Source organism: Rhizorhabdus sp., from assembly GCF_018006725.1.
GTDB lineage: Bacteria > Pseudomonadota > Alphaproteobacteria > Sphingomonadales > Sphingomonadaceae > Rhizorhabdus.
The window spans coordinates 1-43,780 of sequence record NZ_JAGMXV010000015.1; the positions used below are offsets into that span (position 1 = coordinate 1).

General features: G+C 65.6%; 35 protein-coding genes. 15 read left to right on the plus strand and 20 right to left on the minus strand.

What is annotated here, in order from left to right; translation table 11 throughout:
• Positions 1 to 161 (minus strand): malonyl-CoA decarboxylase N-terminal domain-containing protein (locus KAY22_RS27895; RefSeq protein WP_366514061.1); only part of this gene is annotated, 161 nt, incomplete at its 3' end.
• Here KAY22_RS27895 and KAY22_RS04100 point away from each other — a divergent pair.
• Positions 151 to 1,629 carry a pyrroloquinoline quinone-dependent dehydrogenase gene (locus KAY22_RS04100; protein WP_296620330.1) on the plus strand — a complete coding sequence of 493 codons (1,479 nt, stop codon included), beginning with the start codon at positions 151 to 153 and terminating at the stop codon, positions 1,627 to 1,629. The two genes, KAY22_RS27895 and KAY22_RS04100, sit on opposite strands and share 11 nt — an antisense overlap.
• Here KAY22_RS04100 and KAY22_RS04105 read toward each other — a convergent pair.
• The 4 genes from KAY22_RS04105 to KAY22_RS04120 form a co-directional block, all read right to left on the minus strand.
• Entirely contained in the window at positions 1,608 to 2,420 is an 813-nt protein-coding gene (locus KAY22_RS04105) for a TetR/AcrR family transcriptional regulator (RefSeq protein ID WP_296620332.1), read from the minus strand. The two genes, KAY22_RS04100 and KAY22_RS04105, sit on opposite strands and share 22 nt — an antisense overlap.
• 32 nt (positions 2,421 to 2,452) lie before the next feature.
• On the minus strand, positions 2,453 to 3,448 hold the full coding sequence (locus tag KAY22_RS04110) for a nitronate monooxygenase family protein (RefSeq protein WP_296620334.1): 996 nt from the start codon (positions 3,446 to 3,448) through the stop codon (positions 2,453 to 2,455).
• Between the two features lie 359 nt (positions 3,449 to 3,807).
• Entirely contained in the window at positions 3,808 to 6,177 is a 2,370-nt protein-coding gene (locus KAY22_RS04115) for a hypothetical protein (RefSeq protein ID WP_296620336.1), read from the minus strand.
• 282 nt (positions 6,178 to 6,459) lie between these two features.
• Positions 6,460 to 6,924 carry a MarR family winged helix-turn-helix transcriptional regulator gene (locus KAY22_RS04120; RefSeq protein ID WP_296620338.1) on the minus strand — a complete coding sequence of 155 codons (465 nt, stop codon included), beginning with the start codon at positions 6,922 to 6,924 and terminating at the stop codon, positions 6,460 to 6,462.
• An 85-nt stretch (positions 6,925 to 7,009) separates the two neighbouring features.
• Between KAY22_RS04120 and KAY22_RS04125 the strand changes: the two genes are divergently transcribed.
• Genes KAY22_RS04125 through KAY22_RS04135 form a run of 3 tightly spaced genes read left to right on the plus strand, consistent with a single transcriptional unit; the run spans position 7,010 to position 11,418 of the window.
• Positions 7,010 to 7,792, plus strand: coding sequence for a cyclase family protein (locus KAY22_RS04125; RefSeq protein ID WP_296620340.1), 783 nt, complete (start codon positions 7,010 to 7,012; stop codon positions 7,790 to 7,792).
• A gap of 15 nt (positions 7,793 to 7,807) precedes the next feature.
• Entirely contained in the window at positions 7,808 to 9,934 is a 2,127-nt protein-coding gene (locus tag KAY22_RS04130) for an indolepyruvate ferredoxin oxidoreductase subunit alpha (protein WP_296620342.1), read from the plus strand.
• Entirely contained in the window at positions 9,934 to 11,418 is a 1,485-nt protein-coding gene (locus tag KAY22_RS04135; protein WP_296620344.1) for an indolepyruvate oxidoreductase subunit beta family protein, read from the plus strand. The genes KAY22_RS04130 and KAY22_RS04135 overlap by 1 nt, the downstream gene beginning before the upstream one ends.
• A 173-nt stretch (positions 11,419 to 11,591) precedes the next feature.
• Here the strand turns inward: KAY22_RS04135 and KAY22_RS04140 are convergent, their stop codons facing one another.
• From KAY22_RS04140 to KAY22_RS04180, 9 genes are all read right to left on the minus strand, one after another.
• On the minus strand, positions 11,592 to 12,776 hold the full coding sequence (locus tag KAY22_RS04140) for an acyl-CoA dehydrogenase (RefSeq protein WP_296620347.1): 1,185 nt from the start codon (positions 12,774 to 12,776) through the stop codon (positions 11,592 to 11,594).
• 65 nt (positions 12,777 to 12,841) lie between these two features.
• A complete protein-coding gene (locus tag KAY22_RS04145; protein WP_165323104.1) occupies positions 12,842 to 13,234 on the minus strand; it encodes a RidA family protein in 393 nt (130 codons plus the stop codon).
• Complete coding sequence (locus tag KAY22_RS04150; protein WP_296620350.1) at positions 13,231 to 14,412, minus strand: acyl-CoA dehydrogenase family protein; 1,182 nt, start codon at positions 14,410 to 14,412, stop codon at positions 13,231 to 13,233. The genes KAY22_RS04145 and KAY22_RS04150 overlap by 4 nt, the downstream gene beginning before the upstream one ends.
• Before the next feature lies 1 nt (position 14,413).
• Positions 14,414 to 15,226 carry an enoyl-CoA hydratase family protein gene (locus tag KAY22_RS04155; protein WP_296620352.1) on the minus strand — a complete coding sequence of 271 codons (813 nt, stop codon included), beginning with the start codon at positions 15,224 to 15,226 and terminating at the stop codon, positions 14,414 to 14,416.
• A gap of 10 nt (positions 15,227 to 15,236) precedes the next feature.
• A complete protein-coding gene (locus tag KAY22_RS04160; protein WP_296620354.1) occupies positions 15,237 to 15,995 on the minus strand; it encodes an SDR family oxidoreductase in 759 nt (252 codons plus the stop codon).
• The gene (locus KAY22_RS04165; protein ID WP_296620356.1) at positions 15,992 to 18,307 is read right to left on the minus strand and encodes a bifunctional salicylyl-CoA 5-hydroxylase/oxidoreductase; all 2,316 of its coding nucleotides are present in this window, start codon (positions 18,305 to 18,307) and stop codon (positions 15,992 to 15,994) included. The genes KAY22_RS04160 and KAY22_RS04165 overlap by 4 nt, the downstream gene beginning before the upstream one ends.
• A gap of 103 nt (positions 18,308 to 18,410) precedes the next feature.
• Positions 18,411 to 20,468 (minus strand): 3-hydroxyacyl-CoA dehydrogenase NAD-binding domain-containing protein, encoded by a 2,058-nt coding sequence (locus tag KAY22_RS04170; RefSeq protein WP_296620358.1) that lies wholly within the window; start codon positions 20,466 to 20,468, stop codon positions 18,411 to 18,413.
• Positions 20,469 to 20,550: 82 nt separating this feature from the next.
• Entirely contained in the window at positions 20,551 to 20,961 is a 411-nt protein-coding gene (locus KAY22_RS04175) for a thioesterase family protein (protein WP_296620360.1), read from the minus strand.
• Complete coding sequence (locus KAY22_RS04180; protein WP_296620362.1) at positions 20,961 to 21,422, minus strand: MarR family winged helix-turn-helix transcriptional regulator; 462 nt, start codon at positions 21,420 to 21,422, stop codon at positions 20,961 to 20,963. Before KAY22_RS04180 ends, KAY22_RS04175 begins: the two co-directional genes overlap by 1 nt.
• A gap of 199 nt (positions 21,423 to 21,621) precedes the next feature.
• On the opposite strand from KAY22_RS04180, the gene pcaF reads away from it, so the two are divergent.
• Complete coding sequence (gene pcaF, locus KAY22_RS04185; protein WP_296620364.1) at positions 21,622 to 22,821, plus strand: 3-oxoadipyl-CoA thiolase; 1,200 nt, start codon at positions 21,622 to 21,624, stop codon at positions 22,819 to 22,821.
• 25 nt (positions 22,822 to 22,846) lie between these two features.
• On the opposite strand, the gene KAY22_RS04190 is transcribed toward pcaF, so the two are convergent.
• The 3 genes from KAY22_RS04190 to KAY22_RS04200 form a co-directional block, all read right to left on the minus strand.
• Positions 22,847 to 23,506, minus strand: a complete 660-nt coding sequence (locus tag KAY22_RS04190; protein WP_296620367.1) for a GntR family transcriptional regulator — start codon at positions 23,504 to 23,506, stop codon at positions 22,847 to 22,849.
• A gap of 78 nt (positions 23,507 to 23,584) precedes the next feature.
• Positions 23,585 to 24,340, minus strand: coding sequence for a 3-oxoacyl-ACP reductase family protein (locus KAY22_RS04195; protein ID WP_296620369.1), 756 nt, complete (start codon positions 24,338 to 24,340; stop codon positions 23,585 to 23,587).
• A gap of 53 nt (positions 24,341 to 24,393) precedes the next feature.
• On the minus strand, positions 24,394 to 26,853 hold the full coding sequence (locus tag KAY22_RS04200) for a TonB-dependent receptor (protein WP_296620371.1): 2,460 nt from the start codon (positions 26,851 to 26,853) through the stop codon (positions 24,394 to 24,396).
• Between the two features lie 279 nt (positions 26,854 to 27,132).
• On the opposite strand from KAY22_RS04200, the gene KAY22_RS04205 reads away from it, so the two are divergent.
• The 9 genes from KAY22_RS04205 to KAY22_RS04245 all read left to right on the plus strand — a co-directional run bounded on the left by KAY22_RS04205 (position 27,133) and on the right by KAY22_RS04245 (position 38,589).
• Complete coding sequence (locus KAY22_RS04205; protein ID WP_296620373.1) at positions 27,133 to 28,191, plus strand: LLM class flavin-dependent oxidoreductase; 1,059 nt, start codon at positions 27,133 to 27,135, stop codon at positions 28,189 to 28,191.
• A 13-nt stretch (positions 28,192 to 28,204) separates the two neighbouring features.
• A complete protein-coding gene (locus tag KAY22_RS04210) occupies positions 28,205 to 29,119 on the plus strand; it encodes a hydroxymethylglutaryl-CoA lyase (RefSeq protein WP_296620374.1) in 915 nt (304 codons plus the stop codon).
• A 6-nt stretch (positions 29,120 to 29,125) separates the two neighbouring features.
• Entirely contained in the window at positions 29,126 to 31,174 is a 2,049-nt protein-coding gene (locus KAY22_RS04215) for a hydantoinase/oxoprolinase family protein (RefSeq protein WP_296620375.1), read from the plus strand.
• 14 nt (positions 31,175 to 31,188) lie between these two features.
• Entirely contained in the window at positions 31,189 to 33,075 is a 1,887-nt protein-coding gene (locus KAY22_RS04220; protein ID WP_296620377.1) for a hydantoinase B/oxoprolinase family protein, read from the plus strand.
• Between the two features lie 3 nt (positions 33,076 to 33,078).
• Positions 33,079 to 34,269 carry a CoA transferase gene (locus KAY22_RS04225; RefSeq protein ID WP_296620379.1) on the plus strand — a complete coding sequence of 397 codons (1,191 nt, stop codon included), beginning with the start codon at positions 33,079 to 33,081 and terminating at the stop codon, positions 34,267 to 34,269.
• Between the two features lie 2 nt (positions 34,270 to 34,271).
• Positions 34,272 to 34,913 (plus strand): isochorismatase family protein, encoded by a 642-nt coding sequence (locus tag KAY22_RS04230; RefSeq protein WP_296620381.1) that lies wholly within the window; start codon positions 34,272 to 34,274, stop codon positions 34,911 to 34,913.
• Positions 34,914 to 35,246: 333 nt separating this feature from the next.
• The gene (locus KAY22_RS04235; RefSeq protein ID WP_296620383.1) at positions 35,247 to 35,570 is read left to right on the plus strand and encodes a hypothetical protein; all 324 of its coding nucleotides are present in this window, start codon (positions 35,247 to 35,249) and stop codon (positions 35,568 to 35,570) included.
• Positions 35,571 to 35,812: 242 nt separating this feature from the next.
• A complete protein-coding gene (locus tag KAY22_RS04240) occupies positions 35,813 to 36,277 on the plus strand; it encodes a (2Fe-2S)-binding protein (RefSeq protein WP_296620385.1) in 465 nt (154 codons plus the stop codon).
• The gene (locus KAY22_RS04245) at positions 36,274 to 38,589 is read left to right on the plus strand and encodes a molybdopterin cofactor-binding domain-containing protein (protein WP_296620387.1); all 2,316 of its coding nucleotides are present in this window, start codon (positions 36,274 to 36,276) and stop codon (positions 38,587 to 38,589) included. Before KAY22_RS04240 ends, KAY22_RS04245 begins: the two co-directional genes overlap by 4 nt.
• A 13-nt stretch (positions 38,590 to 38,602) precedes the next feature.
• Here KAY22_RS04245 and KAY22_RS04250 read toward each other — a convergent pair whose 3' ends face one another.
• Positions 38,603 to 39,442, minus strand: a complete 840-nt coding sequence (locus tag KAY22_RS04250; protein WP_296620391.1) for a MaoC family dehydratase — start codon at positions 39,440 to 39,442, stop codon at positions 38,603 to 38,605.
• A 114-nt stretch (positions 39,443 to 39,556) separates the two neighbouring features.
• Between KAY22_RS04250 and KAY22_RS04255 the strand changes: the two genes are divergently transcribed.
• Positions 39,557 to 40,333 (plus strand): SDR family oxidoreductase, encoded by a 777-nt coding sequence (locus KAY22_RS04255; RefSeq protein ID WP_296620394.1) that lies wholly within the window; start codon positions 39,557 to 39,559, stop codon positions 40,331 to 40,333.
• Positions 40,334 to 40,336: 3 nt separating this feature from the next.
• Here KAY22_RS04255 and KAY22_RS04260 read toward each other — a convergent pair whose 3' ends face one another.
• Both KAY22_RS04260 and KAY22_RS04265 read right to left on the minus strand, forming a co-directional pair.
• Complete coding sequence (locus KAY22_RS04260) at positions 40,337 to 41,158, minus strand: TIM barrel protein (RefSeq protein WP_296620396.1); 822 nt, start codon at positions 41,156 to 41,158, stop codon at positions 40,337 to 40,339.
• 60 nt (positions 41,159 to 41,218) lie between these two features.
• The coding region (locus KAY22_RS04265) for an Ig domain-containing protein (RefSeq protein ID WP_296620398.1) at positions 41,219 to 43,780 on the minus strand (2,562 nt) is incomplete at its 5' end.

The following is a 43,780-nucleotide window of genomic DNA, read 5'->3' on the forward strand; positions in this document are numbered from 1 at the left end:
GTCGCTCCGGGCGCGAGGTTCAGGCGGCGGAAGAACTCCTGGCGCGGGCTCTCGACGGCCTTCTGCAGCGCCTTGAGCGCGGCGTCACCGGGGGACGCGATATAGGCCCCCGCCGCCTGCTCGACCCGCATCATCCTCGCGACGGTCGACATGCGGATCATCGCGCTCGACGCGCGCAGCGGGCGGCCCTGCGCCGGCTTCGGCGACAAGGGCACGGTGCGCGTCGACCCCGGCAAGCTCCACCATCGCGGCGAGGTCAAGCTCGCCGCCCCCGCCGCGATCGTCCGCGACAGCATCGTCATCGGCACGTCGGTGCTCGACAATGTCCGCGCCAATGCGCCGCGCGGCATCATCCGCGCCTTCGACGCGCGCAGCGGGCGGCAGATCTGGACCTTCGACCCGATCCCGCAGGAGGGCGGCCCCGACCGCGACTGGATGGGCGACAGCCGCCACACCACCGGCGCCGCCAATGTCTGGTCGGTGATCGCGGGCGACCCGGCCCTCAACATGGTCTATCTGCCGACGTCGAGCGCCTCGCCCGATTATTATGGCGGGCTGCGGCCCGGCGACAATCGCCACGCCAACAGCACGGTCGCGCTCGATGCCGCGACCGGCAAACTCGTCTGGGCCCGCCAGCTGATCCACCACGACATCTGGGACTATGACACCCCCGCCCAGCCGACGCTGGTCGACATCACGCGCGGCGGGCGGCGCATTCCCGCGCTCGTCCAGCCGACCAAGCAGGGCTATGTCTTCGTCCTCGACCGGCGCACCGGCGCGCCGCTCTTCCCGATCGACGAGGTGCCCGTGCCGCAGGGCGGCGTGCCCGGCGAATGGCTCTCCCCCACCCAGCCGCGCCCGCGCCTGCCCAAACCGATCGTCCCGCAGAGCATCACCCCCGACCAGGCCTGGGGCTTCACCCCCTGGGACCGGGGCAAGTGTCGCGACCTGATCGCGCACTATCGCTCCGAAGGCCTGTTCACCCCGATCACGACGCGCGGCACGATCACCTATCCAGCGGCGTCGGGCGGTGCCAACTGGGGCGGCGGCGCGATCGATCCGGTGCGGCAGATCTTCTACGTCAACAGCAGCCGGGTCGCCTCGGTCATCAAGCTGCGCCCGCGCAAGCCGGGGGGCAGCGGCACCGTCCAGCTGTCGGCGCATGAAGACGTGTCGCCGATGGCCGGCACCCCTTATGACGTAAAGCGCGAGTGGCTCCTTTCCCCGCTCGGCGCCCCCTGCACGCCGCCGCCCTGGGGCGGCCTCACCGCGATCGATCTGCGCAGCGGCCGCATCCTGTGGGATGTTCCGCTGGGCACGATCAACGACCGCCTGCCGATCCCTCTCCCCGTGGACATCACGCTGGGGACCCCGAATATCGGCGGGCCGGTCGCAACGGGCGGCGGCGTGCTCTTCATCGCCGCGACGATGGACCGCAACCTGCGCGCGATCGACATGCGCAGCGGCAAGCTGCTGTGGCAGGACCGTCTGCCCGGCGGCAGCCAGACCACGCCGATGAGCTATGTCACCGGCGGCCGCCAGTTCGTGGTCGTGTCATCGGGGCAGCATATGTGGTTCCAGACGCCCCGCTCGGACGAGCTGATCGCCTACGCCCTGCCGGCGAAGTGAAGCCCGGCATCGCGCTCGGCGCGGTTGGTCGACGCCGCCGCGCCGATCTCGCTCATCCCCAGCTCGCGATGCTTTTCGGCGAGCAGCGCGACATAATGGCGGCGCACCTCGCCCTCCAGTGACAGGATCGCGCTCTTCAGGAAATTGGCGTGGAGCTCGATGCAGCAGGTCGGCCCGTCGATCGTCCCTACCGCCCAGCGATGATAGATGACGAACTCGGTCGCGACGAGCTCCTGCGCGATCCGCTCCAGGTCCAGATCGGTGCAGGCATGGCCCGCCTCGATCTCCCGGTCGAGCCAGTTGCGGAAGCGGTTATAGGCGACCGAGCCGAGCTCGCGGATCGCGGCGGGGCGCGGCACCGACGAGAAGAAGAAGTCGATCACCGTCCGCGCATAGAGCGAGTCCCGGTACATTTCGGCCACCATCCAGTCGAGTTCCTTGAACACGACCTCGATGGTGTACTCCTTCTTCTTGCGCGCGATGTGCCGGCGAACCTCGCGCAGCCGGTCGGCCACCGTCGCGAAGATGACGCCTTCCTTGTCGCCATAGAGGCGGTAGAGCGTCCGCGGCGCGACATCGGCCTCGCGGCTCAGCCGCTCGATGGTGAGGCCCTGCACCCCGCCCTCGCCGAGGATATTGTGCGCGGCATTGATGATGCGCGCGCGGCGCTCGGTCATCCCCTGGCTGGCATAGCGCTTGCGGGCGCGCGGCTTGCCCGGCGCAGCGTCGGCGTCGATGTCCCCGGCCTCGATGTCAGCGGGGTCGATGTCGCCAGAGTCGATGTCGGTCATTGCGGACAGGCTAATCCCTAAAGCGCCTGTCGTCACGCTCCGGAGACGTCCTGCCAACTGGCCTTAGTGCGCAAAGCGGCGATCGCCGCGCCATATTCGCGCTCCAGCGTCGCCACCCGATCGGCGACGCTCTCGACCGCCTTGACCGCGCCCACGCCCTGGCCCGAGCCCCAGATGTCGCGCCACGCCTTCGCATCGGTGCCGGAGGCCGATCCGAAATCCATCGCGGTCGGGTCGCGCTCGGGCAGGGCATCGGGGTCCATCCCCGCCGTCACGATCGACGAGCGCAGATAATTGCCGTGCACGCCCGTAAAATAGCTCGAATAGACGATGTCCGACGCGCCCGCCTCGACGATCGCCTGCTTATAGCCGTCGACTGCGTTCGCCTCCTTCGTCGCGATCCAGGGCGAGCCGATATAGGCGAAGTCCGCGCCCAGCGCCTGCGCCGCCAGGATCGACCGGCCATTGGCGATCGCCCCCGACAGCGCGACGAGGCCGTCGAACCACTCGCGCACCTCCTGCACCAGCGCAAAGGGCGACAGCGTCCCCGCATGCCCGCCCGCGCCCGCCGCGACGAGGATCAGCCCGTCGGCGCCGCGCTCGACCGCCTTGCGCGCAAAGCGGTCGTTGATGACGTCGTGCAGCACGATCCCGCCCCAGCCATGCACCCCGGCATTGACGTCCTCGCGCACGCCGAGCGAGGTGATCACCAGCGGCACCTTCCACTTGGCGCAGACCTGCAGGTCATGCTCGAGCCGGTCGTTCGAGCGGTGGACGATCTGGTTGACCGCGAAGGGCGCGGCCGGCCGGTCGGGATGCGCGCGATCATGCGCCGCCAGTTCCTCGGTGATCCGGTGCAGCCACTCGTCGAGCTGACTCGCCGGCCGCGCATTGAGCGCGGGAAAGCTCCCGACGATCCCCGCTTTGCACTGGGCGATGACCAGCTCGGGCCCGGACACGATGAACATCGGCGAACCGATGACCGGCAGGCGCAGCGTGTCGAAGATCGGATATCGGGAGGCAGACATGACTCACTTTCCGCATGGGGCAAGGGGTTTACGGTAATGCCATGGGGGAAGTTGGGGTGGATGCCAAGGGGGGCCATCCAAGGCCGTTGCACGCTTATGACGGCAAATGGGACAAACCTACTGATCGCCGTCGCTTGTGGCCGCGCCTGGTTGCGTCGTAACGAGTCATTCGTGAAGTCGAGTGAGCCCTCTGATCTATGTTCGGGCTGAGGATCCTGCGGACGGAGGATTCCATCACCGAATCTGATAAGCGGCCGTTCGTTCAGGCACCGCGAGCGCGGGTCGCCTGCTTGGACCTTGGCGACTGTCTCGCCTTGGGCTCGATTTGCGATCTGTGGCGCCTTCGTTGGAGCACTAGATCAGTCGTTAGCCGGCGGCGTTGTTACGAGGAGTGGCGAAGGCGCGCGTGCAATGTTCAAGGAAGGCCAGAAAGCGGGGTTTATGATGTACATCGCGTGATCATCCCGCCCTTCGCGGATCTTGAGAATTTTGAGGTCATATCCAACAGTGTATATGTAAAAGTCATTACCAGCTGTTCGTATCCCCAATATACCGTAATATAGGAGAAAATCTAATACGGCCGCATGCTCATTTTTATCTATACCAGCATCTCGAAAAATTACCAGCAATTCAGGCTTTGTTAGGCTGCTTTTGGCGTCTAGGAAATGGTATAAAAGATCTCTGGCGTCCGGATAAACGTCGCTCAACTCACGATCAAGCTCCTGAAGGAGGTCTTTAGAGTAAGCATTAATGCCTTTCTCAATATCTTCCTCCTCAATTCTCTCATGTCGGAAATTAGTAGCAAATCCCTTGCAGTGATTGAAAATTTTAAGAAGATTACGCGGTCGCATCAGTGACTGCTCAATCATGAAAGCTGACGTTTCCTCTCCTTTGAAATGTGGCGCGCAAATCTGACGCCATAAAACGTCAAACTCAACGTTCCGCTTCCCATCAAAAGAAGACACAAGGCGCAAACGCAGCAATTCCCGCAAAAGATCGGAGTCAGACCAATCCAGAGTTGCACGCAATTCTTTGCCGTAGTCAGCGCTATGCTTCATTAAATGATCGTAGACATCATTCCGGACAAAAACTATGCAATGGAAGTCGTGGCCATCTCTTCTCATATCCCGCTCTAGACGCCGACCGGCATCAACTAGACAACGGAGAACGATGATATCGAGAACGTCGATTCCGTGGAGATTCCATCCTCTATCCAAGTTATCAAAGAGGATCCAGACGGACTCTTTATGCTCAAGATAATCGGAGATGCGTTGCCGCAATATTTTGATATCGTGCGAGTATAGAAGCTCAGTGACCTGCGCAGCCGTCAATCTCTGGCCATCATCTTGGCTAAACTTGGATCGATATTCATTGATGATTTTCTCGGAGAGCCTTGAAAGTCTTTCGGCGAAATCGCCTTCAGACGAAAAATCGGGTGTACGATAGGAACGCTCGAGATCTGAGTACAGCTGATAAATCGTATGGTTTTGCCTGTAGGTAGAAGCATCTTTCTCCAGAAGCTTATACGCCACTTCTAACAGGATTAAGTACTCCCAGAATGCAGTCACGAGATGCTCCCGCGCGCCTTCGGTTAGATGATCTAAAATGTCTTCTTTGAGCTTTATAAGCTGATAGCCCTCAGGCTTTAGATCGACGACAATATTCCGCTTATCAGAGCGCGTTTTATTGCGAACGCTGATCCACAGTGCAGTCTTTCCAGACCCCTTGCGGCCCACAACAAGATTTACTTCACCTCGTAGGGCGCGTTCATACTCGGGAGTGCGGAGATAATATCGACCCAACGTTGTCATCTCATTCTCAGCGCGGGGATCGCCAACGTCCAACGCTTGGAGCTTCGTGAGGAACTCCTCTCCATCGGAGTCAGATTGCGAACTGTATTCTACAATCTCTGGGCAAAAGCCCGCGACGGCATCGATAATATCCTCTTCCCGCTTATAGGGTTTGACTATGTCACGTATATCAAGCGGAGCGCTAAACGTGACTGGCGCCACTACCAACCGCGGCTTCCCCATGCCGTCAGCCAGACCAAGTACGAACATCGCGCGGATGTTCTGCAGAACGGACCCTTCAATGGTATCGTCTTGAAGCGGTACAGCGATGCCGGAAGATTCCGCGACCTGGCGGACGGCCTCGGTTGCAGAAAGGCGCAGGTCCTCATCGGGGTTGAATGTGCGATGGTATCGGTAGCCAGCCTTCTTCAGTCGTGATAGGAGCAGCTTCACCGCCTGATTTCGCATCGGCGGCTCGACGACATAGACCAACGCCTTTCTGTTTAACGGAAATGCGATTGGCAGCGGAGTTGGATCGATGTGAGCTGACAGTCTTTGCTGTAGATCTTCGACACCTTCGTACTCATGGTAGCCGAGGGTGTCGAAGATGCCGGCAGCATTGGCGAGAGTCTTGTCTCCCTTGGTATGGCGATGCCTTATAAGGAAGACACGCTTAGACCGACCTATCGCGAAGCCGATTTCATAGATAACATTCAGATTCAGATAGGTTATGTCGGCCACTATGAACGGTGATTCATCGATGCGTTCAAGGATCGGCGAAACCAGCGGGGTCCCAGGCACGTCGTTAAACTGCCACGGCTCGTAGATCACCGGCAGAGGTTTTGCGTTCGCTCGCTGCACAGCGCTGAAAATTGCCTGACTGACATGCTCATCGGCTGACGAATAGGCTACAAACACCACGCTCTTTTGATTTCCCATAGTTTGTGCCTACCTTTTTTATGAAATTATGGCACGGCTAGCCGTCGAAGAGAACGCCTATTATCGCTGCATCCGCTGCATCCGCTGCATCGAGCCCTCTACTCATCCAACCCACCTTAAACGGCTGCTTTTTTGGGGCGATGATCCATGCCGTCGAACGTCCGCGTTGTCACAGCGGCAGCGAACGACGGGGAGCAGCCTATGGAACGACCGGCTTCGGGGTGAACGGACGTTCCGTTACCTGCATCGAAACGGCGTGAGCTGGTCGTGAGCCGCCCCCCCCTAATCCAAATTCTCATACAACCGGTTCAGCAACGTCAGCAGCCGCGAAAAATCCGCTGCGCTGAAGCCCTTCGTCACCCGCTCGTAGATCGGCGCCGTCACGCCGCGCGCGGCGGCCAGTTTTTCGCGGCCCACGTCGGTCAGCAGCAATTCGGTGATGCGGCCGTCCTGCACGCTCGGCTGGGTTTCGACGAGGCCGGCCTTCGCCATGCGCTCGACGATGCGCATCATCGTCGACAGGTTGATCACCGCCGATCGGGCGACCTGGCCGATGGCGAGGGGGGATTGTTCGCCGAGGATCATCAGCACGCGCCAGGTGGGGATGTCGATTCCCAGCCCGCGCAGTTCCGCCTCGATCACGACATTGTAGCGGCTGACCGCGCGGTTCAGCAGATAGAAGGGATAGGCATCGACGCGGAAGTCTTCCGACCCCGGATTTCCCAGCGGACGCAGATCCTTAGCCACGCTTGTCTTCCCATCAGGATTTTACTTGCATCTGCAAGTTTTTCGAGTCAGCTTGATGACTGCTCATTGCTTGGGAGGAAGCACGATGTCCAGCACGCAGACGCTTATGGATTTCGCTACGGCGATCGGTCAGGACCGGATCCGGGTCGTCGACCTGACGCAGACGCTGTCGGAGGACACGCCGGTCCTCGTCCTACCCCCCGAATTCGGCCAGTGCGCGCCCTTCTCGCGCGAGGAAATCTCGCGCTATGACGAGCGCGGCGTCGCCTGGTACTGGAGCAACTTCACCGTCAGCGAACATACCGGCACGCATTTCGATGCGCCGGTCCACTGGATCTCGGGCGCGGAGCTCGAGAATAACAGCGTCGACAAGGTGCCGCCGCAGAAGCTGATCGCGCCCGCCGTCGTGATCGACTGTTCGGCCGAGGCCGCCGCCGATGCCGACTTCCTGCTGAAGGTCGAGCATATCGCGGCGTGGGAAGCGCAGCATGGCACGATCCCGGCTGGCAGCTGGGTGCTGTTCCGCACCGACTGGTCGAAGCGCGACGTCGACGCCTACACCAACCGCCGCGAGGATGGCGCCCACACGCCGGGGCCGAGCACCGAGGCCATCCGCTTCCTGATCGACGAGCGCAGGATATTGGGCTTCGGGGTCGAGACGATCGGCACCGACGCAGGGCAAGCGCATCTGCTCGAGCCGCCCTATCCCGCGCACACGCTGCTCCACGCCGCCGGCCTCTATGGCCTGCAGTGCCTGGAGAATCTCGACCAGCTGCCGCCGACCGGCGCGGTCGTCGTCGCGCCGCCGCTGAAGATCCGCGACGGTTCGGGCAGCCCGCTGCGCGTGCTCGCGCTCGTCGCGGCCTGATCGGGGAGCAGGGGCATGGCGGAGCGGTCGTTCAAGGCTGAGGTCAAGAAGCTGGAAGCCGGCGCCGGCGAGGAGTTCGTCGGCGAAGGCATCCTTGCCGTCACCAAGGCGCTGCTCCAGTCGGGCGTCGCCTATGTCGGCGGCTATCAGGGCTCGCCGATCAGCCATCTGATGGACGTGTTCGCCGATGCGAACGACCTGCTCGAAAGCCTGGGCGTGCATTTCGAGGCGAGCGCCAGCGAGGCGACCGCCGCCGCGATGCTCGCCGCCTCGGTCAACTATCCCTTGCGCGGCGCGGTCGCGTGGAAATCGGTCGTCGGTACCAATGTCGCGTCGGACGCGCTGTCCAACGTCGCCTCGGGCGGGGTGAAGGGCGGCGCGCTGATCATCGTCGGCGAGGATTATGGCGAAGGCTCCTCGATCATGCAGGAGCGCACCCACGCCTTCGCGATGAAGTCGCAGATGTGGCTGCTCGATCCGCGCCCCAACCTGCCCAGCATCGTCAATTCGGTCGAGCAGGCCTTCCAGCTGTCCGAGGCGTCGAACACGCCGGTGATGCTCGAACTGCGCGTCCGCTCCTGCCACATGACGGGCAGCTTCATCGCCAAGGACAATGTCCGCCCCGCGATGACGGTCGACCAGGCCGCCGCCTCGCCGGTGCGCGACACCAACCGCATCGTGCTGCCGCCGGCCAATTTCCTCCACGAGGTCGAGAAGGTCGAGCAGCGCTGGCCGGCGGGCATCGCCTTCGTGCGCGACAACAAGCTCAACGAATGGTTCGGCCCGGCGCAGGACGATATCGGCATCATCGTGCAGGGCGGCCTCTACAACAATCTCAACCGCGCGATGGAGCTGCTGGGGCTGGCCGATGCGTTCGGCACGGCGCAGCTGCCGATCTACTGCCTCAACGTCACCTATCCGCTGATCCCCGAGGAAGTCGCGGCCTTCTGCCAGGGCAAGAAGGCGGTGATGATCATCGAGGAAGGCCAGCCCGAGTTCATCGAGCATGAGCTGAACACGCTCGTCCGCCGTGCCGACCTGCAGACGCGCGTCGTGGGCAAGGACGTGCTGCCGCGCGCGGGCGACTATACCGCGCATGTCGTGCTCGAAGGGCTGCGCAAGTTCCTCGCCGAGTGGAAACCCGCGATGACCCTGCCCGAGCAGGCGATCGAGCCGCTGCCGGCCCCTGTCGCCGCGCAGATCCCCGCCCGACCGGCCGGCTTCTGCACCGGCTGCCCCGAGCGCCCCGTCTTCACCTCGATGAAGCTGATCGAGCGCGAGCTCGGCCCGGCGCATGTCTCGGCCGATATCGGCTGCCACCTCTTCTCGATCCTGCCGCCGTTCAACATCGGCAACACGACGATGGGCTATGGCCTGGGCACGGCTGGCGCCTCGGCGTTCAAGCCCAAGGACAAGCGCGCGATCGCGGTGATGGGCGATGGCGGCTTCTGGCATAACGGCCTGACCTCGGGGATCGGCAATGCGGTGTTCAACAAGGACGACACCGTCACCCTGATCATCGACAATGGCTATTCGGCAGCCACGGGGGGCCAGGACATCCTGTCCTCGCGCGCCGACAACAAGGAGCGCGCGACGCGCCACCCGATCGAGCGCGCGGTGCGCGGCATCGGCGCGAAATGGGTGCGCACGATCGACCGCACCTATGACCTGAAGCGCATGACGGCCGCGCTGCGCGAGGCGCTGACCAGCCCCGAAAAGGGCCCGAAGATCATCGTCGCCCAGTCCGAGTGCATGCTCAACAAGCAGCGGCGCGAAAAGCCGGCAGTGCGCAAGGCGATCAAGGAGGGCAAGCGCGTCGTGCGCGAGCGTTTCGGCGTCGATTCCGACACCTGCACCGGCGATCACAGCTGCGTCCGCCTGTCGGGCTGCCCGTCGCTGACGATCAAGCCGAACCCCGATCCGTTGCGGCGCGATCCGGTGGCGCATGTCGAGAACAGCTGCGTCGGCTGCGGCCTGTGCGGCGAGGTCAGCCATGCCGCCGTGCTGTGCCCCAGCTTCTACCGCGCGAGCATCGTCTCCAACCCGACCGGCTGGGAACGCTTCCGCAAGCGGATCGGCGACGCCGTGATCGGCTTCCTGCAACAGCGCGACAACCGCGCGCGCGCCGCGAGGGCCTTCTGATGAACGCTGTGACTACTGCGGACCGCAACCGCATCTGCATCGCCATTCTCGCCATGGGCGGCCAGGGCGGCGGCGTGCTCGCCGACTGGATCCAGGAAATGGCGCGCCACCATGGCTGGCTCGCGCAGGGCACCTCGGTCCCCGGCGTCGCCCAGCGGACCGGCTCGACCGTCTATTATATCGAGCTGGCCCGGGTGGTGGACGGCCGCGTGCCGATCATGGCGCAGATGCCCGTGCCCGGCGACGTCGACATCGTCATCGCCTCCGAACTGATGGAGGCGGGCCGCGCCATGCTGCGCAACTTCTCCACCGGCGACCGCACCACGCTGATCAGCTCCACCCACCGCGTCTATTCGATCGCCGAAAAGTCGGCGATGGGCGACGGGCGCGGCAACAGCGACAAGATCATCGAGGCGGCAGGACGTCGCGCCAAGCGCTTCATCGGCTTCGACATGGAAGCCGCGACCGAGCGGTCGGGCAGCGTGATCAGCGCGGTGATGTTCGGCGCGCTCGCCGGCAGCGGCACCCTGCCCTTCGGCCGCGACGCCTTCGAGGAGGCGATCCGCCAGAGCGGCATCGCGGTTCCCTCCAACCTCAAGGGCTTCGACGAGGGCCTGCGCGCGGCGCAGGGCGCGGTGACGCTGCCCGAAGCGCCGCAGCATGACGCGCCGCAGCCGACCAGCGAGGCTGGCCGTGCGCTGGCAGCGCGGATCGCGGCGAAGCTTCCGGCCGCCGCCCATGCCAATGCGCTTCACGGGGTGCAGCGCCTGATGGACTATCAGGACGCGGCCTATGCCGAGCTTTATCTCGACCGGCTCGAGGCTGTCGCCGCCGTCGATGCCGCGCCCTTCCTGCTGAGCGAGGAGACCGCGCGGCATCTGGCGCTCTGGATGAGCTACGAGGACACGATCCGCGTCGCCGACCTCAAGGTGCGCGAAAGCCGCATGGAGCGCGTCCGCAAGGAGGTCCATGCCGGTTCGGACCAGCTGCTGACCGTCACCGAGTTCATGCATCCGCGCCTGCAGGAAGTGTGCGAAACGCTGCCGGAATCGATCGGCGGCAGGATCCTTGCCTCCGACCGGCTCAAGCGCTGGCTCGACCCCTTCTTCCAGAAGGGCCGCCATGTCGAGACGACCAGCGCCCGCTGGTTCGCGGTGCTGTGGCTGCTGTCGCGGATGCGCGGCATGCGGCGCCGGACGCTGCGCTATCGCGAGGAACAGCACCGCATCGAGCAATGGCTGCAGGACATCCGCGAGGCCGCCCCGGCGGACAATGCCCTCGCGGTCGAGATCGCGCGCTGCCAGCGGCTGATCAAGGGCTATAGCGACACATTCGAGCGCGGCCTGCGCAACTATGCCGCGATCCGCGCGCGCCTCCACGCGCTGCCCGCCTCCGAACGTACGGCCGGCTGGCTCGCCCAAGCGCGCGAGACGGCGCTGGCCGACGAGAAGGGCCAGCATCTGCAGGAGCTGCTGGCGGCCTGACCGGCCATCCCCCCGACCTATGCTGCGCACAAAAAAGGGGCCCGTCCAAGCGACGGGCCCCTTTTTGCTGCACCTATGCTGCGATGTTTTGGGAAGGGGCCGGCCGCTCCTGCAGCGGTGACGGCCAGCCCCTTCCCGCCCCTCCCCCGTCGCCGGGGGAAGGGTGGGCCTCGTCAGAAGGCGGCGATGTCGGTGATGCCGCGGCCCAGGATCAGGGCGTGGACGTCATGCGCGCCTTCATAGGTGTTGACGGTCTCCAGATTCACCATGTGGCGGATCACCTGATACTCCTCGGAGATGCCGTTGCCGCCGTGCATGTCGCGGGCCATGCGCGCGATGTCGAGCGCCTTGCCGACATTGTTGCGCTTGACGATCGAGACCATCTCCGGCGCGAAGCGGCCTTCGTCCATCAGGCGGCCGACGCGCAGGCTGGCCTGCAGGCCGAGCGCGATGTCGGTGAGCATGTCGGCCAGCTTCTTCTGGTAGAGCTGGGTCGCGGCCAGCGGGCGGCCGAACTGCTTGCGGTCGAGGCCGTAGGAACGCGCCGCGTCGAAGCAGAACTCCGCCGCGCCGAGCGAACCCCAGGAAATGCCGTAGCGCGCACGGTTGAGGCAGCCGAACGGCCCCTTCAGGCCCTGCACGTTCGGCAGCAGCGCATCTTCGCCCACTTCGACGTCGTCGAGGTTGATCATGCCGGTGATCGACGCGCGCAGCGAGAATTTGCCTTCGATCTTCGGCGCGGACAGGCCCTTGGCGCCCTTCTCGACGACGAAGCCGCGGATCTGACCGTCATGCGCGTCCGACTTCGCCCAGATCACGAACACGTCGGCGATCGGCGAGTTGGAGATCCAGGTCTTGTTGCCGTTGAGGCGATAGCCGCCGTCGATCTTGGTCGCGCGGGTGCGCATGCCGCCCGGATCCGAACCGGCATCCGGCTCGGTGAGGCCGAAGCAGCCGATCCATTCGCCCGAGGCCAGCTTCGGCAGATAGCGCTGCTTCTGCTCTTCCGAGCCGTAGCTGTAGATCGGGTACATGACGAGGCTCGACTGCACCGACATCATCGAGCGATAGCCGGAATCAACCCGCTCGACCTCGCGTGCGACCAGGCCATAAGCGACATAGGAGGCGCCCGCGCCGCCATAGGCTTCGGGGATCGTCACGCCGAGCAGGCCCTGCGCGCCCATCTCGCGGAAGATTTCCGGATCGGTATGCTCGCGCGCGAAGGCGTCGATCACGCGCGGCTGGAGGCGATCCTGCGCATAGGCGCGCGCGGCATCGCGGATCATCCGCTCGTCATCGGTCAGCTGGTCGTCGAGCAGGAAGGGATCGGACCAGTCGAACCGGCTCATCTGGCTCATGTCATGTTCCTCTTTGCGGGGCCGTCGCGCACCAGACGGTCGGGCCGGAATGATGAAAGTATATGTCAGTCGGGGATGACCGCGGTCGTCTCGATCTCGATCAGCGCTTCGTCTTCCATAAGCGCGACGACCTGCACCACCGCCATCGTCGGGAAGACACGCCCCATTATCGCACGGTAGATTTCGCCGATGCGGCGCACCTCGGCGAGATAGGCCTGCTTGTCGGTGACGTACCAGGTCATCCGCACGACATGCTCGGGCTTGGCGCCCGCCTCGGCGAGGAGCGCGACGAGGTTGCGCAGCAGCTGCTCGAACTGGCCGGGCAGGTCCTTCGCGACGAACTTCTCTTCCTCGTTCCAGCCGACCAGGCCGGCGGTGTAGATGGTGCGGCCGCGCGTCTCGATCGCGTTCGCATAGCCCTTCGGGCGCGGCCAGCCGGCCGGTTGCAATGTCTTCACTGTGCCTGTTCCTGCGCTTCGGCGATCGTCGCACGCGCGATCACCACCTTCTGTACTTCGCTGGCGCCCTCATAGATGCGCAGCGCGCGGATCTCGCGATAGAGCCGCTCGACCATCTTGCCGCTGACGACGCCCTCGCCGCCGAACAGCTGGACCGCCTTGTCGATCGTCACCTGCGCGGTGTCGGTCGCATAGAGCTTCGCCATCGCCGCCTCGCGCGTGATGCGCGGCTGGCCGCTGTCCTTGGCCCAGGCCGCGCGATAGATCAGCAGCGCGCTGGCGTCGTTGCCGAGCGCCATGTCGGCCAGCGCCGCCTGCGTCAGCTGCAGGTCCGACAGCGGCGCCCCGAACAGCTTGCGCGTCGTCGCGCGGGCGAGCGCCTCGTCGGTGGCGCGGCGCGCGAAGCCGAGGGCTGCGGCGCCCACGGTCGAGCGCAGCATATCGAGCGTCGCCATCGCGACCATGAAGCCCCGGCCCGGCTCACCGAGCAGATGATCGTCGGGCACGAAGCAATTGTCGAAGCGGATCGTCGCCAGCGGATGCGGCGCGATCACGTCGATCTTCTCGGTGACCGAGAAGCCCTCGGTCGCGGTCGGGAAGACGAAGGCGGAGAGGCCGCGCGCGCCGGGCGCCTCGCCGCTGCGGGCGAAGATCGTGAGGATATCGGCGATGCTGCCGTTGGAGATCCAGGTCTTCTCGCCGTTGATGATCCAGCCCCCGTCGACCTTGGTCGCGCTGGTCGCCATCGCCGCGACGTCGGAGCCCGCTTCCTTCTCGGACAGGGCAAAGCCCGCGATCATCTCGCCGCGCGCTACCTTGGGCAGATAGGCGGCCTTGACCGCATCGCTGCCGAACAGGCCGATCGCGCCGGTGCCGAGCCCCTGCATCGCGAAGGCGAAGTCGGCCAGCCCATGATGATAGCCCAATATCTGCCGGGTCAGGCATAGGGTGCGGACGTCGACCGGGCTGTTCAGACCACCGAAATCGGCCGGAACCGCCGCGCGCAGGAAACCCGCCTCGCCGAGCAGCCGCACGAGCGCGCGGCAGTCGGCGTCCACGTCGCCCGTCTCATGATGAAGCGCGTCGGCGTTCTTGCGGCACCAGGCTTCCAGGTCCTGGGCGTAGCTGCGGTGGCGATCCTCGAAGAAGGGCCAGGACAGGAAGCTCTGGTCCGCCATCTCAATTGCCCTCGAACACGGGCTTCGACTTGGCGACGAAGGCGTTGTAGGCACGCTCGAAATCGCGCGTCTGCATGCAGATCGACTGCGCCTGCGCCTCGGCCTCGATCGCCACGTCGAGCGACATCGCCCACTCGATGTTGAGCTGATTCTTGGTGATGCCATGCGCGAAGGTCGGCCCCGAGGCGAGCATGGCGGCATAGGCCTGCGCCTCGTTCAGCACCTCCTCGGACGCGACGATGCGGTTGTAGAAGCCCCAGCGTTCGCCTTCCTCGGCGCCGAGCGACCGGCCCGAGAAGAGCAGGTCCGACGCGCGGCCCTGGCCGATGATCCGCGGCAGGATCGCACAGGCGCCCATATCGGCGCCGGCCAGGCCGACGCGGGTGAACAGGAAGGCGGTCTTGGTCGCCGGGGTCGCGAACCGGATGTCCGACGCCATCGCCATGATCGCGCCCGCGCCCGCGCAGATGCCGTCGATCGCCGCGATCACCGGCTGCGGACAGGCGCGCATCGCCTTGACCAGATCGCCGGTCATGCGGGTGAAGGCGAGAAGCTCGGGCATCTCCATCTTCGTCAGCGGGCCGATGATCTCGTGCACGTCGCCGCCCGAACAGAAATTGCCGCCGGCACCGGTGACGACCACGGCCTTGACCTCGGTCGCATAGACGAGGTCGCGGAAGAAATCGCGCAGCTCGGCATAGGATTCGAAGGTCAGCGGGTTCTTCCGCTCGGGTCGGTTCAGCGTGACCGTCGCGACCTTGCCGTCAAACGCATAGGCAAAGTGCTTCGGCGAATAATCTGCCGGGTTCAACATCCCATCCTCCTCACATGACTTCTCCGCCGGCGACGACGATCGCCTGGCCCGTGACGGAGCGGGCGAGATCGGACATCAGCCAGTGCACCGCGCCCGCCACCTCGTCGGGCTGGATCAGCCGGCCCTGGGGGTTGGTGCCGGTGAAGGTCGTCATCGCCTCGGCCTCGCTCCGCCCCGTCTTGGCGACGATCGTGGCGACGGCATCGCGAACGATGTCGGTGTCGGCATAGCCCGGGCAGATCGCGTTGACGGTGATCGCCGTCCCCGCCAGCTCGGTCGCCAGCGCGCGGGTCATCCCGAGCAACGCATGCTTGGTCGCGGTATAGGCGCTGACATAGGCATAGCCCTTGAGCGACGCCGTGCTGGCGATGTTGATGATCCGCCCCGCCGGCAGTTCGCGCATCGCCGGCAGCACCGCGCGGGTCGCGTTGACCGCCCCCATGACGTTGGTCCGCCACAGCGCTTCCCAGACGTCGTTGCCCGTCTTCAGGAAGGGCGCGGTCTTCACCGAACCGGCGCAGTTGACCAGCGTGTCGACCGAACCGCGCTCCTGGGTAGCGCGCGCAAAGGCCGCGTCCACAGCGGCAGCATCGCCCACGTCGCAGGCAATCGCCAGCAGGTCGGGATGCTCGGCGCGCACCGCTTCCAGCCGCTCGGCATTCCGGCCCATGATGGTGACGCGGTGGCCGGCGCGGGCGATGTCGAGCGCGATGGCCCGGCCGATCCCGCTGCCGCCGCCGGTCACCACGACATGGCGGAATGCGCTCACTTCAGCGGCACCATCTGCGCGGCGCGCTGCGCGTTGAGCTGGGCCTGGAAGAAGCCGCTCTTATACTGGTCGGGTACGGGCGCCTTCTTGTACTGCTGGCTCGCGGCGGCATGCAGCGTCCAGTTCGGGTCCATCTGATGCGGGCGCCCCATCGCGCACAGGTCGGCACGACCGGCGGCGATGATCGAGTTGACGTGGTCGACCTCATAGATGTTGCCGACCGCCATCGTGCTGACGTCGAGCTCGTTGCGGATCTGGTCGGAGAAGGGCGTCTGGAACATGCGGCCGTAGACCGGCTTCTCCTTCTTGCTGACCTGACCCGAGGACACGTCGACCAGATCGACGCCGGCTTCCTTGAAGGCCCGGCTGATCTCTACCGCCTCGTCCGGGGTGATGCCACCCTCGACCCAGTCATGCGCCGAGATACGCACCGACATCGGCTTGTCGGCCGGCCAGACGGCGCGCATCGCGTGGAAGATCTCCAGCGGGTAGCGCAGGCGGTTCTCCAGGCTGCCACCATATTCGTCGGTGCGCTTGTTCTGCGTCGGGCTGATGAAGCCGGACAGCAGATAGCCATGGGCGCAGTGCAGCTCGACCATGTCGAAACCGGCATCGAGCGCACGGCGGGTCGCGTTGACGAAATCGTCGCGGATCGCGTCCATGCCCTCGCGCGTCAGCGGGACGGGGACCTGATTGTCGGGACCGTAGGGGACGTCGGACGGCGCCACGACCTGCCAGTTGCCCTCTTCGAGCGGCTTGTCGATGCCCTGCCAGGCGAGGCGGGTAGAGCCCTTCGAACCGCTATGGCCGAGCTGGACGCAGATCTTGGCGCCCGGCACGCTGTGCACGAAGTCGGTCAGGCGCTTCCAGGCGGCGGTCTGCTCGTCGTTCCACAGGCCCGTGCAGCCCGGAGTGATGCGCGCCTCGGGCGAGATGCAGGTCATTTCGGTCAGGATCAGACCCGCGCCGCCCAGCGCACGCGCGCCATAGTGGACGAGGTGGAAGTCGTTGGGCACGCCGTCGGTCGCCGAATACATCGCCATGGGCGACATCACGATCCGGTTGCGCAGCTCCATGTCGCGCAGGCGGAAGGGCAGGAACATCGGCGGGACGGGCTCATTCACGACCTCGCCGAACGCCTTGGCGGCGAGCTCCCGCTCGAGCTGGGCGAGCCAGGCCGGATCGCGCAGGCGCAGATTCTCATGGCTCACCCGCTGGCTGCGGGTCAGCAGCGTGTAGGTGAACTGCATCGGATCCATCTTCAGATAGCGGTCGAGATGCTCGAACCATTCGGTCGAGTTGCGCGCCGCATTCTGGATCTTGAGCACCTCCAGGTGGCGCTCCTCGCGATATTCGTCGAGCGCTGCGACGACGCCTTCCTTGCTCTTGAAGTCGGGGCGGCTGACGACCTCGGCCAGCTTGATCGCGTCCTCGAGCGCAAGCTTGGTGCCTGAGCCGATCGAGAAATGCGCGGTGTGAGCGGCGTCGCCCAGCAGGATGATGTTCTTGTAGCTCCACTTGCCGCAGATCAAGCGCGGGAAGTTGATCCAGGCCGAGCCGCGAACATGGCTGGCATTGGTCATCAGCGCGTGCCCGCCGAGATGGTCGGCGAAGATTTTCTCGCAGAAGCGGCAGCTCTCTTCCTGCGTCATGCGGTCGAAGCCGACCTTCTCGTAGACCTCGGGCGTGGTCTCGACGATGAAGGTCGCCGTGTCCTTGTCGAACTGGTAGGCGTGGGCCCAAATCCAGCCATATTCGGTGTTCACGAAGATGAAGTTGAATGCGTCGAAGCGCTGGTGCGTCCCGAGCCAGACGAACTTATTGCGCTTGACGTCGATGTCGACGTCGAAATGCTCCTCATAGGCGCGGCGCAGCTTGCTGTTGACGCCATCGGACGCGATCACGAGGTCGTAGCTCGAGAGGAAATCCTCGTTCGGATCGATATCGACCTCGAACTCCAGCTTCACGCCGAGTTCGCGGGCGCGGTCCTGCAGGATGTTGAGCAGGCGCTTGCGGCCGATGCCGATGAAGCCGTGGCCGGTCGAGCTGTTCTTCACCTTCTTGTCGCCATCGACGACGTGCACGTCGATATCGTCCCAATGGGCGAGTTCGTCGATCATCGTCCTGGCGCTGATCGGGTCGTTGCCGTTCAGATGCTCCATCGTCTGGTCGGAGAAGACCACGCCCCAGCCGAAGGTGTCGCCGGGCCGGTTGCGCTCGAACACGGTGATGTCGTGCGAAGGATCGCGCAGCATCATCGAGATGGCGAAATAGAGACCGGCCGGGCCACCGCCCACGCATGCAATCTTCATCGGGGAGTCTCCGAAATCATTTTATGTCTAAAACATATCCGAGCCCGGAGATATTTCAAGCGTAAAGTAAATGATCTGGATCAACGCTCGTGCCAGCGAAGCGTCAGGACGTGAAACGTCCGTTCTCCTGTGCGAGCCGTTCGAGCAGGGGGCTGGTCTCCATTCCGTGCCGATGGAGCGACTCGACGATCGTCGCTGCCCCCACCTGATCGGCCCAGTGCATCGGCCCGCCACGGTAGCGCGGCCAGCCATAGCCGTGGATCCACACCACATCGATATCGGATGCGCGCTGCGCAATCCGCTCCTCGATGATCCGCGCGCCCTCGTTGACCATAACGTACAAGGTCCGCTCGCGGATCTCGTCGTCCGTGATCACGCGCCGTTCGGCGCCCGACGCTCTGGCGAACTCTTCGATGATCGCCAGCGCCTCGGGCGAGGGCGACCTGCGGCGGTCGGCGTCATAATCATAATAGCCCTTGCCCGCCTTCTGGCCGAAGCGGCCTGCGGCGCACAGCGCATCCTGCAGCGTCTCGATCCGTGTCGGATCGCGGTGCCAGCCAATATCCACTCCGGCGAGATCGGACATCTGGAACGGGCCCATCGGCATGCCGAAGCCGGTGTGGACGCGGTCGATCTGCTCGGGCGTCGCGCCCTCCATCAGCAGCGCGATGGCCTGCTTGCGCCGCTGCGCCAGCATCCGGTTGCCGATGAAGCCATAGCAATTGCCCGCGACGACGGCGGTCTTGCCGATCCTGCGACCGAGCTGCATCGCGGTCTTGAGCACCTCCGGTGCCGTCCGCGCGCCGCGCACGATCTCCAGCAGCTTCATGATGTTCGCGGGCGAGAAGAAATGCATGCCCAGGAAGCGCTCGGGATGCGACACCGAACCCGCTATCTCGTCGATGTCGAGATAGCTCGTGTTCGTCGCAAGGATAGCATCGGGCCGGACGACCTTGTCGAGCGCACCGAAAACGTCCTTCTTGACGCTCATCAGCTCGAACACCGCCTCGATCACCAGGTCGCAGCCGGCCAGTTCCTCATAGCGGAGCGATGGCGACAGCAACGCCTTCGCCCGCGCCGCAGCCTCCGCGCTCAGACGCCCCTTGGCGACCGAGCCGTCGAGCGTCTTGCCGATGCTGGCGACGCCACGATCGAGCGCCGTCGCGTCTAGTTCGAGCAGCGACACGCGCAGCCCCGCGAGCAGGAAGTTGATCGCGATGCCCGTGCCCATCGTGCCCGCGCCGATGATGCCGACATGCTCGACGGACCGCACAGCGACGTCGTCCCCGATACCGTCGATCCGGCTCGCCTGCCGCTCGGCGCCGAAGAGATAGCGCAGCGCGCGCGACTGCTCGCCCTTCTCAAGCGCAAGGAACAGCCGGCGTTCGAGCGCCTGACCATCCGACATCGACAGCGCAGTGGCACCGATAACCGCCTCGATCGCCGCGTCGGGTGCGGTCTGGCCGGCGATCTTGCGGCCGTTTTCGGCCTTGAAGCGTACGACGAGCGCTTCGTCGGCTGCAACCGAACGCTCTCCCGTCCGCGGCAAGGGGCGCGCGTCCACAACCTCCCGCGCAAAGGCGATCGCCGCCTCGCGCAGGTCGACATCCTCGACGATCCGGTCGATGAGCCCATGCTCGGCCGCCGCAGCCGTGCCCAGCTGCTCGCCCAGCACGATCATTCGCAGCGCCATGTCGAGACCGACCAGGCGCGGCAGCCGTTGCGTCCCGCCCGAGCCGGGGATCAGGCCCAGCTTGACCTCGGGCATGCCGAACTTCGCGCTGCTCACGGCCAGACGATAGTGGGCAGCCAGCGCCACTTCGAGGCCGCCGCCAAGCGCCGTGCCGTGGATCGCCGCGACGACCGGCTTGGGGCTGGCCTCGATCGCGTCGCACAGGGCGGGCAGGACCGGGTCGAGGCGGGGCTTGCCGAACTCGGCAATGTCGGCGCCTGCAAAGAAGGTCTTGCCGGCGCAGAGGATGACGACAGCCGACACGTCCGGGTCCGCCGCAGCGGCCGCGATCCCCTCAGCGAGACCAGCACGGACCGCGTGGCCGAGCGCATTGACCGGAGGATAATCGGCCGTGAGGACCAAGATCCCGTCGAGCTTTTCCTGCGTCACAACCATCGTCCCACCCTCCAAGGCGATTTTCCAGTGCATCGGTGCCATGCACTAGTGACAGATTATTTTAAGTCTATACTATTTCTGCAGCCCGCCCCAGCGCCGGGATGCGACGATGGGATCAGGCGGTGAGGAGGTAAGGCGTCATCGCCGCGCGCATGTCGTCGGGCCAGGGCACCGACTTGCGCGCCGACAAATCCATGCAGACCAGTACGCCATTGCCCAGGATGCGCTGCTGACCACCGGCCGACATCCGGAAATCATAAGCGCAACTCGATCCACCGATACGGCGCGGTTCGATGTCGATGTCGAGAATGTCGCCCAGCTCGCTCGGCGCCTGGAATTCGCATTGCAGGCTGACGGTCGGCACGCCGAGCTGGCGGCGGACGTGAAGCCCGTGAAAGTCATGCCCCATCGCGGCAAACCAGTCTTCGACCGCGCCGTTGAGAAACTCGAAATAGCGCGGGTAGAAGACGATCGCCGCCGCATCGATATGCGCGAAGCGGACCTGCGCGGTCGTACGGAAGCCCATCAGGAGCGCCCGATCGAGACTTTGAGGTCGGCGAGCAGGTCGTAGAGCTGCTGCTGCTTGTCGCGCGGAAAGTCCTTCATCGCATCGCGCACCCAGCCCTGATGATCGCGCGCCATGCGCTTGAACAGCGTCTTGCCTTCGGGGGTCAGGGTCACGATCGCCGAACGCCGGTCGTTGGGATCGACATTGGTCTCGACCAGCTTCTGAGCCTCCAGCTGGCGCACGATCGAGGTGACGTTGCCGTTGGAGACGAGCAGCGCCCGCGAAAGATCCCCCATCGTCTGCCCATCGGGATAGCGATCGAGCGACGCCATGACATCGAAGCGCGGCAGTGTCGTGTCGAACTGCTCGGCGAAGTTGCGCCGCAGCCGCTTCTCGATCCGCATGGCGCAGCTCAGCAGGCGCACCCAGACCCGCAGGTCCATCGGCGCCTCAAGAGAGCCGTCGTGCTTTTCCTCCATCCATCCCTCGCCACAGCGCATGCCCCCGCGATCGACGGGCAAGAGACCATCTGACGGGGGCAAGGGCTTGGTTCAATCTTAAAATAGTAGGCCCGCGCCTAATTTTCCTTTCGCGGTGCGCCGCACAATTTGCTTTAAGGCTAAACTAATAGCGGCGGTCGCCCTCCGTGGCGATCGCGTCGACAGCGGAGTGACGACCATGACCGAAACCTATATCTGCGACGCCCTGCGCACGCCCATCGGCCGCCATGGCGGCGCGCTGTCGATGGTGCGCACCGATGACCTCGCCGCGATACCGATCCGCGCACTGGTCGAGCGGAGCGGCATCGATCCGGCGGCGGTCGACGATGTCTTCCTCGGCTGTGCCAACCAGGCGGGCGAGGACAATCGCAATGTGGCGCGCATGGCGGGGCTCCTCGCCGGGCTGCCGGTCGGCGTCGGCGGGGTGACGCTGAACCGGCTCTGCGCCAGCGGTGCCGATGCGGTGGGCACGGCGGCGCGCGCGATCCGCTTGGGCGAGATCGACGTCGCGATCGCCGGCGGGGTCGAAAGCATGACGCGCGCGCCCTTCGTCCTCGCCAAGTCGGACAAACCGTTCGGGCGCGACGCGGAGATCGCCGACACGACGATCGGCTGGCGCTTCGTCAACCGCCGGATGCAGAGCCTGTACGGCACCGATTCGATGCCCGAGACCGCCGAGAATGTCGCCGACGCCCATGGCATCGAGCGCGCCGCTCAGGACGCCTACGCGCTCCGCAGCCAGCAGCGCGCCGCAGCCGCGCACGCCGCAGGCTTTTTCGCCGAGGAGATCGTGCCGGTGACGATCAAGGGCCGGAAGGGCGACATCACCGTCGACCGCGACGAACATCCGCGTGCCGATACAACGCTGGAAGCGCTTGGCGCGCTCAAGCCGATCGTGCGTCCCGGCGGTACCGTCACGGCCGGCAATGCCTCGGGCGTGAACGACGGCGCTGCCGCCCTGCTTCTGGCGAGCGAGACCGCCGCGAAACGTCATGGCCTCACGCCCCGCGCACGGGTGCTGGGCATGGCGACCGCCGGGGTCGAACCGCGCCTCATGGGCATCGGTCCCGTCCCGGCGACGCGCAAGCTGCTCGACCGGCTGGGGCTCTCCATCAGCGACTTCGATGTCATCGAACTCAACGAAGCCTTTGCCTCGCAGGTGCTGGCCTCGCTGGCCGATTTCGGCATTCCCGGCGATGCGGAGCATGTGAACCCGCATGGCGGCGGCATCGCGCTCGGCCATCCGCTCGGCATGACGGGCGCTCGTCTGGTTCAGACGGCGGTCCATGCACTGGAAACACGCGACGGTCGGCGGGCGCTGGTGACGATGTGCATCGGTGTCGGTCAGGGCCTCGCCCTCGCGGTCGAACGGGTCTGACAGCCGCTTATCGGCTAACCTCAGATTACTCCCCGTTCGCCAGACGATCGCGATTCTGCCGATAGGCGCCGGCCGCGCGCCGGATGTGGCTGGTCGCGATCGACCCGGCCCATTCGGCGTCGTGCGCCTCGAGCGCAGTGATCAGATCGAAATGGTCGCTTTGGCTGCGGGCCATGTCCAACGCCGAATAGCGTTCGGCCGTACGATGGATGACGATCTGGTTCACCACCAGCTGCATCAGCTGGTTAAGCCGCTCGGATTGAGCCGCCCGCATAAGCACCCGGTGGAAGCGCCGGTTCCCCTCGACGAAGTCGGATACGCTGGCATCGGGCCGCAGCGTTATGGCGCGCTCGATGAAGGCGTAATGGCTTTTGAGTTCTTCGATCTGTTCGGCCGTGATGAAGCGCGCGGCGCGTTGCGCGCAATGGCTTTCCAGATAGGCACGCAGCGTGAACAGCTCTTCATAGTCCTCGTCGGACCAGACCGGCACGAACACACGATTGGTATCCGAGCGTTGCAGCAGCATTTCGGCGACCAGCTGCGCGATCGCTTCCCGCACCGGCGTTCGCGACATCCCGCAATAGTGCGCAAATTCGTCCTCGGGCACGAACTGGCCGGCGGGAAAATGGCCTTGCAGGATCGCGCCGCGGATCAGTCGATAGGCCTGTTCGGATGATTTCGACATCTGTCCCCGCGGCAAATTGTATACTAATCGAGACAGGGCCCTTACCAAGGCGCTTCCACGCTTGCCACCCGTTCCAGCCTAGAGAAACTGATCTCCGCCATTGGGGCTGATGCACTGTCCCTGGAAATGGTCACCGTCGCTTGAAGCCAGAAAGACATAGGCTGGTGCGATATCCTCCACCGTGGCGATCCGGCCCGTCGGAATGGCGGCGCGCACGGCCTCCAGCACCGAAGGCGGCACCGCCTCGAGGATCGGCGTCCGCGTCGCGCCGGGCGCCACGCAGTTCACCCGCACCCCGCGTTCGCCGATCTCCAGCGCGAGCGACCGGGTGAAGGACAGGATGCCCCCTTTGGCGGCCGTATAGGCCGACAGACCCGGTGCGCCCTTATAGGCGAGTTGCGATGCGGTGTTGATGACCCGCCCGCTGTTGCGCGCATACATGCCGGGCAGGACGGCCCTGGTGACGAGGAAGGTCCCGCGCAGGTGGATGCCGATCACGCGGTCCCATGTCTCGACCGACAGACTTTCGACCGGATCGGCATGGCCGATGCCGGCATTGTTCACGAGGATGTCGATCTTGCCGGCAAAGGCTTCGGCCTGCTCGACCAGCGCAGCAACGGCATCGGCGTCGCTGACGTCGGCTCGCAGGGCGATCGCCTTGGCGCCGAGTTCCGACGCGCGCTGCGCGACTGCCTCGGCCCGCTCACGTTCGCGTTCGTCGGGATAGTTGACGATCAGGTGGGAAGCGCCTTCGCGGGCGAAGGCCAGGATGACCGCCTCGCCGATACCGGAACTGCTGCCGGTCACGAGTGCGCTCTTGTCCTGCAATCTCATGCCGTCGCCTCCTGAAAGATGTGGCCGGGGCAAGCCCGGCCACCCTTGTCGCGTCAGAAGTTGAAGCCGGCTTCGACGCCGATCGTGCGCAGCTGGCCCGGAGTCGAGAAGGAGCCGCCGAACTCGGGAGCCGGGATGACTTCTTCGAGATAGCGCTTCTTGAACACATTGTTCACGAAGGCGGTCAGACGCCAGTTCTGCGACTTCACACCCGCACGCAGGTTGAGGATGCCATAGGCATCGCGCTGCGACTTCGAATAATCGCCCGTGCCGAGGCCCGGGAAGAACACGTCGAAGATCGTCCGGCGCTTCTGGTTCTGCACAACGTGGAACCAGGTCGGGCCGGTCAGGCGGTAATCGGCCTTGAAGGTCAGGTCGAGCGTATCCGAAACGGGCTGTTCGAGCTGCAGACCGGCGTTAAGGGTGTAGTCGGCCGTGTAGGGCGACTTGTTGCCGACCGTGTCCGGACGGACCGAGTTGCGCAGAATCTTGCTGTCGAGGACGTTGCCGCCCACCGTCAGCGTCACACCGCGAACCGGACGATAGAGGACGCCGAGTTCAGCGCCCTGCAGGCGGACCTTGTCGATGTTCGACACGACGCGCAGCAGGCCGAAAGTGCCCGTGTAGAACTCGAAGAACTGCATGTCGCGAACGATGTTGCGATAGACCGCGCCATCGATCTGCAGCTTGCCATCCGCGAGGCGGAGCTTGAAGCCGGCCTCGATCGCGTTCGACTTTTCCTTCTTGTAGTCGTCGGCCACGCCGAGATTCGATCCGAGCAGCTGGTTGAAGAACTGGTCGATGATCGCGCCAGAGCCCTGGCTGTTGAAGCCGCCGGCCTTGAAGCCCACGCCATAGTCGACATAGAGATTGACGTCCGGCGTGACCTCATAGCGCGCGGTGAACTTGGGCTGCGCCAGCTGGTAGGTCTTCTTCTTCGGCACCAGCGATCCGACCGAAAAGCCCGGGTTGATCGGGCCGCCGGTGACCGGGTCGAGCACGTTCGGGACCAGCGGCTCGACCTTGCGCTCTTCCCGGTCATAGCGCAGCGCGCCCGACACGGTGAGCTTGTCGGTCGGCTTGTACTGCAGCGAGCCGAAGGCCGCATAAGCGTCGGTAAGCAGCTTGTCGTCGAACAGCTGCGAGGTCGGATTGATCGAGCCCGGCGGGTTGTACAGCGTGTCGAGAGAACCCTGGCCGGTATCCTCGTTCACCGCCACGCCATAATGGCGGTTGATGTGCAGATAATAAGCGCCGACCGACCAGGACAGCGGACCGTCGGTGGTCGAGACGAGCCGGACTTCGGCGCTGATGTCCTTCTGGTCGCGGACGGTGACCTGAATGCCGTCGCAGGTCGTCGGACCAAATGGGCCGAACAGCGAGGCGGCGGGCGTCGGCCCGAGGGCGAGCGGCGCCGGCAGCGTCACGCCGGCGGCGAACAGCGCGGCCGTGCTGGCGATACAGGAAGGCTGGTTGTTGAAGCGCCCGAGCGAGGCAGCCGACGCGTCACCGACGAGCGTCTCGTCGATGTCCGAATAGGACACCCAGCCGGTCAGCTTCGCCGTATCGAACTCGTAATCGGCCTTGATCGAGGCTTCGACCGTCCGCTGATTGTCGCGGTTCTTGATGTTCCGCTGATAGTTGAAGCGGGTGTGATCGTTGACGTCCTCGAAGAATTTCGGGCTGTTCAGGCCGGTCGCGAAATCGGGCAGAGCGAAAATAGCCTCGAAGTTCAGCGCAGCAGCCTTCACCTCGCCATAGCGTGCCTTCATGTCGATCGACAGGCGGTCGGTCGGGTCATAGACGAGCCGCCCGCCGAGGCTCCAGCCCCGGTAGTTGTCGACGATCTTGCCCTGAACGTCCCTGGTCGGGCCGTTGTTGCGGTAGAAGCCGTCGGTGTGGCGATACTGGCCGAACAGGACGAAGCCGAGCGTGTCGCTGAGCGGACCGGAGACCGAGCCTTCGGCGAGTTGCCCATTCTGCGTCGCAAGATAGCCACGACCGCTTGCTTCGAGCGTCTTGCCGGGCTTCTTGGTGGTGAGCACGAAAGCACCCGCGGTCGCGCCTCGACCATAATAGGCGCCCTGCGGTCCCTTCAGCACTTCGAACTGCTGCAGGTCGCCCTGATACTGGTTGATGGCGGCCGTGTTGGTCTTGAGAATGCCGTCGACGACCAGCGCGACGTTGCTCTCCGCGTCGCGGGCGCCGTTGACGCCGCGAATGTTGATCTGCGCGTCGCCGACCTGCGCGGCGTTCGACACGATCGTCACGCCGGGCGTGAAGGCGATCGCCTGTTCCGTCGTGACGATACCGGAGGAGCGGAGATTTTCGGCAGTGAGCACCGAAACCGAGGCCGGAACGTCGACAAGGCGTTCGCTCTGACGACGAGCGGTAACGGTGATTTCCTGCTGTCCGTCGACCGCCCCGGACGGGGTTTCCTGCGCTTGAACACCCTGACCCCCGAAGGCCAGCATCGCGACACTACCGAGCAAAACCGAGCGAATCTTCAGCATAAACGGCTCCCCTTTTGAGCTTCCCCCTGCGCGGCATCTCTTTTCGTTACGCAGATAGTGCCGCGAATCGGGATGTTCGTACACAAAAAAGTTGTGACTGTATAAAATCTCTTTGCAAGCCCTTTGTTTTGCGCCTCGTTTTTCCGCCTGAAGCGGTGTTTTTGCGCCACAGGCAGAAAATTAGTGCACAACGCTGAATTTTTGGTACACAAAATCCAACTGGTCGGCCAAGGTCGGCACATCAAGCCCTGCCACTGACCCAGTCCCGAGGGAGGCTTCATGAAATACGGTGTGTTTCTGCCCAGCGCGCGCAACGGCTTCACTATTTCCGAGGCCGCACCGCTCTACGATCCCAGCTTCGAGCATAATCTCGAAGCAACGCTGGAAGCCGAACGTCAGGGATTTGATTTCGCTCTCGCGATGATGAAGTGGAAGGGCTTCGGCGGCACCACCGGCTATTGGGACGGCTGCCTCGAGACCTTCACGCTGTGCGCCGGCATGGCCGCCCGCACCTCGAAGATCCAGCTGATCCCCAGCACCACCCTTCTCACCACCCACCCCGCCGTGTGCGCCCGGATGATCGCCACGATCAACGACATCTCGGGCGGACGCTGCGGCCTGAACATCGTCACCGGCTGGAACCACATCGAATATGAATCGATGGGAATCTGGCCGGGCAGCGACTATTATGAGCGGCGCTACGATTATGCCGCCGAATATATCCATGTGGTCAAGCGCCTGTGGACCGAGGACGAAGTCACGCACGACGGCGAGTTCTTCAAGCTGAACCGCGCGACCGTCTCCCCGAAGCCTGCCAAGATGCCCACCATCGTCAGCGCCGGCCAGTCGCCCAAGGGGCTCGATTTCACCGTCAACAATGCCGACTACAGCTTCGTCATGACGGGGACGGAAAATCTCAAGAAATTCACGTCAACCATGAACGAAAAGGCCGCTGCCGTGGGCCGGCAGGTCGGCACGCTGCCACTCTACGCAGTTATCACCGGTCGCACCGACGCCGAAGCGCAGAGGCTGGCCGACGATGTGATCGCCAAGGCGGATCGCTCGGCAATCGGCAACATCCTCGGCAGCGCCGCGCTCGACACCAATGAGGGCGGCTCGAGTTCGCACCTCCAGGCCGCGCTCGACCTGCCCGCCGAGCAGGGCAACATGGCGTTCATGAGCTTCCCGCTGCTGTGCGGCACACCTGAAACGGTGGCCAGCAAGATCAACGACATCGTCGCGGAAACCGGCGTACCCGGCGTGATGATGAGCTGGCTCGACTTCACCGCCGGCATTCGCGAGTTCGGCGAGAAGATCGCTCCCAAGGTCAAATATTGAACGGATAGCAACAGTGACGATCGACAGGATCAGCTTCGTCGAGGTCGGACCTCGCGACGGGCTGCAGAATGAAAAGCAGGTCATCGAGACCGCCGACAAGGTCGAACTGGTTCGCCGGTCGATCGACGCCGGCGCGCGCCGTATCGAGGTAACCAGCTTCGTGAACCCGCGCCGGGTGCCGCAGATGGCGGATGCGGATGAGGTGTGCGCGCTCCTGCCCGAAGCCGACGGCGTCAGCTATATCGGCCTGGTCATGAACATGCGCGGCGCCGAACGTGCCATCGCCACGGGCCGCCTCCACGAACTTGGTGCGGTCTGCGTCTCGACCGACAGTTTCGCCATGGCGAACCAGGGCCAGACGAGCGACGAGTCGGTCGAAGCCGCGAAGGCCATCATCCGTGCGGCGCAAAATGCCGGCCTGAAGGGGCAGGTGACGATCGGCGCCTCGTTCGGATGCCCGTTCGAAGGTGAGGTCGATCCGGACCGCGTCGTCGCTATGGCCCGCTCGCTGGCCGAGGCGAACCCGATCGAAATCGGCCTGGCCGACACGATCGGCGTCGCGGATCCGGCGAGCGTGTCCCGGCTGGTGAACAAAGTCGTCGAAGCGGTTGCGCCGATTCCGGTGCGCGTTCACTTCCACAACACGCGCGGCACCGGCATCGCCAATGTCTGGGCTGCGGTCCAGTCGGGTGCGACAATCGTCGACGCGGCCCTCGGCGGACTGGGCGGCTGCCCCTTCGCGCCGGGTGCGGCCGGCAACGTCGCCAGCGAGGATGTCGTCTATATGCTGCATCGGGCTGGCGTGGACACGGGCATGGACCTGGGCCGCCTCATCGAGGCCAACGCCTGGTTCAGCGAGATCATGCAACGCAAACTTCCCGGGATGGTGGCGCTGGCGCCGCTCTTCCCCAAGACCGTACAGGAGTAGAAGCGAATGGGTTATCGCCTGGGCGTGGACGTCGGAGGAACCTTCACCGACCTCCTCCTATTCGACGTCGAAAGCGGCGCCTTCTGGCGTCACAAGACGCCGTCGACCCCGCACGACAGTTCGGAGGGCATCCTCAACGGCGTCGTCGCCATCTGCGAGAAGGCCGGCGTCACGCCGGCTGACGTGGAGTTCTTCCTGCACGGCACCACCGTCGCCACCAATGCGGTGCTGGAAGGCAAGGGCTCGCGCGTCGGCCTGGTGACGACCGAGGGCTATCGCCACATCATGCAGATCGCGCGCAGCTATGTGCCGGGCGGTCTTGCCGGCTGGATCGTGTGGCCGAAGCCGCAGCCGCTCGCCGCGCTCGAAGACACTGTCACGATCAAAGGCCGGATGAACGCCGACGGCCAGGAAGTCCGTCCGATCGACGACGACGACATCCGCGCCCAGCTCGAATTCCTGAAGGCGCAGGGCGTCGAGGCGATCACGGTCAGCCTGATCAACGCCTATCTCAACGGTGCGCATGAGAAACGCGTCGGCGAACTGGCGGCCGAGGTTCTGCCTGGCGTTCCGGTATCGCTGAGCCACGAAGTCCTGCCCGAAATGCAGGAATATGAGCGCACCCTGACGACCGTCGCCAACGCCTCGGTCCGTCCGGTGGTGGGCAAATATGTTTCCAATCTGCGCAACAAGCTCGCCTCGGCGGGCATGGCCGGCAAGCTGTCGCTGCTCCGCTCGGACGGCGGCCTCATGTCCGCGCAGAAGGCCGAGGAGCATCCGGTCAACATCCTGATGTCGGGCCCTGCGGGCGGCGTCACCGGGGCGATCTGGGTCGGCCGCAATGCCGGCATCAAGAACATCCTGACCCTCGACGTCGGCGGCACCTCGACCGACGTGGCGCTGATCGAAAATCTCGAGGCGCGCCGCGTCCGTACCACCGAAGTCGGCCACCTCTCGGTCCGCGCCTCGGCGCTCGACGTGAAGACCGTCGGCGCCGGCGGCGGATCGATCGCCTATGTGCCCGAACTGACCAAGGCGCTGCGCGTCGGTCCGCAGTCGGCGGGCGCGGTCCCCGGCCCGGTCGCCTATGGCAAGGGCGGCACGCTGCCGACCGTCACCGACGCCAATGTCGTGCTCGGTTATCTGCCCGAAGCGCTGCTCGGCGGCACCTTCAAGCTCGACCGCGAGGGCGCGAAGAAGGCGGTGCAGACGATCGCGGACGCACTCGGCATCGGCCTGATGGAAGCCGCACGAGGCATCATCGACATCGTCAACGAGAATATGTTCGGTGCGCTGCGCATGATCTCGGTCCAGCAGGGCTATGATCCGCGCGACTTCGCCCTGATGGGCTTTGGCGGCGCCGGTCCGCTCCATGTCAACGCGGTCGCCCGGCTGATGGGCAGCTGGCCTGCCGTCTCCCCGGTCAGCCCCGGCGTGCTCTGCGCGCTGGGCGATGCGACCACGCAGATGCGCACCGAAACCGCGCGCAGCTTCTCGCGCCTCGCCACCAACACCAAGGCCGAGGAACTGATCGCCATTCTCGACGAAATGGCCGAACAGACCCGCGCCGAGCTGAAGTCGGACGGCGTGCCCGATTCCGAGATCACGAGCCTGTTCGAAGTCGACGTTCGCTATGCGGGCCAGGCCTTCGAAGTGCCGCTGACGATCAGCTCGGACCTGCTGCGTCAGGACGGCATCGCCGGCGTGCTCAAGCGCTTTGACGAGGAGCATCACCGGCTCTTCACCTTCAACATGGATACACCGCACGAGATCGTGAACCTGCGCGCCGTCGCGCTGGGCCGCGCGCTCGACCTGCCTGCAGCCGAATTGCCCAAGGGCGACGGCAATCCGATTGCCGCCAAGATGCGCGACCACAGCCTGTGGATGGACGGCAAGGAGCAGCCGGCGGTCATCTATGACCGGTCGAAGCTGCGCCAGGGCGACATCATCCCCGGCCCGGCGATCGTCATCGAAATGGACTCGACCACGCTGATCGAGAGCGGCTGCGTCGCCACCGTCGACCATGTCGGCAACATCCTGATCAACCTGGCCTGAGGGAGGGGACAGTCATGCCCGCAACGATCGTCCAGACCAACCAGACCCCGTTCAACCGGGTCGAGATCGACCCCGTCACGCTCGAGGTGATCGAAAACGCGCTGCGCAACGCCCGGATCGAGATGGATGCCACCCTTGTGCGCACCGCCATGTCGCCCGGCATTCGCGAACAGGGCGACGCATTTCCGCTGATCGCAGACCATACCGGCAAGATGATCGTCGGCCAGTTCGGCTCGTTCATCGGCGGCTTCCTCAAGAGCTTCGACGGCACGCTCGAGGAAGGCGACATGATCTTCCTGTCGGACCCCTATAGCTGCGAGGGCGCGATCAGCCACTCGAACGACTGGCTCGTGCTGCTGCCGGTGTTCAAGGACGGCCGCCTGCTGGCCTATACCGCTATGTTCGGCCACCAGTCGGATATCGGCGGCAAGGTCGTGGGCTCGATGCCGATCAACGCCCATTCGATCTTCGAGGAAGGCGTCCGCATCCCGCCGGTCAAGATCTGGCGCAAGGGCGAATATAATTCGGACCTGATGAAGCTCGTCATGCACCAGACCCGCAAGCCCGACTGGTGCCAGGCCGACCTCAACGCGCTGATCGCCTCCTGCCGCGTGGCTGCTCGCCGCGTTGCCGAGATCGCCGAACGCTTCGGCGAAGACGTTTACGTCTCCGCCACGCAGGAGCTGCTCGCGCGCAACCATCGCGCGATGAAGCAGCTGCTCGGCCAGGCCGTGTCCGAAGAGCCGGTCAGCTTTGAGGATTATATCTGCGACGACGGCATGGGCTACGGCCCGTACAAGATCAAATGCACGATGCGCCGCGAGGGCGAGAAGGTCGTCCTCGACTTCGACGGCACCGATCCGCAGAGCAGTGCGTCGATCAACTTCTATCTGAACGAAAACATGTTCAAGATGTTCTTCGGCATCTACATGATCATGGTCTTCGACCCGCAGATCCTGTTCAACGACGGGTTTTACGACCTGATCGAGGTGCGGATTCCCGAAGGCTCGCTGCTCAAGCCGAAATTCCCGGCGGCATTGTCGGGACGCACCCATGCGCTGGGTCGCATCTTCGACATTCTGGGCGGTCTGCTGGGTCAGAAGACGCCGGAGTTCCTCAATGCGGCCGGCTTCTCCTCCTCGCCGCACTTGTTCTACTCGGGCAACGACACCCGCCCGGGCAAAGGCAATCAGTGGTTCCAGCTGTTCCAGATCGGCTTCGGCGGCATTCCCGGCCGTCCGATGGGCGACGGGCCCGACGGCCACTCGCTGTGGCCGGGCTTCACCAACGTGCCCAACGAGTTCCTCGAACGCTATTTCCCGATGATGATCGAGCGCTACGAGACCGAGCCCGACAGCGGCGGGGCCGGTCTGAACCGCGGCGGCAACGGCATTCGCATGAGCTATCGCTTCCTCGCCGAGGGCACGATCAGCATCCATGACGACCGCTGGTTCGTGCCGCCCTGGGGCGTCAACGGCGGCGAACCGGGCGCCCGCGCGCGCAAGATCCTGGAAAAGGCCGACGGCACCGAGATCATCGTCGGCAACAAGGTCGAAGATGTCACGGTCGAGGCGGGCGACATCCTCCACTTCATCACCTGGGGCGGCGGCGGCTGGGGCGACCCGCTCGAACGCGACCCGGCGCTGGTGGCCAAGGAGATCACCCAGGGCCTGGTCACGATCGAGGGCGCCCGCGCCTATGGCGTGGTCATCGCCGAGGACGGTTCGATCGACATCGCCGGGACCACCGCGCTGCGCGACCGGATGCGGTCGGAGCGCGGCCCGACGACGGTGTTCAATTTCGGTCCGGGCATCGACGCCCTGCGTGCCGGCTGCGAGGCGGAGACGGGCCTGCCCGCGCCGATCCAGCCGACCTGGCCCCATCTCGAAGCTGCGGAGTAAATCGTGGACAACACAGGTGCTTTGAAGGACATCCGGGTGGTGGAGCTGGGTCAGCTCCTCGCCGGCCCCTTCTGCGGACAGCTGCTCGGCGACATGGGCGCCGACATCATCAAGGTCGAGCCGCCGGGCGCGGGCGACCCGATGCGGCAATGGGGCCAGGGCGACCGCAAGGTCAATTGGGAGGTCATCGCGCGCAACAAGCGCTCGGTAACGGCCAATCTGCGCGTTCCCGAGGGCCAGAAGCTGGTCCGCGAGCTCATCCGCCACGCCGATGTGGTGGTCGAGAATTTCAAGCCCGGCACGCTGGAGAAGTGGGGTCTGGGCCCCGACGTCCTGCTCGCCGAACAGCCCGGCCTGATCATCGCCCGCATGTCGGGCTATGGCCAGACCGGCCCCTATGCCGACCGCGCCGGCTTCGGCGGGATCGGCGAGGCGATGGGCGGCTGGCGCTATGTCGTCGGCGAGCCCGATCGGCCGCCGAGCCGCATGGGCATCTCGATCGGCGACACGCTGACCGCGACCTATGGCTGCATGGGCGTGCTCGCCGCGCTCCACGCACGCGAAAAGACCGGCCAGGGCCAGGTGATCGACGCCGCACTCTATGAGTCGGTGCTGCAGGTCATGGAGAGCCTTGTTCCCGAATATGATCTGATGGGGATCATTCGTGAACGCTCGGGCTCGATCCTTCCGGGCATCGCGCCGTCGAACGTCTATCGCTGCAAGGACGGCGAGTTCATGATCGGTGCGAACAAGGACGAGATCTTCAAGCGCCTGGCGATCGCCATGGGCCGCGCCGAACTGGGCGAGGACGAGCGTTATGCGACGCATATCGCCCGCGGCATCAACCAGACCGAACTCGACAATCTGATCGACGACTGGACGCAGACGCTGACCGTCGACGAGCTGGAAGAGCTCACCGTCCGCTATTCGATCCCGGCGGGCCGGGTCTATCGCGCGCCGGAGATGCTCGCCGATCCGCACTTCCAGGCGCGAGAGGCGATCATCGAGGTCGAAACCGAGAAGTTCGGCAAGCTCAAGATGCAGAATGCCTTCCCCAAGCTGTCGAAGACTCCCAGCGGCGTGCGCCGCGCGGCGCCGTCGGCACCGGGCCAGCACAATGCCGAGATCTACGGCGAGTTGCTGGGCCTCGACGAGGCGAAGCTGGCAGAGCTCAAGGAAGCAGGAATCCTCTGACGATGGGACGCCCGGAGAAGGATCTTTCCGACAATTATGCGGGAGCCTTTGACGGGCATCTCCGTCCGGGGCGCAAGGCGGCGCTGATCATCATCGATTTCGTCGTCGCCTATCTGGAGGAGGGCTCGCCGCTTTACGCGGGCGTCGAGCCCGCCCTCCACAGCTGCGAAAGACTGGCCGCCGCCGCCCGCGAAGCCGGCGTGCCGGTCATCTTCACCAATGTGGAATATCAGCCGGGCGGCGCCGATGGCGGCGTCTTCTACCGCAAGGTCCCGGCGCTCAAGGTGTTCGAGCGCGGCAATCCGCTGGCGCGCTTTCCTGACAGCCTCAAGCCCGAAGGCGACGATCTGCTGATCACCAAGCGCTACGCTTCCTCCTTTTTCGGTACGCATCTGGCGGCCACGCTCTCCGCTCACGGGATCGACACGCTGCTGATCACCGGGGTCTCGACCTCGGGTTGCGTCCGCGCGACTGCCCTCGACGCCTGCCAGCACGGCTTCATCCCGATCGTGATCCGCGACGCCTGCGGCGACCGCCACTCCGGACCGCACGAAGCCAATCTGTTCGACCTCCAGGCCAAATATGCCGAGGTGGTCGGCGAAGCCGAGGCCCTGCAGATCATCGCGGACATGCGAGACCGCTGAGCGCCCGCGCGCCGGATCGGCTTGCCTGCACCGGTCTTGCGCCTATATTTGGGGCATGGCCCTTTCCGCCGCCTTCCTCCGCTTTCGCGCCCATGGGAGCAGCCTGATGACGCGCCCGCGCGCCTCGGAGCCCTGCGGCCTGCAGAGGGCCTGACGGGCACCGAGGCACGGTAGCGGAGCCCTTCTCGGCTTCCCTCTCGTCCACCAGCCTGCCGAAGCGCCCTATCAGCAGAGGCCGGCAGTCGCGCGATCGGAACAGCCATGCCCCCAGACATTCCGTCCAGCCGTCTTCTGACGTCCAGGGACCTCGCCCTTCTCCACAATCGACAGTCCATGATCGAATCGGCGCTCGATCGCTGCATGCGCCGGGACGGCCTCTGCAGCGAGGCTCGTGACCGGCCCGCACGGGCCTTGTTCCGCCACCTCTTGTCCCATCTCGCGACCGGCACGCCGCCGCAGCCCGACGCGATCCTGCCACACCGGCGCCAAGCAAGCCGCTTCGGCGATGCGTTGCGTACGGTTCTCGATGACATTGTCGGCGCGGACGGCTCGCCCGACCTGGCCCTGCGCTGCGTCGATGCTTTCTGGGATTGTCTGCGCCTCGCCGCCCGCCCCCCGTCGCAGGTCCCATACGGCAACATTACCGCCAATTCATGATCCGGGCACGTCCCCGACAGGTGCCGGGGTCCAGAAGGAGCGGGCACACCGGTTCGCTCCTTCCCGGTTGCACCGAAGCGCGGCGTCCGGCCCTCCCCCCTCGGCCGGACGCCGCGCACCCCGTTCATGACGTGATCCCTTTTCGGTAACCCCCGTGCGGCGGGGGTGAACTTCGCTTCTGATCCCGCTATGAATTGCGCCGAAAGGGCCGACGGCCAGAGCGGACGACGGGGGAGAGCGAGATGTCGATCACATTGAAGGTCAACGGCAAGGAGCGCAGCTATGCGGGCGATCCCGACATGCCGCTGCTCTGGTATCTGCGCGACGAGATCGGCCTGCCCGGCACCAAGTTCGGCTGCGGGAAGGCGCTCTGCGGCGCCTGCACGGTCCATCTCGACGGCAATGCCGTCCGCTCCTGCCAGACGCCGATGTCGGCCGCCGAAGGCTTCTCGGTCACGACGATCGAAGGCCTGTCGGACAGCGGCGATCATCCGGTCCAGAAGGCGTGGCGCGAGATCGGCGTGGCCCAGTGCGGCTATTGCCAGCCCGGTCAGATCATGCAGGCCGCCGCCCTGCTCAAGATGACCCCCAAGCCGACCGACGCCGATATCGACAGTGCCATGTCGGGCAATATCTGCCGGTGCGGCACCTATGACCGTATCCGCGCCGCCATCAAGCGGGCGGCGTCGCAGGAGGCCGGCCGATGAACGCGCCCCTGCACGCCGAAGACACCGCCGAGGTCTTCGTCCCCTCGCCCGAGCTCAGCCGACGGATGCTGCTCGGTAGCGGTGCCGGCCTGGTCCTCGCGCTCTCGCTTCCCGGCACTGCGTCGGCGGCGGACGAGCCGAAATATGGTGCGGATTCGCAGCCCGGCGGCGCGCGGGACGATCCCCGGCTGTTCGTTCAACTCGCGCCCGATGGCCGCATCACCATCATCTGCCATCGCGCGGAGATGGGCCAAGGCATCCGCAGCAGCATGGCGATGATCATCCTCGATGAGATGGGCGCCGACTGGAACCGCCTGTCTATCCGACAGGCCGAGGGCGACGAGGCGCGCTACGGGAATCAGAACACCGACGGATCACGCAGCATCCGGCACTGGCTGACGCCGCTCCGCCGCTGCGGTGCCGCGATGCGGATGATGCTCGTGCAGGCGGCCTCGACCCGCCTCGGCGCGCCGCTCGCCGAACTGGAGGCCCGCGATCATAAGGTCGTCCACGCTCGCAGCGGCCGTTCGATCGCATTCGGCGATCTGGCCGACGATGCCGCCAAGCTGTCGGTGCCGCCGCGCGACATCGTGCGGCTCAAGGACGCATCGGCTCTGACGATGGTCGGCAAGGATCGCGTCTTCGCGCATGACGGACAAGCGATGACCACCGGCACCGCCACCTATGGCATCGACGCGACCATGCCCGGCATGCTGTTCGCGGCAGTCGCCCGGCCGCCGGTGATGGGATCGAAGGTCGCGTCTTTCGATGCCACGGCGGCGCGCGCGGTTACGGGCGTGGTCGACGTGATCGAACTGCCGGCGCCCGCAGGGCCGCCGCTGTTCCAGCCGCTCGGCGGCATCGCCGTCGTCGCAAAGAATAGCTGGGCAGCGATGAAGGGCCGCGACGCGCTGAAGATCGACTGGGCGGCATCGCCCCACGACAGCTACGACTCGCGCGCCTATCGCGACCTTTCGCTCGAAAATGCGCGCAAGCCGGGCCAGCCGGTGCGCAACGAAGGAGACGTGGACGCGGCTCTGTCCAAGGCGAAGAAGCGCGTCGTCGCCGAATATTATCTGCCGCACATCGCCCATGCCACCATGGAGCCGCCGGCGGCTGTGGTTCGCTGCGACGGCGAGAGCTGCGAGGCGCTCGCCTGCGTACAGGACCCGAGCGGCACGCGCGACACGCTCGCTGCGATGCTGAAGCTCGACAAGGCGAAGGTGGTCGTCCGGCAGACCTTCCTTGGCGGAGGCTTCGGCCGCAAGTCGAAGCCCGACTTCGTGGTCGAGGCAGCGATGCTCAGCCGGGCGATGAAGGGCACCCCGATCAAGATCGTGTGGAGCCGCGAGGACGACGTCCGCCATGATTATTATCATACGGTCGCGGTTCAGCGGCTTGAGGCGGCGATGGACGGCGACCTGCCGTCCGCCTGGCTCCATCGTGTCGTATCGCCCTCGATCATCTCGATCTTCGCCGACGGCATCGATCGCGAGCAGGGGCTGGAGACCGGCCTGGGGCTGTTGAGCATGCCCTTCGCCATTCCCAATGTCCGCATCGAAACGGGCGAGGCACTGGCGCACACCCGGATCGGCTGGTTCCGATCGGTGGCCAACATCCCCCATGCCTTCGCCATCCAGTGCTTCGCCGCCGAACTGGCCGAAGCTGCCGGGCAGGATCCAAAGGACTATCTGCTGCGGCTTCTCGGCCCCGATCGCCTGATCGACCCGCGTTCGATCAAGGACGCCAATTATGGCGAAGATCCGGCGCTGTATCCGATCGATACCGGGCGTCTGCGCCGCGTCGTCGAGGTGGCTGCCAAGGGCGTGGGCTGGAACGGCAAGCGGCCCAAGGGCTGGGGCTATGGAATCGCCTGCCACCGCAGCTTCGTGAGCTATACCGCCTGCGCTTTCGCCGTATCGGTGACCGACGGGCAGCTGACCATCCACAAGGCCGACATCGCGATCGACTGCGGCGCGCAGGTCAACCCCGACCGCATCCGTGCGCAGATGGAAGGGTCGGTGATGATGGGGCTGAGCCTGGCGCTCAGCGGCGAGATCAGTTTCGCCAAGGGCGCGGTCCAGCAAGGCAGCTTCGACGATTATCCCGTGCTGCGCATCGACGCCGCGCCGCGGAAGCTCGACGTCCATCTGGTCGGCGGCGGTCTCGACACACCGCCGAGCGGGGTGGGCGAACCTGGCGTTCCCCCGGTCGCGCCTGCGCTGTGCAATGCGATCCATGCCGCGACGGGCCGCCGCATCCGCGTGTTGCCGATCGGGGATCAGCTGACGGGGAAGGTCCAGACACTCTGACCGGATCGCCGGCTCAGCGCCAGCGGACCAGCCCCTTGTCGAGCACGGTGACGTCGCGGGTGCGCACCCGGAAGCGCGCCTCGCGCTCGCCCGTGCGCCAGAGCTCGGTCACCAGCGTGTCGCCGGGCAGGACGGGTGCGGAGAAGCGGACGTCGAGCCGGGCGAGCCGTTCGCATGCACCGTCGAGTAGCATCGTCGAGAGAGCTCGCGCGGCGATGCCATAGCTGCACAGCCCATGCAGGATCGGACGGTCGAAGCCCGCACGCCGCGCAGCGTCGGGATCGATATGCAGCGGGTTGAAATCGCCCGACAGACGATAGATCGCCGCAAGATCGGGCCGGGTCGGAAGAGCAAGACTGTCGTCGGGCGAGGTCGCCGGCAGTTCGGCGGGCATGTCGAGCGATCCGAAGGAGAAGCCACCGCCGCCGTCGCCCCGAGCGAACAGGGTGAAGCGAAGCGTCGCGAGCGGCTGGCCGTCCTGAGCATCGGATAGGTGCCGCGCGAGCTGGATCAGCGCACCTCGACCTGCGCCCCGATCGACGATCGCCTCGACCTCGGACCGTGCGACGACGCGCCCGGTCGGCGGCAGCGGCCGATGCCACTCGACGCTCTGGGCCGCATGCAGGACCTGACTCCAGTCGAGTTCGCCATGGCGCTCGCCGCGCAGGAAATTCTCGGCACCCAGCGTGACCGCCAAGGTCGGAAAGGCCCGAAGCCGCGCTTCATAGACGAAATCGAGATCGGGGCCATCCGGAGTCAGGCCTATGCCCAGCCCATAGAGGATGGTTCGCTGCGCGTCATAGACGTCAGTCGCCGGTTCCGCCCCCCACGCTCTTATCCTGTCGATATCCACCGCGTCCCGTTCCCATAGCAGCCGGCCGATGCCGCTTCACCCGCCGGGCATAGCGATTGAGATCGAGGACCGGAACCGCCATAGCGGCCGCGCAGGCATGGGAGGCGGACGGCAATGACGGCAACGGGACGGCTGGCAGGGCGCATCGCGCTGGTGACGGGGGCAGGGTCTGGTATCGGGCTCGGCATCGGGCGCCGTTTCGCAGCAGAGGGCGCGACGGTCCTGTTCACCGACATCGATGGCAACAAGGCGCGGACCGCTGCAGCGGAAACCGGCAGCCATGCCGCTACGCTCGACGTCACCAGCGAAGCCAGCTGGATAGAAGCGGCGGCGGTCGTAGAGCACACACTCGGTGGCATCCACATCCTCGTCAACAATGCCGGCATTTGCGTGCCCGGATCGGTCGAGGACACCGATTTCTCCGCCTGGCGCCGCAGCCATGCGATCAACCTCGACGGCGTATTCCTCGGCTGCCACAGCCTGTTGCCGCTGATGGCGAAGACGACCGAAGCCACCGGCCTTGGCGGCGCGATCCTCAACATATCCTCGGTGTCCGCAATGGTCGCCTCGGCCAATTTCGCGAGCTATAATTCCTCCAAGGCGGCGGTGCGCCACCTGACCAAGTCGATCGCGCTCCATTGCGCGAAGCAGCGCTATGCGGTCCGCTGCAACTCGATCCACCCGACCTTCATCGACACGCCGCTGATCGATACGCTCGCCAAGGGCGCCGACCATGCAGCGATGATCGAGAAGCTCGCCCGTCAGGTCCCGATCGGCCGGGTCGGCGACACCGACGACGTCGCCTGGGCGGCGGTCTATCTGTGCTCGGACGAGGCCAAGTTCGTGACGGGGGCCGAGCTGCTGATCGACGGCGGGCTGGCCGCCCAATAATATCTACTTCACCTCGGCGAACAGGCGTTCGGCCGCCTCGCGCAGCCTGCGCGCATGGCCGACGGGGCCCAGCCGGGCGACACGCTGCGCATCGGGGACCTCCACGCTGAACGCGCAACCTTCGGGCATGGCGCGGATCAGCGACACGAGGTCGATCTCCCCTTCGCCCGGCACCAGCCGGAAATCGCGGGCCTCGCGCAGCCGGTCGGCAGGATCTTCCGGTGCGACAAGCGGGGCGTCGCACAGCTGGAGGAGGCGGAGCGGAGCCTCGCACGCAGCGGCGACGTCGGCCGCACGGCCGCCCGACCGGGTCAGATGGAGCGCATCGACGACCACGGAGACATTGCTTTCACCGGCCTGCGCCCGCAGCGCGACCGCTTCGCCCAGTGAACGCATTCGGGTGGATGGCGCGAACTCCAGCCCGATCTCGATCCTGTAGCCACCCGCCAGCCGCGCGAGTGTGCCTATACGGTCGGTCGCCCGGCCGATATCCTCGTCCACGACACAAACGGTCAGCACCCTTGCGCCGATCGCGGCGCCCGCAGCCAGCATCGGCTCGCAGGAGGCGATGTCGCTGTTGCGGCCGATCATCAGCACCTCGATCTCGGTAATGGCGACCCCCTCCCCGTCAGCGATCCGACCGAGCTCGACCGCCATGACCGGATCATCGACGAGCGTAGGGGACAGCAGGCGGGGTCGAACCGCATCCCCACCGAAGAGGCGCAGGCAAACGCGACGATAGCCCGCGTCCGCCGCCGTGCGCAGGAAGACGTCGGGCGTCAGGTCCGGCAGCGAAAGCGGGGCGAGCGACAGGCGGGAGATCATCCTCCTCTCCTGCCACCCGGCCCCGCTCCTGTCACCCAGCCGGCCTCGCCAGCGGTGGCGCTAGCGCTCGCTGTTGAGGCTGTCGTTCAGGCCATCGGCACCCGGCCACAGGCTGGCATTGCCGCCCGACGTAATCGGCGTATCGATCTCGACCGATGTCGAACCGATCGTGCTGGTATCGATCAGCACGTTAGGTCCCGCCATCTGGCTGGAACCGCCCGAGCTGCTGCTATCGCTGCTCTCCTCGTCGCCGCCCTCGTCGGCCGCCGAGGAATCGCCGCTGTCGCCCGATCCGCTGGCAGACGAGGTCGCGGCCGCCGTCGCAGATCCTCCGGCGTCGCCCGTGCCGTTCCCGGTCGCATCGGTTGCAACCGAGCCGCCGGCCACGCGTGTCCCGGTCAACGACGCCTGTACGTTGGAGACGATGTTGGCCGTCTCGCGCGTCACCGCTTGCACCACCTGCGGCTGTTGCAGCGGCGGCGGGGGCGACACCGGTGGCGGTGGCGGCGGAGAAACCGGCGGCGGAGGCGGGGGTGGAACCTCGGGCGGGGGCGGCGGTGAAACCGGCGGCGGCGGCGGCGGCGGCGGCACCTCGGGCGGTGGCGGCGGAGACACCGGCGGCGGGGGCGGCGGCACTTCGGGCGGCGGCGGCGGCGATACCGGTGGCGGTGGCGGTGGCGGCGACACCGGCGGAGGTGGAGGCGGCGGCGAGACCGGCCCGCTGACGCCGATCGAAAAGGCCATCGTCTGCTGCTGGTTGTTGGCGTCCGTCACCGTGACCTCGAAATTATAGGTTCCGGATGCGGTCGGAGTGCCGCTGAGGCTGCCATCGGATCCCAGCGTCACGCCGGGGGGAAGCTCGCCGCTCGCGAGCGCGAAGCCGTAAGGCGGCGTGCCGCCCGAAGCAGCGATGCTCGCCGAATAGGCGGTTCCGCTGGTGGCAGCAGGCAATTCGGACGTCTCGAAAACCGGTGGCTCGGGATTGCGCAGAACTGGCGGGGTGCAGGGCTGCCCGTTCACCGTGCAGGCGGCAGCGAACTGAAGCGTGCCGCCCGGGTCGAGAAAAAAGTCGACCGGTCCCGTTACATTGGCGGTGAAGGCCCCTTCGAACAGCACCGTTCCACCACCGGCGGAAACCTCATTCCGCACCGATGACGCCACGTCACCGAGCGCGGTCACGTCGGTAGCGCCGGCGACGGTCAGCGAACCACCCGCGCTGCTCCCGCCGGAGTTGCTGATCTTGAACGACCCGGCGGTCGTGGTGCCGCCGCTCATCGCCTGACCGCGCGAGCCGGACGCGTCGATTGTCAGGCTGGCGAGGGTCAGCGTTCCCAATTGGCTCGGCACGTCGAAGCGCGGCGAGACCAGCACCGCGACACTGCCCCCGAGGGCATTGCCGATCGCTCCGTCTGCACCAGGCTGGCCGGTCGGCGCTTCGCCGCCCTGCCCACCCTGGCCCGACTGCCCGAAGGCGTAAAGGCTGGTCGCTCCGGCATCGACCTGTGCGCCATAGGCGGTCAGCGCGATATCACCGCCCTGCCCGATGCCGCCGTCGCCACCATTGCCGCCGTTGCTTTCGAACGCGCCGTCATTGCCGCGCCCGCCCTCGCCGCCGATACCGGTCGCATAGACGGTCAGCGGGCCGAGCGACGCCTGGCCGTCCCCTTGCGTGGTGACCGCGCCGCTGATGCCGCCGACCTGCACGAAGCCACCGGTGCCATTGCCACCGGCGCCGGCGGTGGGAATGGCTTCGGACGCGGGCAGACCTTCGCCCGTGTCCCCGCCCGCACCGCCCGTACCGGTCGCGGTAAGAAAGCTGTTCGTGGAACTGATATTGCCGACACCGGCAGTGGCCGCGACGAGGATCCGCCCACCTTGTCCGTCGCCGCCGGCAACTCCGCCGCCGCCGAGAGAAAAGGATGACTGTCCGGCGCCGCCAGTGCCCGAGGCGCTGGCGATCAACGCGGTGGCGGTGATCGTGGATGCAAGAGGATTGGACTCGTTGGCGGTGGGAATTGCCACGACCTCGACATATCCGCCGACGCCATTGCCGGCGCGATTCTCGTCGAAAGGACCACCGGTCGCAGCGCCGCCATTTCCGTTGGCGCTCAGCGCTAGCTGTCCGCTGACGGCGATGGTTCCCGATATGGCTGTCGCTGCCGCGCCACGGAACGGGTCTAGGCCACCCGAATCGATGTTGGGCGGCAGCCCGCCGCGGCCGGTGCCGCCCGAGGCACCCTCGCCGCCTTCGCCATTGGCCGTCAAGACGGCATTGGACGCGGTTTCGATCGTGCCGCCGTCAACGGCGTGCAGCCAGGCGAGCCCGCCCGTGCCATTGCCTCCGTCGCCACTAAAGCCGCCACCTCCGCGCCCGTCGGAACTGATCTCCACCGCCCCGGTGCTGACGAGCGACCCGGCACCCCGCGATGTGAGTTCGACCGTTCCCGCCGTCCCGCTGCCGCCGAGGAAATCGCCGAAGCCGCCCGTAGCGTCGGCGGTCATGAACAGGCTGCCCATCTCCATCGACTGGCCCCCGTTCACCGTCCCCAGCAGGATGGTGCCGCCGACGGCATTGCCGCCCTCGCCGGTTTCAGCGCTGCCACCTTCTGCATAGACATCGGC

Coding starts and splice junctions, on each gene's coding strand:
- KAY22_RS04215 (WP_296620375.1), top strand. CDS start 29,126: ATGGGTTATCGCCTGGGCGTGGACGTCGGAGGAACCTTCACCGACCTC.
- KAY22_RS04260 (WP_296620396.1), bottom strand. CDS start 41,158: ATGATCTCCCGCCTGTCGCTCGCCCCGCTTTCGCTGCCGGACCTGACG.
- KAY22_RS04140 (WP_296620347.1), bottom strand. CDS start 12,776: ATGAGCCAGATGAGCCGGTTCGACTGGTCCGATCCCTTCCTGCTCGAC.
- KAY22_RS04125 (WP_296620340.1), top strand. CDS start 7,010: ATGTCCAGCACGCAGACGCTTATGGATTTCGCTACGGCGATCGGTCAG.
- KAY22_RS04135 (WP_296620344.1), top strand. CDS start 9,934: ATGAACGCTGTGACTACTGCGGACCGCAACCGCATCTGCATCGCCATT.
- KAY22_RS04100 (WP_296620330.1), top strand. CDS start 151: ATGCGGATCATCGCGCTCGACGCGCGCAGCGGGCGGCCCTGCGCCGGC.
- KAY22_RS04205 (WP_296620373.1), top strand. CDS start 27,133: ATGAAATACGGTGTGTTTCTGCCCAGCGCGCGCAACGGCTTCACTATT.
- KAY22_RS04105 (WP_296620332.1), bottom strand. CDS start 2,420: ATGACCGACATCGACTCTGGCGACATCGACCCCGCTGACATCGAGGCC.
- KAY22_RS04110 (WP_296620334.1), bottom strand. CDS start 3,448: ATGTCTGCCTCCCGATATCCGATCTTCGACACGCTGCGCCTGCCGGTC.
- KAY22_RS04190 (WP_296620367.1), bottom strand. CDS start 23,506: ATGTCGAAATCATCCGAACAGGCCTATCGACTGATCCGCGGCGCGATC.
- KAY22_RS04255 (WP_296620394.1), top strand. CDS start 39,557: ATGACGGCAACGGGACGGCTGGCAGGGCGCATCGCGCTGGTGACGGGG.
- KAY22_RS04155 (WP_296620352.1), bottom strand. CDS start 15,226: ATGTTGAACCCGGCAGATTATTCGCCGAAGCACTTTGCCTATGCGTTT.
- KAY22_RS04130 (WP_296620342.1), top strand. CDS start 7,808: ATGGCGGAGCGGTCGTTCAAGGCTGAGGTCAAGAAGCTGGAAGCCGGC.
- KAY22_RS04240 (WP_296620385.1), top strand. CDS start 35,813: ATGTCGATCACATTGAAGGTCAACGGCAAGGAGCGCAGCTATGCGGGC.
- KAY22_RS04195 (WP_296620369.1), bottom strand. CDS start 24,340: ATGAGATTGCAGGACAAGAGCGCACTCGTGACCGGCAGCAGTTCCGGT.
- KAY22_RS04150 (WP_296620350.1), bottom strand. CDS start 14,412: ATGGCGGACCAGAGCTTCCTGTCCTGGCCCTTCTTCGAGGATCGCCAC.
- KAY22_RS04200 (WP_296620371.1), bottom strand. CDS start 26,853: ATGCTGAAGATTCGCTCGGTTTTGCTCGGTAGTGTCGCGATGCTGGCC.
- KAY22_RS04230 (WP_296620381.1), top strand. CDS start 34,272: ATGGGACGCCCGGAGAAGGATCTTTCCGACAATTATGCGGGAGCCTTT.
- KAY22_RS04220 (WP_296620377.1), top strand. CDS start 31,189: ATGCCCGCAACGATCGTCCAGACCAACCAGACCCCGTTCAACCGGGTC.
- KAY22_RS04180 (WP_296620362.1), bottom strand. CDS start 21,422: ATGGAGGAAAAGCACGACGGCTCTCTTGAGGCGCCGATGGACCTGCGG.
- pcaF (WP_296620364.1), top strand. CDS start 21,622: ATGACCGAAACCTATATCTGCGACGCCCTGCGCACGCCCATCGGCCGC.
- KAY22_RS04235 (WP_296620383.1), top strand. CDS start 35,247: ATGATCGAATCGGCGCTCGATCGCTGCATGCGCCGGGACGGCCTCTGC.
- KAY22_RS04115 (WP_296620336.1), bottom strand. CDS start 6,177: ATGGGAAATCAAAAGAGCGTGGTGTTTGTAGCCTATTCGTCAGCCGAT.
- KAY22_RS04245 (WP_296620387.1), top strand. CDS start 36,274: ATGAACGCGCCCCTGCACGCCGAAGACACCGCCGAGGTCTTCGTCCCC.
- KAY22_RS04170 (WP_296620358.1), bottom strand. CDS start 20,468: ATGCACTGGAAAATCGCCTTGGAGGGTGGGACGATGGTTGTGACGCAG.
- KAY22_RS04175 (WP_296620360.1), bottom strand. CDS start 20,961: ATGGGCTTCCGTACGACCGCGCAGGTCCGCTTCGCGCATATCGATGCG.
- KAY22_RS04165 (WP_296620356.1), bottom strand. CDS start 18,307: ATGAAGATTGCATGCGTGGGCGGTGGCCCGGCCGGTCTCTATTTCGCC.